This is a genomic window from Mycobacterium interjectum, assembly GCF_900078675.2.
Lineage (GTDB): Bacteria > Actinomycetota > Actinomycetes > Mycobacteriales > Mycobacteriaceae > Mycobacterium > Mycobacterium interjectum.
On the sequence record NZ_LT546237.1, the window covers coordinates 1,984,436 to 2,032,001 of the forward strand.

The window sequence follows — 47,566 nt, forward strand, 5'->3', positions numbered from 1 at the left end:
CGGGCGCCCGCCGCTGGCGGCGTAGGCCAGGGCGCGCAACCCGTCGGCGAGCAACGCGTCGCTGCGGTGCACCGAGCCGTCGGCGGCCACGATTCCCGCGGGATCTCCCACCCGGTCCACGAAGTCGGTGACGACCACGCCGGGCTCGTCCAGCTTCGGATTTTCCGAGGGCACGCCGACCTCGGGCGGGCGCTGGCGATACAGGGTGAGGACGGGCTTGCGGATGATCGCGACGTCTGCGGTCACGGCCGCCAGGTTGGTGGAACCAATCGACAAACCCAGCGCCGGTGTCGCTCTGTCGGCCATCTACCCACCCCGTATTCAGCGGCGCATATTCCACCTTTGCGCAATTGTGCCGCTGATACCTATAGCCATTCGTAGCGCCGGCTATGCGTGAGCTGTGCGACTCCAGGGGCCGGGTTTGGTCAGCGGATCGCGCCCGCCCCGGCGATCAGCGGGAGGTCCAGCGGCGTGACCCAGCCCGGCCGCAGGTCGTTCACCGCCGGAACCGCGTTGAGGGCCCGCATCCCCGTCGCCAGGCACCCCGCGGTGGCCGCGTCCCGGCCCGAGCCGTCGGTGAACCGGAACGCGGTCTCCTGAAAGATGCTCGGGGTCCCCTCGATGTCCACCCGGTAGACGTCGTTGTCGTGGCCGGACGGCCAGTCGGGCGCGGCGTCGAGCCCGATGCGGTTGACGTGTTCGAGCTGAATGCGCGTCTCCCCCTGGTAGACCCCGTTGATGGTGAACCGGACCGCGGCGACGTGGCCGGCCTTGATGACGCCCTTGGCCGTGGTGCGCTCCGTCGGGGTCACCCACTTGTCCCAGGTGGTGGTGATCTCGTCGAGCATGATGCCGGCGGCGTGGGCGATCATCGGGACGGTGGCGCCCCACGCGAAGATCAGCATGTTGGAGTCTTCGAGCAGCGGGCTGTATTCGGGTTCGCGGCCGATGCCCATCTCGACCTCGTAGTCGCCCTCGTAGTTGGTGTAGTCCAGCAGCTCCGACGCCCGCACCCGGCGCACCTCCGAGCACAGGCCCATCAGCGTCATGGGAAACAGGTCGTTGGCGAAGCCGGGGTCGATGCCGGTGGTGAAGCAGGACGATTCGCCGAGCTCGCAGGCCTCGGTGATGGGCTCGATCCAGTTCGGTGGGTTCAGGTGCATGGTCGGCCACACCCACGGCGTCATCGCCGTCGAGCACACGTCGATGCCGGCCCGCAGGAAACGGGTGATCAGCGCGATGTTGTCCTTGGCGTGCATCGCCGTCGGGCCGTAGTGCACCAGGGCGTCGGGCTTGAGCGCGATCAGGGCGTCGACGTCGTCGGTGGCGATGATGCCCACCGGTTCGGGCAACCCGCAGATGTCGCCGACGTCGCGGCCAACTTTGTTGGGGTTGCTGACGCCGACGCCGACCAACTCGAACAGCGGATGCTTGACGATCTCCGCGATCACCATCCTGCCGACGAATCCGGTACCCCAGACCACCACGCGCTTTGAGCCGCTTTCCGACATACTCACCTTCCTCATCAACCCCCGGTTCACCCTAAGCATTGGCGGGAGCGGCATCTAGACCAGGCGATGTCGGTAATGACACGATGTGGAACCATGACCAGTCATCTCCGGGGGCCCGCGATCTTGTTCGCTGTCGGCGTCGGGTTCGCCAACTTCTGCGGCGGGACCGTCGCCGGCGTGGCCGGCGCGAACGAGAACCCCCAAGTCCGCTACGAGGTCAGCGGCCCGGGCGTCGCGGAGTACATCTCCTATCAAACCGACAACGGCCAGCAGCGCGCGGTGAACGCGAAGCTGCCCTGGTCGACGCAGTTCACCGCCTTCGGCGGCGAGGTGTTCGTCCTCAGTGCCCAAGGGCCGGGACCGATCAACTGCAAGATCCTGATGGACGGCAACGTCGTCAGCGATGCGACCGCAACGGTGGGGGCGCCGGCCAGGACCGTCTGCACCCACTGAGAAAGGTTTTCCCGTGCCACTGACGATCGGTATCGCGACCCGAGTGAACGGGGCGCCACCGCCCGAGGTGCCGCTCGCCGACATTCATCTCGAGTCGCTGGAGTTCTGGGGGCGCGACGACGACTACCGCGACGGTGCCTTCGCCACCCTGCGGCGCGAGGCGCCGCTCTCGTTCTGGCCCGCCGTCGAGTACGAGGGGTTCGAGGCCGGCCCCGGGTATTGGGCGCTGACCAAGCTGGACGACGTGCACTACGCGAGCCGTCATCCGGACGTGTTCAGCTCCGCCGGCGGCATCACGATCGGTGACCAGATGCCGGAGCTGGCCGAGTACTTCGGCTCGATGATCGTGACGGACGACCCGCGACACCAGCGGCTGCGCTCGATCGTCAGCCGGGCGTTCACCCCGAAGGTGGTGGCGCGCATCGAGGCGTCGGTGCGCGAGCGGGCGCACCGGCTGGTGGCATCGCTGATCGCCGATCATCCCGGCGGCGAGGCCGATCTGGTCGGCGAGCTCGCCGGGCCGCTGCCGCTGCAGATCATCTGCGACATGATGGGCATCCCCGAGGAGGACCATCAGCGCGTATTCCATTGGACCAACGTGATTCTCGGGTTCGGCGACCCGGACCTGTCGACAGATTTCGAGGAATTCACCCGGGTTTCGATGGACATCGGCGCCTACGCCACCGCGCTGGCCGAGGATCGCCGCGTCAACCACCACGACGACCTGACGACGAGCCTGGTGGAGGCCGAGGTCGACGGCGAGCGGCTCACGTCGCAGGAGATCGCGTCGTTCTTCATCCTGCTGGTGGTCGCGGGCAACGAGACGACGCGCAACGCGATCAGCCACGGGGTGCTGGCGCTGTCGCGCTATCCGGCCGAGCGGGACAAGTGGTGGGCCGACTACGACGCGCTGGCCCCCACCGCGGTCGAGGAGATCGTGCGGTGGGCCTCCCCGGTGGTCTACATGCGGCGCACCCTGACCCGCGACATCGAGCTCTCCGGCGTCAAGATGGCGGCCGGCGACAAGGCCGCGCTGTGGTACAACTCGGCCAACCGCGACGAGTCAAAGTTCGCCAACCCGTGGATGTTTGACGTGGCCCGCGACCCCAATCCGCATCTCGGGTTCGGCGGCGGCGGCGCCCATTTCTGCCTCGGCGCCAACCTGGCCCGCCGCGAGATCAGGGTGGTGTTCGACGAGTTGCGGCGCGAGATCCCCGACATCGTCGCGGTCGAGGAACCCTCGATGCTGCTGTCGCAATTCATCCACGGCATCAAAAGGCTGCCCGTCGCGTGGACTCCGAGGAGCTGAGGGTTTGAAAAGGTTCGTTCTAAGCGTTGTTTTCGCCGTTGCCGCAGTGACGCTGGCGCCCGCCGCCCACGCCGGCATGGTGCTCGGCAACTACAAGCTGAACACCAACCGCGATCCCGGCCACGAGTGGCTGTGGGAGATCCGGCAGTGCCAGGACGAGCGGCCGGGATGCGTTCACGTTTCGGCGGTTCCGCAACCCAACGGGCAGGCGGTGCCGTACGACGGTGATGCGTACCTGTCCGACGGCCGCTACACGATGGCCGTCGACGTGCCCGACGGCGTGCGCTGCGTGGTCGCGTTCTTTCCCTCGCATGACGTCTATACCTGGGATGCGGTGACGTTGGCCGGTCAGGTGGAGTCGACGTTCGCCACCGGTTGCGGCGGCTCGCCAAGCGGGCTGAACACCTACCCCTTCTCGCTGGTGCGGTGGTAGCGGCTCCCTGGAGGAATACCGCACCTTCAAACTTGGTAGCGCATGTGCTACCAAATTCGCCGCGAGGGTTACCCTCTGTCCGAAGGCATCCCGCGGGTCTATCGTGACCACCGTGACCGACGTGACCATTCCCGCGTTCCCCGCTCCCGAGGTGCTCGCCGCCCGCGAGAAGCTTGTGCTCGACCACTTCCACGACGAGGTCCGCCAGGACTGGGACGACGTGCTGGCGACCTTCCCGCATCCGCGCTACGAGCTGATCCCGCAGATGGTCGTCCACGACGGCGACGAGGCGGTGCGCGGCTACTACGTCTACACCCGGACCGCGTTTCCCGACCAGGACCACGAGATCATCGCGCTGCGGCACAGCGCCGACGCGGTGATCGTCGAGTTCTGGCTGATGGGCACCCATCGCGGGTATCTCGGCAAGGTGCCGCCGACCGGCAGCCGGTTCCGGGTCCGCATGACCGCCTACTTTGTGTTCGACGACACCGAAACCCTTGTCTGCGAACGCATCTACTTCGACACGCTGACCATGATCAAGCAGCTGCTCGGCGGGCTGGACATGAAGAAGCCGGCGAACTGGTTGCTGGTCGCGCGCTGCGCGCGGGGGTTCCTGTCGATGTCGTCGGAAAAGCCCGACCCCGCACTGACTTCCGCGTAAACTGCAGCGATGCGGGACCAAACCTTGCAGGCGGTATGCGCCGCGGGCGCCGTGCTGGCCACCTGCTCGACGGTTGTGGGGGGCACCGCGACCGCCTCCCCCACCAGCTCGCGCACCGTGAAATGGATCGATCTTCAGGTCGGCCAATGCGTGGCCGACCTGCCGCCGGCCGACCTGAGCCGTGTGACGGTCACCGTCGTCGACTGCGCGACAGCGCATTTGGCCGAGGTCTACCTGCGCGCCCCGATGGCCGTCGACACCGCCGTCGCCAAGGTCGCCACCAACGACTGCAACGCCGGGTTCGCCCCCTACACCGGCCGATCCGTCGACGGCAGCCCGTTTTCGATCACGTTTCTCATCGACTCGAATCAGGATCGCACCGGCGCCAACCCCACCCCGAGCACCGTCATCTGCCTGCTGCAGTCCGCCAACGGTCAGCAGCTGACCGGGTCGGCGCGCCGCTAGCAGCCGAGTTGTGCTGCGAGGTCACCGAAGTCGGACGCGTTGACGTCGAACTCGTCCGAGTAGGCCACGTCGGCGTCGCCGTCGGCCCCGAATTCCAGCGGGCGCGCGACGAAGGCCGTCGCAAAACCGAGCCGGCCCGCCGCGCGGATGTCGTACTTGTGGCTGGCCACCATCATGATCTCGCCATGGTCCAGGCCGAGGTACGTCGCGGCCAGGTGATAGACCGCCGGATCGGGCTTGAACACCCCGGCCATCTCCGCGGCGAAGACCGCGTCCCAGGGCAGGCCCGCCCGCTTGGAAAGGTTGACCACCGCCGACACGTCGGCGTTGGACAGCGTGGCCAGCGTGTAGGCGCCTTTCAGCCGGGTCAGCCCGGGCACCACGTCGGGCCACGGCCTCAGCCGTTGCCAGGCCAGGGTGAGCTCGTCGCGGTCGGCGCCGGAAAAGCCCGCGATGCCGCAGTCGTCCAGGACGGCGTCGAGCGCGCGGCGATACACCGAGCGCACGGAAACCCATCCGCTGCCCTGCGCGCCCTCCAACGCCGCGAAGTAGCCTGCGCGCCAACGCCGCACCAGCGCGGACCAATCGGCCTGCGGGTGCCGGCCCGCGCTGATCCGCACCGCCTCGTCGCACACGGTCGAATGAAAATCCGTCGCCGTGCCCTGCACGTCGAACAACAGCGCCCTGACCACAAGTTTCATCATGCAGGTTAAAATCTGCGGCGTCGAAACGCTTGACCTTCCATCCCGAGCCGAGGCAATTCGTGGCCGAACCTGACGAGCGCGAGCCCGACTACCGCTTCACCCTCGCCAACGAGCGAACCTTCCTGGCCTGGCAACGCACCGCGCTGGGGCTGCTCGCCGCGGCGGTCGCGCTGGTGCAACTCGTTCCGGAGCTGACCGTCCCCGGGGCGCGCCGCGCGCTCGGCGTCGGGCTGGCCGTGCTGGCGACCCTTACCAGCGGAATGGGGCTGTTGCGCTGGCGGCAGGCGGATCGCGCCATGCGGCGCGGCGATCCGTTGCCCCGGCACCCCACCCCGGCCTACCTGGCGGTGGGGCTAAGCGTGGTCGGACTCGTCGCCATCGGGCTGGTGCTCGCCAAGGCGGTCATGGGTTGAGCGAGCCCGCGGACCGGACGAGCCTGGCCTGGACGCGCACGTCGTTCGCCTTCCTGGGCAACGGCGCGCTGCTGATGATCAGGAACCTGCGTGGCCCCGTGGGGCTCAAGGAGTTGATCCCGGCCCTGCTGGCCGGCGCGGTCGCGCTGATGACCTACCTGATCGCCCTGCAGCGCCAACGCGTGCTGCGGGAACACGCCACCCCGGAGCAAATGACGCCCCGCCGCCAGGTGTACGTCATCGGCACGGCGGTGTTGGTGCTCGTCGTGGCCACCACGGTCGGCCAGTTGATCTAGGCGATGATGTAGTCGCTGAGCGGGAAACTCGATGCCTCCCGCACCGCGTTTCCGGTCGATGTCGGCCGCAGTAGCGCCGCTTCGCCGCTCTGGTTGAAGTAGTACGACCTCGACCCGGCACAGTCGCCCGCGTAGAACACCGTCTTGTCCAGCAGTCGGGTCATCCGATCGAGGAATTGCGCGTTGGCCTCTTCGGTGACCTCGAAGGTGGTTGCGCCCCTGCGCTTCACCTCGCCGAGCAGCCGGTCCATGTGCCGCATCTGGTACTCGATGGTGTTGAAGAACGACAGCCCGGAAAACGCGTACGGGCTGGCCAGGCTGAGAAAGTTGGGGAAGTACGGGATGGACACACCCTGGTATGCCTGAAACCTCTTGTCGCGCCACCACTTTCCGAGGTTACGGCCCTGACGGCCGACCACCTCGAGGGACGGGAAGTTCGCATCCCACAGGTCGAAGCCGGTAGCCAGCACCAGGGTGTCGACGACCGTCTTGCGCCCGTCGGCGGTGACGATGCCGTCCGGCTCGATACGCTCGATCGGGTTCGTCTCCAGGTGCACGTGCGGTTGGGTGAACGCGCGATAGTAGCGGTTGGACCAGGTCGGCCGCTTGCACCCGAAGTCGTAGGCGGGCGTCAGTTTCCGGCGCAACTCCTTGTCGCGGATCGAGACGAAGCGGTTGATCTTCGCCAGGTCGGCCGCGGCGATGTTCAGCCGCCGGGACCCGCGGTAGTGCAGCACGCCGACCACCGTGATCGTTTCGAAGAGGAGGTCGGTCAGCCAGCGCACCGCGCGCTGCGCGAGGGGCAGGCGCGCGAACAGGCGCTGCACCGCCGGCGGGAAGGCGAAATCGACCTTGGGCACGACGTGGATCGGGGTGCGTTGGTAGACGGTGACCTCGGCGGCCTCGGCGGCCATCTCGGGGATGACCTGCACGGCGCTCGCGCCGGTCCCGATGATCGCGACGCGATGACCGGCGCAGCGGTAGCCGTCGTCCCACGCCGCGGTGTGGATGACCTTGCCGCCGAAACCGCCGATACCGGGGATCTCCGGAGCGCGCTTCTGCGACAGAAAGCCGGTCGCCGTGATGAGGAAGCGGGCCGTCAGGCATTCGCCGCCGGCCAGCGACACCCGCCAGAGCTGGGCGTCCTCGTCCCACTGGGCGCCTTCGACGCGGGCGTTGAATCGCATGTGGCGGCGGATGTCGTATTTGTCGGCCACGTGATCGGCGTAGCGCTTGATCTCTGCGCCCGGCGCGAACAACCGTGACCAGTTCGGGTTGGGCTCGAACCAATACGAGTAGGTGGTGGCCGGGATGTCGACGGCCACCCCCGGGTAGCGGTTGACGTGCCAGGTGCCGCCCAGGTCGGACTCGCGGTCGAGGAGGACGATGTTGTCATATCCCAGGCGTTTGAGCTGGATCGCGGCGCCGATACCGCCGAATCCGGCGCCCACGACGACGGCGTCGAAAACTTCCATTTTCAAGACGCTCCCTCAAGAATTGATGCGCTGCCGCACGGCTCGCCTGCCGGCCTACGCGGCAGGCGCCCTGGCAAAGGGGTCGGGACCAAAACGGCCCGTTCGGCCTGGACGCAAGCGTCGGTCCGCCGCACCGGCCCGTCAGCTCCTTGGACAGGCTGTTTAACAAGTTCGCTCATCGCCGGGGCCCGGTTAGGTTTGGCTGGGCGTCCTCGGCGGGCGGACGGCGCCGCCGGCGGGCATAAGGCCAAATGTCACGTCGTCGAAACCCCTTCCACCCGTGGCTGTGTCGCTATTTACCCATGCTTGGAAGCACGGCTACCCTCGGACAACCCACCTAAACGGTGTTTTTGACACATTTGCAATATTATTGTGATTCGCGGCGGCGTCCAACTCGGGAGTCAACGCCCGCGGGCTGCCAAGAATTCCCCTGAAAGCTCAAGGGAATTCTCAGGTTTGGGCCCCGCTCGGTGGGGCATTTTTGCGGCATGATCGCACGTCACCTCACCCGCTTCCTCGTTCCCGCGGCGGTCGCGGCGGCCGGCCTCAGCGCCTCGGTTCTCGCGCCTGCCCTCCCCTTAGCCTCCGCCCAGTGCCCGGACGTCCAGGTGGTGTTCGCCCGCGGCACCGGTGAGCCCCCGGGTGTCGGGCCGACCGGACAGGCGTTCGTCGATGACCTGCGCTCGCGCATCGGCGGAAAATCGTTCGACGTGTATCCGGTCAACTACCCCGCCAGCAACGACTGGGACACCGGCCTCGATGGGATCAGGGATGCCGGCGCGCACGTCGTGTCGATGACGCACGACTGCCCCAACACCAAGATGGTGCTCAGCGGCTACTCCCAGGGCGCGGCCGTGATGGGCTTCGTCACCACCGCCGCCGTGCCCGACGGCGTCGATCCCAACACGGTGCCCAAGCCGCTGGACCCCTCCGTGGCCGACCACGTCTCGTCGGTGGTGCTGTTCGGCATGCCCAACGTCCGGGCGATGAATTTCCTCAACGAGCCCCCGGTCGCGATCGGTCCGCTCTATCAGCCCAAGACCATCAAGGTGTGCGCCCCCGAGGACCCGGTCTGCTCCGACGGCATGAACTTCGCCGCGCACGACACGTACGCGTCCGACGGGCAGATCATCGACAAGGGCGCCGCGTTCGCTGCCAGTCAGCTCGGCGGCAACGGCGCCACCACCGTCGGCGCTCCTCAAGGAGGGATCGGCAGCTGAGCCGCCGGCGACGTCACTGCGCCGGCTCGCACGGCGAGGACTTTCGTCCCTGGCGTACCACCGAGTGCCCGGCGTCAACTTGATGCCGAAGGAGGTGCCCGTGGCGACCGACAAGCGAATCGGCGGAGTGCTTCTCGTGGTGTTCGCGGTCCTGGGCTGGCTGGTGTTGCTGCCCAGAATCGCCAGGCGCCACCGGGACGCGGTGTTCCACCGGAGCGGGTTCCGGAAGTTCCTGACGACCTATAACGGCATGACCCGCAAGATATCCGGGACCCGGCGATCGTCCTGGGGGCTGCTGACCCACGTCGGCCGGCGCAGCGGGCTCGTGTATCAGACGTCGCTCGGCACCGTTGATTACGGTGACGGCTTCCTGTTGCCGTTGGGCTACGGGCCGCACACCGACTGGTACCGGAACCTGATGGCCGCGGGGACGGGCACGCTCGCCTGGAAGGGGCGCACCTATCGGCTGGAGCGCCCCGAGCTGGTTTCCGGGCCCGAGGCGATGCGAGCCTGGCCACTCACGTCCCGGATGCTGTTGCGGCTGGCGGGAATGCACGAATTCGTGTGGCTGCATCAAAGCACGGCGGGAGCCACCGAGCGGCTCCTTCCACCAACGCAACACGCGACACGGTGAAGGCAACGAGGCTGCGTGTCCCCTCGGGGGTCGAGGATCGTGATGTCCGCGTTCAGGGCATCCGCACGCGGGTGTTCGAGGTTGACCCCCACAACAACGCCACCCCGTTGATACTGCTGCATGGCGGTGGCGCCGACTCGGCGCTCGTGTCGTTCGGGTCGGCGCTGGTTGCCCTCGGGCAGCGCAGGCGGGTCATGGCTCCCGACCTGCCCGGATACGGCGAAACCGAGTTCCCCGAGTCAGAATTCTCCATCCCCTGGTACGCCGACTGGGTCGAAGACCTCATAGGTAGCTACGGCTTCGATCGGGTCGACCTCGGAGGGCTGTCGCTCGGCGGATGGATCACGCTGGAAATGGCGATCGGCCACCCCGACGCGGTGCGCCGTATCGTGGCGATCAATCCCGGCGGCATCACCGAAAAGTTCAAGTTCATGCGCACCGCCGAGTGGGTCGCCAACCATCCCCGGGTGGCGCACCGCATCAATGGGCTCTCGGTGGGCCTGGGCCGCCGGCTCGTTCGCATGCAACTGCGCGCCAGTCTGGGCATCAAGAAAGCCTCGGCGCTGACCGACGAGCTGATCGACGCGGTCATCGTCAGCGGCAAGCGCCCGCATGCGGGCGAGGCGTTCGCCGCCACGCAACGATGGGCATTCAGCGCCGGACCCGGAGCCTTGTCGCTCGTATCGAGGCTGCCGCAGATCGGAGCCAAGACGCTGATAATCGCCGGCCGTGATGACCGGCTGGTGCCGGTGGCGGATTCGATTCGAGCCTCGCGGCTCGTCCCAGACGGAGACGTGCTGGTTCTGGAATCTTGTGGACACTGGCTCGTGCGCGAGTGCCCAACCGAGTTCGTTCGCGCGGTGGATCAATTCCTGGACACCGCTTGACGATTCGGCTATTGCGCTAACCGGTCGGGGACTTGGCATTCAGGAATGCGACGATCCCCTGCGTGACGGCGGCGGCGTACTTGGCCCGGCCGTCCGCGCTTTCCATCCGCGCCGCCTCGTCGGCGTTCTTCATGTTGCCCAGTTCGACGAGCACGGCCGGATACTCGGCCAGGTTCAGCCCGGCGAGGTCGTCGCGCCCGTACAGGCCGTCCGACCCGATGTAGGTGGCCGGGTGAAACCCCGCCTGCACCAAGGCATCCCGCATCATGTGCGCCAACTGCACCGACGGGCCGGACTGGGAGTCGTTCAACGGCGGCGCGGAGTAGTTGACGTGAAATCCCGAGCCGGACGGAGGCCCGCCGTCGGCGTGGACGCTCACGATCGCGTCGGGGTGCATCGCGTTGGCCAGCGCCGCGCGTTCATTCACGCAGGGGCCGGCGGAGGCGTCGTTGTCGCGGGACAGCTGAGTGCGAACGCCCATCGAGTTGAGCTGACCGCTGATCAGCCCGACCACCGCCCACGTGAACGCGTGCTCCGGGTAGCCGTCGTCGGCCGCGGTGCCCGAGGTGTTGCACAGCTTGGTGCCGCCCCGGCCGTTGGGTACCTGCCGGCTGGTCGAGGCGTCGTTCACCGCGTTGTGGCCCGGGTCGAGGAAGACGCCCATGCCCGCGATGGCGGCGCCGGCGCGTGGGGCGTCGATCAGCGCGCTAGCGCCGAGCAGGGCCGGCGCGACGGCGGCGTATCTGAAGACGTCGCGCCGCGTGACGGGTCGCGGCCAACCGGGGTCACTCACTCGCGCAAGGGTAACAATCGCCGCACCCGACCCCGCTCCGGATAGAGATCGTGCATCAGTTGGGCGCCCTCGACCCCGTAGATGCCGCGGTCGTCGCCGCGCAGCACCCAGCGGTGCTGCAGCGACAACAACCCCGTGGCGAACCTCTTGTCAGGGCTACCCTGACGTCGTAGCGTGGTTCGGATGAGTCCCGCGACCAAGACCGCGCAGGTGTGGTGTTCGTTCTGCGGCAAGTCCAACACCGAGGTCGACAAGCTGGTCGCCGGCCCGGGCGTACAGATCTGCAACGTATGCATCGACCTGTCCCAGGCCATCATCGACGACTACCGCGACAAGCCCAACGAGCTGCGGTTGCCGATCTGGGAGTCGTGGAGCGACGAGCAGATGCTCGAGCACATCCCCCGCATGGCCGTGGTGGCCCAGCAGGTCGAGACCGACCTGCGGTCCTGGGTGCGCGAGCTGCGCCGGCGCGGGATCACCTGGGCGAAGATCGGGCAGACCCTGGGCATCACCCGCCAGTCGGCGTGGGAGCGATTCTCCGACTAACTGTCAGACGCCGGTCAACGCCTGCGCCGCGGCGCGGAACATGGTCTGCTTGATCGCGCCCAGTGTGCCGGGGTCCTTGCCGGCCAGCGGGCGCACCAGGTCGGTCGCGGCGCCGGTCACCGCCCCCTCGTCCGCGGTGGCGTCGACGATGCCGAACTCGGCGGCCTCCGCCCCGCCGAATCGCCGCCCGGTCGTCATCGAGGCCACCGCCGCGCGCGGGGTGAGCTTGGCCTGGATCAGCGCGGCCATGCCGTCGCTGAACGGAATGCGGATGTCGACCTCGGGAAAGCAGAAGTATCCGCGGTCGGCCCGCATCACCCGCACGTCGTGCGCCATGGCCAGCATGGCCCCGGCGCCGAAGGCGTGCCCGGTAATCGCGGCGGCGGTCGGCGCCGGGAAGGTCAGCACGCGCGCCAACAGGGCCTGCACCCGGGCGACGTAGGCCTGTCCCTGCTCGGCGTGCGCGGCCAGCCAGTCCAGGTCCAGCCCGTTCGTGTAGAACTTGGCGCCGCCGGCGGTGACCAGGCCCTGCGCCCCGGCGGCCTCGATCTCGTCCAGGTGCGCGTTGATGGCGTCGAGAAACTCCGGGGAGAAACGGTTTTCGTCCTCGCCCAGGTTGATGACGGCGATCTTGTCGTCCCACGTCAGTGTCGGTGTCATCTATTTGTTCCCTTCTCTGGTTCTGCGTCGTGGCGGCGGCGCGCCGACGGCCAGGACGGCGCGGACGGCGGCCCGTAGGCGTTCTCGTGCGTCGGCGTCGCCGATTCGATTGCGGCGCAGCAGGATAGCGGTCGGCAGGTCGACGATGCAGGTGGTGATGACGTCGACGGCCGCGGCATCCCTGCGGTCCCACAGGGCGCGGGCCAGCCGAATCATGGCCTCCACCAGCAGCCGGTCCAGCTCACGCAGTTGGGTGGCGATCTCGGCCGGCGTGTCGGGCCCCAACAGCTCCTCGCGGCGCACCGTCAGCAGTAGCCGCGAGGAGTCGGGATAGTCGTCGGCGAACACCGCGGGCGCGTCGGCCGCCGCCACCACCGCGGCGACGGCATCGCCGTCGGGCGCGGCGTCGATCAATTCGCCCTGCGCGNCCGACCCCGCTCCGGATAGAGATCGTGCATCAGTTGGGCGCCCTCGACCCCGTAGATGCCGCGGTCGTCGCCGCGCAGCACCCAGCGGTGCTGCAGCGACAACAACCCCGTGGCGAACCTCTTGTCAGGGCTACCCTGACGTCGTAGCGTGGTTCGGATGAGTCCCGCGACCAAGACCGCGCAGGTGTGGTGTTCGTTCTGCGGCAAGTCCAACACCGAGGTCGACAAGCTGGTCGCCGGCCCGGGCGTACAGATCTGCAACGTATGCATCGACCTGTCCCAGGCCATCATCGACGACTACCGCGACAAGCCCAACGAGCTGCGGTTGCCGATCTGGGAGTCGTGGAGCGACGAGCAGATGCTCGAGCACATCCCCCGCATGGCCGTGGTGGCCCAGCAGGTCGAGACCGACCTGCGGTCCTGGGTGCGCGAGCTGCGCCGGCGCGGGATCACCTGGGCGAAGATCGGGCAGACCCTGGGCATCACCCGCCAGTCGGCGTGGGAGCGATTCTCCGACTAACTGTCAGACGCCGGTCAACGCCTGCGCCGCGGCGCGGAACATGGTCTGCTTGATCGCGCCCAGTGTGCCGGGGTCCTTGCCGGCCAGCGGGCGCACCAGGTCGGTCGCGGCGCCGGTCACCGCCCCCTCGTCCGCGGTGGCGTCGACGATGCCGAACTCGGCGGCCTCCGCCCCGCCGAATCGCCGCCCGGTCGTCATCGAGGCCACCGCCGCGCGCGGGGTGAGCTTGGCCTGGATCAGCGCGGCCATGCCGTCGCTGAACGGAATGCGGATGTCGACCTCGGGAAAGCAGAAGTATCCGCGGTCGGCCCGCATCACCCGCACGTCGTGCGCCATGGCCAGCATGGCCCCGGCGCCGAAGGCGTGCCCGGTAATCGCGGCGGCGGTCGGCGCCGGGAAGGTCAGCACGCGCGCCAACAGGGCCTGCACCCGGGCGACGTAGGCCTGTCCCTGCTCGGCGTGCGCGGCCAGCCAGTCCAGGTCCAGCCCGTTCGTGTAGAACTTGGCGCCGCCGGCGGTGACCAGGCCCTGCGCCCCGGCGGCCTCGATCTCGTCCAGGTGCGCGTTGATGGCGTCGAGAAACTCCNATGGCCGACAACCGTTCCCGGGGCGGCAGCGCCTCGAGTTCGGCCAGGGATCGGCGGTCCTTGTCCAGGAACGTGTTCCAGGATTCGACCAGCTTGGCCCGGTAGCTGTCCATGTCCTCGAAGTGCCAGTAGAAGCTGCCGCGGGTGACGCCCGCCTGCTGGCAGAGGCGATCGACCTTGAGCGCGCGCACTCCGTCCGCGGCGAGCAGGGCGTAACCGGCCTCGAGCCAACTCTCGACCGACAGACGGGGACTCCGGGCCATCGTGCCAGATTACTGTCGTCGACTCAGCCCTGCTGAATGTTGTTGTCGTAGCCCGAATCGGTGACCTTCGGCGCGCCCGAGTGGTAGGTGACGTTGTTGCCGTATCCGGAGACGGTGATGGTGTCGACGCTGTCGACGGTGACCTTGTTGTTGTAGCTGGAGATCGCCAGGCTGGCGCAGTGGCCGGTGACGCTGTATTCGATGCCGTAGCTGGACAGCTTCAGCTTGCCGTTGTTGCAGGCGTGGTCGATGACGGTGTTGCTGTAGCCGGTGGACTCGAGGGTGTCGGCGCTGTCGACGGTGACGTTGTTGTAGTAGCCGCCCGCCGTGATGCTGGCGCAGTGGCCGGTCACGACGTACTTGCTGTTGTAGCCGGCCAGGATGAGCCTGCCGTCGTTGCAGCCGACCTGCCTGGTCTCGCCGGTGCCGCTCAGCCGCAGCTCGCCGCCTGGGGGCACCGCGGTGGGGCCGGCCGACGTCGTCTTGGCGCCGCTGCCCCTCGAGATCGTCGTACTCGAGCCCGACCTGGCGAAGACCATCACCAGGCTGATGACGGTCGGCACCACCACCGCCAGCAGGATGACCACGAGAAACCACGGGTAGGGCTTGCTGCGCCGCGGCGGGGTACCGAAGCCGTACGGCGAGCCGCCCGTATAGGTCGGGCCGCCCGTGTAGGTCGCACCGCCCGGGTACGGCGGAGCGTTCTCCGTATACGGCGCACCGCCCGGGTACGGGGGTGCGCTTTGCGGGGTCCGCGTGACGTCGGCAAGCTCTTGTTCGAGCTCGCGGATCCGCTTCTCGGGGTCGTCGTCCTTCATTTGCCACATGGTTCCACATCCGCAGTTGGGCGGACAGTCCTCAATTTGCCGCCGCCGGGGCAGCGCCCGCTCCTCGTCGCGGGAAATTGGTGAATTCCTACCGAATAGACGCCGAACCGGGGGTTGGCCACGAAACATGGGTGTAACGTCCGCAGTCGCTAGCCAGCAACACCTGCTCACTCTCGGCCTGCTCGTTTGCGTGCCGACGGATTGTTGGGGGTGCCCCGTGAGCGCAGCCGAGATGTCCGACGTGTCGGCGACGATCGACACGGGCGAGGTGGTGGTCTCGTTGCATGACGAGGCGTTGCTGCTGGGCGGTGCCCCCGCCGCCGTCGACTCCTATTTGGAGCGCCTGCGTGCCAGCGCCGGGCAGGCCATGCGAGTCGCCGGGATCGACGGCGCCGCGCTTGCCAGCGGGCTCGCCTCGCTGCTGGCCGAGTCCGGAAAGTACGTCCAGCTGCATCGCGATTCCCTCGAGGCGTTGAGGCAAGGCAACCTAGTTCCCCTCGGCGACGGCATCTTTCGGTTGGCGACGGGCGCCGACGCCGGCCTCGCGCCGCTGCAGTGGCGACCGGCGGTGCTCGGCCCGGAAGCGATGCTCTCGGCGCAGCTGATCGCGGTGCAGATGGCGTTGACGTCCGCCGTTGCCCAGGTGGAAGACGCCGTGCGGCGCGTGGCGGACAAGGTCGAAACGGTGCTCGAAGTCGCCCGGGCGCAGCGCGCCGGCGACGTGCTGGGCAACAACCTGACGCTGTCGCGGATGGTCGAATCGCTGGAGAAGTACGGGTCGCTGCCCGATGCGTACTGGGATTCGGTGGCCGCCCTGGGGCCGGCGCTGAATGTCACCGTCGCGCAACTGCGCAACCATGTCAGGCGCATCCTGGCGTCGTTCGATCACACCGTGGGCGTGCAGCACCGCGCCGAGAAGCTGCGAAACGCGCTCAACGACAACCGGCTTGGCGACACCCTCAGCCTGCTGGTGATCGCGGAAGAGGCGCTGCACAAGTGGCAGCGGCTGAACCTCGCGCGAATCGAGTCCACGCAACCCGAGCAGCTGCTGCGGGCGATCGATGAGGCCCGCGAGCTCGTCGACCATCATCTCCGCGAAGACGTCGACATCTATGGGACCGCCACGGAAATACTCGACCGCTTCGCGAAGCCGGCGGTGTTCGACGGCTTCCGGTTCTGGGCGGTGCGCGAGTTGGCCAAGCAGCGCCGCGCCCTGCGCGACGAGCTCGACCGGTTCGCGGAGACCCGCCACCACCAGGTCGAGACCTGGGAAGACTTCCACATTCCGAGCGTGCTCGATGCCGCCTTCGCCACCATCGGGGCGGTCGGCACCACCACGGGCCACGCGCTGGCCGCCGTCGGCCGCGGGCTCGTGTGGGTAGGCGCACAGCTCGCAGTCCCGTTCCGGGACAAAGGCGCCGAAGGCACGCACTCCGACTGCCCGGCGGGCAATGCCGGGCTCGAGGAACCCCCACCACAGCCGTAGGCCCAGCACCGGGCCGCGTTGGTCACCTCCATCCACCAGTCACGCTGCCAAACCACTATGCGAATTGTCCGCTTAATAGCGACTTTTCAGCGACTAGCTGCTGAATGAGGCTGAGATTGCTGCTGTCAGGTCAGCGCCCGCTGAGTGCTTTCCGCTTGCTCGACGCGGCCCTGGTTGAACGATCCGCAGGGGTACCTTTGACCTTCTTCGCCGCCCGCACCGGTGGATGTTCGACCGGACGAACATCAAATGTCAGGCCGACTGGTGCGAGCATGTTGACCAGGGCGTCAAGGCTGAACTTGCTGATCTTTCCGTTCAGGAGATCCGAAACTCGGGGCTGAGTCACGCGGAGACGCGCCGCAGCTTCGGTCTGCGTCCAACCTTCTTCCCTGATTCGCTGCTCGATGGCGATCATGAGCAGGCCGCGGGCGGTCAGGTTCGCCGCCTCCTCTTCGGTCTCGGCGAGGTCGTAGAACACGCTGTCAGCCATCTCTCGCCTCTCGGTAGCGCTTCCTAGCCAGGTCGATATCGGTTTTCGGTGTCCGCCGCGACTTCTTCGTGAAGACGTGAAGGACGCAGATCGTGTCGTGGAACTTCGCGACATACATAAGCCGAGCAATGCCGTCGGCGTCCTGCACTCGTATCTCGTACGCGCCGGGGCCTACGGCGCTTATCGGTTTGTAGTTGTTGGGCATCAGCCCCATCTGCACTCGAAGTAGCTGCTGGCCGAACTCATATCGAATGACCGGGCGTTGCTCGCGGATGTCGCCGCGACTTGTCCCAAGCCATTTGATGGGTCTCAGATCAACGCCCATCCTATATCAGAACCAATATAGGCGCCAGCAGAGGCGGGGCCACCCCGGGCATGCGCCGTCGGCCTTGCCCCGTGGGAACCATCGGCACTAGAACCTTGACGGCCATGACCGCATCTAAGCCCCGTCCACCGACAAGTGATCACGGCTACATCGGGCAGGGGCCCAAGACGCGCCGCGAGCAGCACGTGGTGTCGACCGGCGCTTCACCAGGCCAGAACAACGCGGATGAGAGCACCTCTTGCCTTTCGCAACCTTGTTTCGTAACGTCGATACAAATCAAGACGGGCGAAGGAGCATAGATGAACGGACCGGTCACCTATCGTCGCGACGAGTCCGTCGCGCTGATCACGATGGACGACGGGAAGGTCAACGCGCTGGGGCCGACCATGCTGCAGGCGCTCAACGAGGCGCTCGACAGCGCCGATCGCGACGACGCCGGCGCGGTGGTGATCGCCGGCAACCACCGGGTGTTCAGCGGCGGGTTTGACCTGAAGGTCTTGACCGGCGGCGAGGTGCAACCGGCGATCGATCTGCTCAGGGCCGGATTCGAGCTGTCGTATCGGCTGCTGTCGTACCCGAAGCCGGTGGTCATGGCCTGCACTGGCCCGGCCATCGCGATGGGGTCGTTCCTGCTGTGCAGCGGCGATCACCGAATCGCCGCGCCGGGGTACAACATTCAGGCCAATGAGGTCGCTATCGGGATGGTCCTGCCGCACGCGGCGTCGGCGATCATGAAGCTGCGCCTCACCCCGTCGGCCTACCAGCAAGCGGGCGGGCTGTCCAAGGTGTTCTTCGGCGAGACCGCGCTCGCCGCGGGATTCATCGACGAGATCGACCTGCCCGAGCGGGTGCTCGGTCGCGCCCAGGAGGCCGCCCTCGAATTCACCAAGCTCGATCGCGCCGCGCACGCCACCACCAAGCTGCGCGCCCGCGCCGCCGCGCTGAAGGAGCTGCGCGCCGGAATCGACGGCATGCCAGCCGAATACGGGGGCCAGTAGCACCCGATGCCCAGGCCCAAGCAACGCACGCCCGAGCTTCGCGACCAACTGCTGAAGGTCGCGGTCTCGACGTTGAACGAGGACGGCCTGTCCGGGTTCACCACCCGGCGGGTGGCCGCGCAGGCCGGCACCTCGGTGCCCGCGGTATACGAGTTGTTCCAGGACAAGAGCGGGCTGCTGCGGGCGGTCTTCTTCGAGGGATTCCGGATGCTCTCGTGCCGGCTGCTTGCCGTCCCCGAGACCGACGACGCGGTCGCCGACGTGCAGCGGCTCATTCCGGTGTTTCGTCGGTTCTGCCTCGACTACCCGGCGCTGGCCCGGGTGATGTTCTCGCGACCCTTCCAGGATTTCGATCCCGGCCCCGAGGAACTCGCGGCGGCGCCGTCGATGCGGGAGATCTTCGTCGGCAGAATCCAGCGGTGCACCGATGCCGGGCTGCTCGCCGGCGACCCGGTCGACATCGCGCACGTATTGCTCGCGTTGGCACAAGGTTTGGCGGTTCAGGAAGGCGGCCGCTGGCTGGGCAAGTCGAAGGCGTCGGTGAACCGGCGCTGGGAGGTTGGGGTTTCTGGGATTCTGCGGGGCTTCGCTTCTTGAGCCCGAGTCGACGTTGACAGCGGTCGAGACTGTCTCGATACTCCGGAAGTGATTGATTTGGGGCTGTCCGGTAAGCGCGCGGTGGTGTCGGGCGCGGGCTACATCCCGGAGCGTGCGGGGCATGGCTGGTTCACGTCGTTGGCCCTTGCCGAGGCGGGCGCCTCGGTGGCCTGCATCGACATCGACGAGGCGCGCGCGGAGCAGATTGCCGGCGAGATCGCCGGCCGGGGAGGCAGTGCCGTCCCGATCGTCGCCGATATGACCGACCCCGTGCAGGTCGGTCGGGCGATCGACGACGCCGTCGCGGCCCTGGGCGGTGTGGATGTGTGCGTGGACATCATCGGCGGGGCCACCTGGTCCAAGGTCGAGGACTTCAGCACCCAGTTGTGGGACGCGGCGATCCACTACAACCTGACCCAGGTGTTCTATCTTTTCCAGGCCGTGTCTCAGCAGATGATCGCCCAGCGCAGCGGCGGGTCGTTGGTGGCGATCGCCTCGGTCGACGGCATTGCGGCGGCGACCTACCATGCCGCCTACGGCGCCGCCAAGGCCGGCGTGATCTCGCTCGTCAAGACCTGCGCCGACGAACTGGGGCGGTACGGCATCCGCGCCAACGCCGTCGCGCCGGGCAACGTGGGCTCCGGCAACGAGGACCTGCCGCCAAACGAGTACGCCGTCAACGGAATTAACCCGCTGGCGCCGCCCCGCGCGCATGACATCGCCAACGCCGCCTTGTTCCTGTCCTCCGAGCTGGCCGCCCGCATCACCGGTCAGACGCTCGTCGTCGACGGAGGCGCCACCAGTCGGCAGCTGTGGGGCCTGCCCGAATCGATGATCCCGCCAGACCCCGAGGCCGCGCTGTCGGACTTCATGAGACCCGGGCCGTCGGGCGGCTAGCGCTGGTGGATTAGCGGCAGGCCCGGCACCGAACTTCTGCCCTTGAGCACGTATGGGGTGGCGATCGAGCCGATGTAGATGTCGCACATGTCGGGCCCGCCCCAGGCGATGCTGGTCGGGGCGTTTAATAGCGCACCGTCGGGGTCTTCGATCACGGTTGTTGCCCGGTCGCCCGGGCTGATCGCCACGATCCTGTTGGCGAGAACGAGTGTCACCCAGAGGTTTCCCTCGGCATCGAACGCACATCCGTCGGCCATCCCCCACCGTCGGCCCACCTGCGGGTCGCCCAGGAACCGGCCGCAGTCGGGCCCGAACTCGTCGGGGCGCCGGTCCCCCAGCGGCGGGCCGAATGGCTCTGGCGGCCCGAGTGTTTGGCCTTCAATCGGAAAACGCACCACGTCGGCGGCTACGGTGCGGACCACATACAGGTAGTCCTCGTTGCAGTCGAGCGCCATGCAGTTGGGGAAGTTCACTTCATCGGCGACCACATGCGCCGATTGGCGATCCGGTGCGACCCGAAACAGGAAACCGTCGGCGGTGCCGCGCGCGATAGTGTCGAGAAGATCGTCTGCCGTCGTGCTCACCGAACACCACAGGGCCCCAACGGAATCCACCAGGACGAAGTTCAACCATCGCAGCGGGCGTCCATCCAGTTGTCCGTCTAATATCGCCGTGATCTCGCCGGTCGCCGGGTCGAGGTCCTGCAGGACTCCCAAGCCCCAGTTGGCGATCAGGAAGTGGCCGTCGCGGTCCAGAGCGATCCCGTTCGGCTCGCCGCCAGCCTGCCCCATCCGCCGAACGGTGTTCTCATCGATCAGTTCTGCGACGGCAGAGGCCTTATCGGAGGCGAACACCCGACCGTCGCCGGCCACCACAACGTGTTCCGGGCGTTCCACGCCACGCCCAAAGGCGTGCAAATGGGTCACCCCGGGAGCTTCGCCCGTTCCGCTCATCGATGCCCCTCGTGGACTCCTGAGTCGCTCAGCTGCTGCGGGTAGTGGCGTCCTGCAACTTGGCCATCACCTGGTCCATGCTGAAGCTCGCGGATTTCTGTCGCTGCGGGAACTCGACCAACGTCTCCAGCATCTCCGCGACGTAAACCTGGGCCGGTACGAACAGGAAGATGTGGTCCACCATCCAGTCGTAGTACGTGTTCGACGTAATATCCGCCCGCTCGTAGGGATCGGTGCGCAGGTTGAACAGCTTGGGCACCCGCAGCTCAACATACGGCTCCGCCCAGATTTGCATGGTGCCCACGCAGCGCTGCTCGAGGAAGACGAACTTCCAGTTGTCGAACCGCAGCGCGGTGAGGTCGCCGTCGTCGGAGACATAGAAGAAGTGCTTCCGCGGGCTCTCGTCGGTCTGGCCGGTGATGTAGGCCAACTGGTCGTAGCCGTCGAGGTGCACCCTATAGGTCGTGCCGTTGAGCTCGGTGCCCGAACGCAGCCGCTCGGCGATGTCAGGCACACCCGCCACCGACAACAGCGTGACGAACCAATCGGCGTGGCTGACAATGCCGTTCAGCACCGAGCCGGCCGGGATGTGCCCAGGCCAGCGCACCAGCGCCGGGACGCGGTAGGCGCCCTCCCAATTGGAGTTCTTCTCGTTGCGGAACGGGGTCATGCCGGCGTCGGGCCAGCTGTTCATGTGCGGGCCGTTGTCGGTGGAGTACATGACGATCGTGTTCTCGGCGATGCCCAGCTCGTCGAGCAGGTCCAGCATGCTGCCGACCGTGTCGTCATGATCCAGCATCGTGTCGTGATAGCGCGACTGCCAGCGGCCCGCGCGGCCCACGCTCCCGGGCTCGGTGTGGGTGCGGAAATGCATGTGCGTGGTGTTGAACCACACGAAGAACGGCGTCCCGGCTTGGTGCTGGCGCTTAATGAAATCGACTGCGGCGTCGCGGAATTCGTCGTCGCAGGTTTCCATCCGCTTCTTGGTGAGGGGGCCAGTGTCCTCGATGCGCTGGGTGCCGTCGCGGTTGGCCCAGCTGTACAGCACCCCGCGGGGCCCGAACTTCTTGCGGAACTCGGGATCCTTGGGATAGTCGGGCAGTTCGGGTTCCTCTTCGGCGTTGAGGTGATACAGGTTGCCGAAGAACTCGTCGAAGCCGTGCATCGTGGGCAGGTGCTCGTCGCGGTCGCCGAGGTGGTTCTTGCCAAACTGGCCCGTGGCATAACCCTGTGCCTTGAGCGCCGTGGCTATCGTCGGGTCCTGCGGCTGCAGGCCCAGCTCCGCACCCGGCAGGCCCACTTTGGTCAGGCCGGTGCGGTACGGGTTCTGGCCGGTGATGAACGCTGCCCGTCCGGCGGTGCAGCTCTGCTCGGCGTAATAGTCGGTGAAGAGAACCCCTTCGGCGGCGACGCGATCGATGTTGGGAGTCCGGTATCCCATCAGCCCATTGCTGTAGCAACTCAGGTTGCTCTGCCCGATGTCGTCGCCCCAGATGATCAGGACATTCGGTTTATCGCTCATTGCTTGGCCTTTCGCGGTCGAAGCCCCCGACGCCCTCGCACCCAGGCCAGCTGACACTGGCGCATACCAGGCCCCAGCAGGGATGCTAGACCCCAATTCTGTGGGCGGCGTGCGCGAATTTGGCCGCAATGCGTCACCCACCCGGCCGAGGGCCGTCGCCGGATCTGAATCACCGTACTGTGACGCTCGGGTGGCGAAGGAGGGTTAACCACACGGTGCTAGACAGTTCCCGAATCAGCGCCGCGGTGGCAGAGCCGCCAACCACCCGTCCGCAAGCAGCTCCAGCAACTGCCCATCCGGATCGCGGATCATCGCCATCGCCTCGGTCATTGTCCCCTCGACCACCGCTCCCCCGAACTCCTGGACCTTCTTCAAGGCGCCGGGGAGGTCGGACACCGAAAACGAGATGTGTGTCAGCCCAATCTGATCCATCACGCGGTCCGACCCGGCGTGAACTTGACGCTTCGAGTAGTCCATGAGTTCAAGCACAAAGCCGTCACGCACCAAATAGGTCGCGTGCACCCCGAGCGGCTCGGGAAGCTGCACCAGCTTGGCGGTGGGGCCGTCGGGCGGATCAAGCTCCCACCAGAACTGAAACCCGAGCACATTCTCGTAGAACCGCCGCGACCGCCCGCGATCGGAGACACACAATCCGACGTGGTTGAAGGTCGTCCGGTGACTACTCATCGCGGCCTTTCTGACAGAACCCGAGCGCGTAATAATGCAAAGATAGTGTAAATAGCCCAGCTCACGTCGCGGTGGAGGATCAGATGACAACCCGTCCCGACGTCAGCGCCGACGCCGTCGTCAACTTCGACCACCACTCCGACCAGTTCAACCTCAACGAGCTGGCCATCAACGCCGACCTCAGACAACGATGCCCCGTCGCCTGGAACACCAACTACGACGGATTCTGGTTCCTCACCAGCTACGCCGCCGTCAGCCAAGCGGCACGTGACGGCGACACCTTCGCGCACAAATACGAACCCAACGCCGAGGACGGCGTCGACTACCAGGGCGAGATGGGCGTCCCACGCCCCGAAGGCCAGCCGGCCCTGGGCATCGGCGAGATCGACGGCCCCTACCACCTGGCGCTGCGCCACGCGCTCGCCCCGTTCCTATCCCCTGGCGCCGTCCAGAAGCTCAAGCCGTTCATGGAACAAAAAGCCCACGAGTTCCTCGACCAGAAAATCCAAGACGGACACATGGACCTGGTCCTCGACTACGCCAGCCCGGTCCCGGCCATCCTGACCATGAAGCTGATGGGCCTGCCCCTCGACAACTGGCACCTCTACGCCAACCTCTTCCACTCCGTCATGGCCATGCCCCAGGACAGCCCGGACTACCTCGACGCCATCTCCCAAGTCCCCGCCATGATGCAAGAAGTCATCGAGTACGCGGCGGCCCGAAGGGCCAAGCCGGAAGACGACCTGACCAGCTTCCTTATCCAGTTCGAATTCGACGGCCAGCGCCTCACCGACGAGCAGCTGCTCAACATCCTCTGGAACCTCATCGCCGGCGGCGTCGACACCACCACCTCGCAGACCGCGCTCACCCTGCTGCACCTGGGCACCCACTCGGAACTGCGCCGACAACTCATCGACCACCCGGAGCTGTACCGCACCGCCACCGACGAATTCCTGCGCTACTTCTCGGTCAACCAAACCCTGAGCCGCACCGTGACGAAAGACGTCGAACTCGACGGCCAACACCTCCGCAAGAACGACAAAGTCGTCATCAGCTGGCTTTCGGCCAACCACGACGAAAAGGAATTCGAGAAACCCGACGAGATCATCCTGGACCGAACACCCAACCGCCACCTCGCCTTCGGGCTCGGGCCGCATCGCTGCATCGGCTCGCACCTGGCGCGACTGATGTCCGAGGTGATGGTCAAGGCGGTCCTCGACCACATCCCCGACTACGAGGTCGACGTCCAAAACGTCCGCCAATACCTGGGCAACCCCAGCATGACCGGCCTGGGCAAGCTGCCGGTCGCCTTCACCCCGGGGACGAAGCCGAGCACGTCACGCCCCTGGTGATCACGCACGGAGCAAGGCAGTATCGCTAGTCGTGGCGCGCACGTGGTTGTCGATCCGGGTGGACTTGGTCAGCGGCCGTGGCGACGACTACTGGCCGCGGCCGGGCCGGCTTTTCGCCGCGGCCCGGTCGCATCGTTTCAGCCAGCTCGCCGAGGCGATCGACACCGCATTCGCTCGCTGGGATCGCGCGCACCTCTACAAATTCGAGCTGGCCGACCGTCGGGTGATCGGCCAGCCCGACTTTGACGACTTCGACCTGGGAATCCTCGACGGCGACGCGACGAAGCTGTCGACGCTGTCGCCGGGCGAGAAATTCGTCTATGAATTCGATCTCGGCGACGGCTGGACGCACCTGTGCGAGGTGGCGCCCGAACGGATCGACCCGGAATCCGAACTCGGAATCGTGCCGCGGTCCCCGCTTGCGTACTGGGGGTGGGGCGCGATCCCCGATCAGTACGGTCGCCGCTGGATCGACGACGACGGCGAAACCACCGAGCCGCCCAATCCGGGCCTGAGCGACCTGCCACCGCTACACCCGGGTTGGGGCCTGCGAGATTAGGCCAATCCCGCTTACCACAAGCTGTCGATTCGCCTCCGCAGCATCTGCGCAAGCAGCGTGGTTTGGCGCTCATCGAAGCCGATCTCCCCGCACCTGTCCGGCCAGTCGTGGGCAGCGTCGACGATCCCGTCGATCATCCTGACGACGGCGCGGGGCCGCAGAGCGAGGCGTTCGCCGGCGTCGACGAAATCAGATCGGGTTAGCCGGTTCGCGCGACCATAAAGGTTGAGCGCCATGGGATCCCGCCAGCGAGTGTAGGGCTGGGTGCAAAGCAGGTCATACGCAGGCGTGGGCTGCCAAACACCGTCGGGGTTGTAGATCGAGAGGTTCTTACCGTGCAGGTCGCCGTTGCCGATAAGCCAGGAAAACACAACGGTTTTGAGCAATTCGAGCACTGCGGCCGGCTTCGATCCGCCGCCTCGGGCGCACGCGTCGGCGAGTGCGGCAATGGCCGTCTCGGTTTTGATGCGGTACTTGGAAGCCGGATAGATGCCCGCGACTTGGCAGGCATCCTCCTGCGCGATGCGTGTCGACCCCGCCCGGTCGAATCGAGTCACCAGCAGTGCGGCGCGCCCCTCGGTATCGTGCAGCAGCGATGTCGTTGCGACCCGCAACCCGCATGCGGCGGCCATCGTCATGAAGAAGTGCTCATTTTCGACGATCAACGGGTACTGCACGGGATTGAGCTTCAGTATCGCTGGGCCGGAACGGGTTTGGGCCGGCGCCGAAAGCATCGCGGCACTCACCTTGGGCTGCACTCCGGCCAGGCCCACGGGGTCGGCATCGACGGAGCCGGTCAACTTCGCGAAGACCGCACGAAAATCGGTGTCCCGCTCGGGCTCGAACATCGGCGGCGGCGGAGTCGGATCGACGCCCGCCGGGACTACCCGGACATTGCCGACGGTCTCAGCGCCGATCGCCAGCAGCAACGTGAGGTGATCATCGGCCGAGGTTTTCGTCGACGACGTGACCACGCCGAGCCGGACCCCTTCCGGAAGCAGCCCGGCGAAGAACGGCGGAACGGCGCCACCTGTGGTGACGACCGGGTATTCGGCGGACCGCAGCAGCGACCACGATACCGATCGGTCGCGGACGCGGGCTCCGCTCGAGTTCTGGTCGGGCACGTAGCTGAAGCTGGTCGTGTCGCCGCGTTCGCGAATCAGATGCGCGGCAAGGCCTTCGTCGATGTACACGTCGGCTTCGGCGACATTTCGCAGGTCAAGACGGCGTGGTCTTGTCATTCGCCCGCCGTGCTCATGTCGATGCGTAGACCCAAGATGTTGGCCATCTCGACGACGTAGCCGAATTTGACCGAGCCGCTCCCCCGCTCGAGCGCCTGGACGCTGGACCGCGAGACCCCCGCGAGGTCCGCGAGCGTCTGTTGGGTGAGCCGTAGCGCTATCCGCCGCTCGGCGAAGGCCCTCCCTATGCGTGCAATATCAGGCATAGAGGCGTCGAGCCGCGGTTTGCTCCTCCTTGGACCTGCCATCTGGCTCCTTATGCTTGAAATTAGATGCATAAATAGCATGCGGCGACGACGTCGCGCCTGTCAAGCTTCTATGCGTTAATTTCCATGCTTAGGTGCTTATGCCAGCCACACGGGATTCGTCACCGCGACCATCGCGCCGAGCGGGCGCCGCGGCGCCTCGCGTATCTCCAGCCGCGCGAAGCGGGCCGACGCGGTGTCGAGTTCCCAGCGCAGCATGGTCCGCGCCGGCCCGGGCACCGCGGCCCGGCCGACGCAACCTGCTGCGGTGATCAAACTGGCGGTGGTTCCGGCGGCCCCGGTGATCATGGCGGTGACGGTGACCGGCGCGTCGGGCGACACGCGCAGCGTTTCGCCGGGACCGGCGCCGCGGCCTGGGCAGGACGCGGTGAGTTCGACTGTGACAGCCCGTGATCGGGCGATGTACGAGCGGCCGCGGCGCAACCCGTCGACCAAGGCGGGCGCCGACAGCTCGCGCGCATACACGACCGTCTGCGGCGAACCGACCGGCTGCCGATGGGCATGGGAGTCACTGCCGCCGACTGCCACGACGCGCCGGCCCTCACACAGCAACCGCTGCCAAATGCGCAGCGACACTTCGTCGTCGAGGTTCCACCGGCCGTTCCACACCTCGAGCCCGTCCACGTGCTCAAAACCGAACTCCCACAACGACCCCGGCACGGGTGCGGCGGGATGCGCGGCGATCGCCAGGCCGCCGGCCGACCGGACTTCAGAAGCGAAGCGCGGGAACACCCCGTCGCGCGGCGCGTAACGCCAGTCGACCCAGCCGCCCGGCGGCAGGCCGACGGCCAGCCAGTGCCCGTGCCGGGTGGTGACCTCCTCGCCGGGGATCACCAACAAGCCGCCGGCGCGGCAGGCCGGCCACACCCGGTTGGCGGAGTTGGTGTTGTGGTCGGTGGAGACGATGAAGTCCAGCCCGCTGTCGTGCGCGGCCGCGACGAGTTCGCCCGGATGGCGTTGGCCGTCGGAGTGCACGGTGTGCAGGTGCAGGTCACCGCGGTACCAGCCCGCACGGCCGACCGGCGGGGCGAGATGTGCGAGCACGGGCCCGCTTTCCGGGCCGGGCCGCCCGCGTTCCAGGGTGACGCGCGCCTCCCAGGCCATTCCCCAGGGGCTCAGCACCACCGGACCGAGGGCGACCGCCCACAGGCCCGGCTCGATACGGCCCGCCAGGTAACCCGGAGTGGCGTGGCCGGCGGAGATCTCAAAGCCGTCGCGGGCCCCGCCCGACCATCCCCGGAATCCGGCCGCATTACCCAGGTCGTGACCCGCCGGCCCAAACATGCCCAGATCCAACACGTTTCGGATCGGCCCGCCCACCGCGAAGCGGTCATGCGACGTGGTGACCCGGATTCGCTGCACGCCCAGCGGCACCTCGAACGGGAGGTACGCCCACCGGTCGATGCCGAAGCCGAAGCGGCCCGAAAATGACAGGTGAATCGCCTGGGCCTCGCGCTGCTCGGTCGCGATGCTCACAGCCGTCCTCCCCGATCGGTACAACCCCAGCATCCCGCATACACGAGTAACCACCCGTAACGTCGACGCGAACTCCCGCCATCGGGCCACCGTCATTTGGATGATCAGTCATGATTGACGTATGAGCATCGATGACGAGCCGGTCACGACGCTGGACGACCTCAAAAGCGATTTGGCGGGCCGGCACAAATGGACACCGAGCGGCGGCGCGGCCGTCGACCCCGCCATCGTCGACGCCGACATGGCGGCCCTCGACCGCGACGGCTACGTCATCTGGGAAAACCTGCTCGGCGCCGACGAGTGCCGGCAGATCCGCGAGACAGTCGGCCCGCTGCTCGCCCATACCGGGCGCAACGCCTTCGAGGGGCGGCGCACCCAGCGCATCTACAGCGTGCTGAGCAGGACGCGCGTCTGCGACCGGCTCGTCGATCACCCGCGGGTGCTGGCGGTGCTCGATCGCCTGCTGATGCCCAACTACCTGCTTTCGGCGTTGCAGGCCATCAACATTCAGCCCGGAGAGTCCGCGCAGCTGCCCCACCACGACGACGGGTTCTACCCGATTCCGCGGCCGCGGGCTCCGCTGGCCGCCGCCACGATCTGGGCGATCGACGACTTCACCGCCGACAACGGCGCCACGGTGCTGCTGCCCGGCAGTCATCGCTGGGGCAGGCGGCCGCCCGGGCCGGATGATCCCGCGGTGCCCGTCGTCATGCCCGCCGGCTCATGCGTGCTTTTCGTGGGCACCCTCTGGCACGGCGGCGGCGCCAACACGACCGCCGACGCGCGACTGGCCATCACGGCGCAATACTGCCAACCGTGGCTGCGACCGATGGAGGCGTACACGCTCTCGATGCCGCGCGACGCCGCCCGCGCGGTCTCCGACGACATTCAGCGCATGATCGGCTACAGCATCCACCCGCCGTTCGTCGGCAACGTCGACGGCCTGCACCCGCTGCGCTTGTTGGAGCAGCCGTGAGCGACCTGACGGCGCGGTTCGCCGAGATCGTCGGCGAACACAACGTGCTGACCGGCGACGCGATCCCCGAGGACTATTGGCACGACGAGGTGCTGACGACGGCGCCGCAACGCCCGGCGTACGTCGCCAAACCGGCCACCGCGGAAGAGGTTTCGCAGCTGCTGAAAGCTGCCAGCGAAAACAAAGTCCCGGTGACAGCCCGCGGTTCGGGCAGCGGCCTGTCCGGCGCGGCGATCCCGCGCGCGGACGGGCTGGTGATCTCCTTCGAGCGGATGAACGCGATCCTGGAGGTCGACACCACCAACCAGGTCGCCGTCGTGCAACCCGGGGTGACCCTGACCGAGCTGGACGCCGCGACCGTCGACGCCGGGCTGAACTACATGGTGCAGCCGGGCGAGCTGTCGTCGAGCGTCGGCGGCAACGTCGGCACCAACGCCGGCGGGATGCGCGCGGTCAAGTACGGCATCGCCCGCCACAACGTGCTCGGCCTGCAGGCGGTGCTGCCGACCGGCGAGATCATCCGCACCGGCGGCAAGATCGCCAAGGTGTCCACCGGCTACGACCTGACCCAGCTCATCGTCGGCTCCGAGGGCACCCTGGCCCTGGCCACCGAGGTGATCGTCAAGCTGTACCCGCGCCTCGAGCACGCCGCCACGGTACTGGCCCCGTTCGCCGACTTCGACCAGGTGATGGAGGCGGTGCCCCGGGTCCTGGCCAGCGGGCTCGCGCCCTACATCCTCGAATACATCGACAACATGACGATGGCCGCCCTGGTCCACACCCAGAACCTGGAGCTCGGCGTCCCCGACCAGGTGCGCGACAGCTGCCAGGCGTATCTCGTTGTGGCCCTTGAGAACCGCACCGCCGAAAGGCTGGACGAGGACGTCGAGCGGGCCGGCGAGCTGGTGGTCGAGCTGGGCGCCGTCGACGCCTATGTGCTGGAAGGGCTTTCGGCGCGCAAGCTGATCGAGGCGCGCGAGAAGGCGTTCTGGACGGCCAAGGCGATCGGCGCCGACGACATCATCGACACCGTGGTGCCGCGCAGCGCGATGCCGAAGTTCCTCGCGGGCGCACGGGGTTTGGCGGCCGAGGCGGGCGGCGCGGCCGCGGGCTGCGGGCACGCCGGCGGCGGCAACCGGCCACTGGCAATCATCTGCAAGGGACCCGCGAANGAGAACACGGCCTCGGCCGCGCGAAGACCCCGTACTTCCTCCAGCTCGAAGACCCGGTCAAGGTCGACCTCATGCGCCGCATCAAGCAGAGCTTCGACCCGGCCGGCATCCTCAACCCCGACGTGCTGTTCGCCGCGGACGGGACATAAGGGCTACTTGTCCGCACAAAGGGTGCCTCCTCCGGGAGAGGCCAGTGTGACTTAGCCGGCCGAGGCGTATTCCAGCACCGGCTCCGACGAGTCGACGTGACCGTTGCTGATGATCCGAAGCCGTTCCGGGCGCACCTCGTAGCGAACCCCGTTGTCGGGATTGGTGACGTCGAATCCGTCCGAGGAGCGCACCGCGTTGGTCAGCTCGATGTGGGCGCCGTCCCGTATCCGCTCGCCGCGGTAATAGAAACTGCCGGGCGCGCGTTGGCACACCACCGCGAGCGACTGGGCCGTCCGCACCACCGCGGCCGGCCGGTTGCCCGGCTCGCATCGCGCGGTATGGCCGACGAAGCCCAGGCCGTCGGCGCCGTGAACGGGCCGCGACAGCGACGGCGTCGTCGTCGTCGACGGCGCCGGGGGTGTCCCCGAGGCAGCCTCGGGTGGTGAACCGCCGCGGTTGCCGAACAGGATCACCCCCGCCGCGATGACCGCCGCCACCACCAACAGGATCGCCGCCCCCGCGGCCATGGCAGCGGGAGCCCGGCCCACAACCGGGTTGACCGGCCGCGGGGGCTCCGGCGCGGGCGGCGGGTACGGGCTGTAACCGGTGTTGTCCGGGTTGGGGTAGACCGTCGTGAACGGCCGGGTGCGCGACGGCGGGGCCGACGGCGTTTGCCCGAACGCCGCCATGGCCAGCTCCCCGGCGGACGCGAAGCGCGCGGTCGGGTCCTTGGCCATGCCGCGGGCGATGACGTCGTCGAGCGCCTTGTCGATCCCCCGGCGCATGATGCTCGGCCGCGGCGGCGGCGAGAACATGTGGGCGCTGATCAGCTGCGGGATCTCGGTTCCCTCGAATGGCGGTTGGCCGGTGAGGCACTCGTAGAGCACGCACCCCAGGGAGTAGACGTCGGTCTGCGAGCCCACCCAGGTGCCGTGGAATCGCTCGGGCGCCATGTAGGCGCACGACCCGATCAGCGGTCCGCCCGCCGTCAGGCTGGGATCCCCGCCGGCGTAAGCGATGCCGAAGTCGACCAGGTACGCGAAGTCGTCGCCGGTGAGCAGCACGTTCTCCGGCTTGACGTCGCGGTGCACCAGCCCGTCGGCGTGCGCCGCGTCCAGCGCGGCGGCCACCTGAGCCGTGATCGCCGCCGCCTGCGCGGGTTCGAGCGCGCCGCGCTCGCGCAGCAGGTCCTTGAGGCTGCGGCCCTCGACCAGGCGCATGTCGATAAACAGCACCCCGTCGATTTCGCCGAAGTCATGCACGGGGATGACGTGCGGTTCCTGCAGCCGCGCCGCCAGCTGGGACTCTCGCCGAAAACGCTGCTGGAAACCTGGGTCGGCCGCCAGTTCGGGGCGCAACAGCTTGAGTGCGACGATCCGGTCCTTGCGCGTGTCGTAGGCCCGGTACACCTCGCCCATTCCGCCCGTGCCGATCAGTGTTCGCAGCTCGTAGGGCCCGAACCGGGCACCCGGACGCGCGCGGCGATACGTCGAAAACAAGTCACGAACCTTTCGCTGCGTGGGACGGCCGGCCTGCACCAGGGTTCCCACATCGAGGGCGCAGATAACAGCGCGGCGAAGCGAACCGCCCGGCGCATCACCTGTCACCGAAAGAGGGGGATTTGCCCGCCGCCTGTGGCTGGTGTGACGAAGACCCCGCCGGGGGTCACATCCCGAAATGCGTGCGACGCACCGCGGCGACGGCCTCGGCCGGCCCGCTCACCTCGACCCGCGCCGCAGCCTGGCGCCCGAAGAGGTACAACAGCAGCTCCCCCGGCGGCCCGCTGAGAAGCGCCATGGGTGAGCCCGCGTGAACCGTCGCCCGCTCGTCCGTCCTGGCCCATTCGACCTCGAGCCCGTACCCGCGCAGCCGCCGGCTCAAAAAGCGCCCGCCCCGGCGAACGTTTCGCCATAACCCGGCATCCAGGGCGGGCGTGAGGCTGCGCGGCCCGAGCCCGTTGGCCCTGCGCACGTCCTCCTGATGGACGAAGCACTCGTTGAGGTTCGCCATGTCGCGCACCCATCCGATGCGGAAGAACCCGACGGGCGGGCCGGACCGGATCTGCGCGACGAGCCCCGCAAACTCCGAGCGCCCGGCCAACCGGGCCCGGCGCCGCTCGGCGAACCGTCCGAGGGGCCCGGGCAGAACGAGGCACGGCCCACCGAGGAGATCGTGTTCGCGCTGCACCAGGTGCGCCGCGAGATCGTGAGCGGTCCAGCCGTCGAGCAGCGTAGGAACGGACGGGCCGAGCCCGTCGAAAACATCGCATAGCGCGAGACGCTCCTGCGCGTCGAGCGGGGGCCGCGCGGGTGTCACCATGGCAGAAGCCTACGCACCGTCGGCGGCACACCATCGTCGGGATCGGCGTCGACGATATCGCGTACCGGCCCGGGCGCCGCCCTCGATGCCGTTGCCGCGCAATGCTTTCCCAAACAAACATGGCTAATCTACCCAAGATTGCCGATCTGCGGTAGATCGGCTCGCCAATCACGTTGACCCACAACCAAATCCAACATAGGTGAACGGGCCCACACAACGGACTGTTGTGGCCTCACAACACGGGAGCGCCTACCGACAACGCCCTGGTCAGTGCAACATTGGCGTTATGACCCGTGGGTCCAGCGCAGCACCCACGGGCCGCCACGCTGACCCAGCGATACTGCGCGCCAGCCCGCGTGCCCATGCCCTCACCGCCCGTGCCGCCGAAAAACCGCCGGCCGGCAAGAAGGAGTGCCCCACATGACCACAGCCCGTCCCGCCAAGACCCGCAACGAAGGCCAGTGGGCGCTGGGAAATCGCGAGCCGCTCAACGACACCGAGCAGATCAAGCATGACGACGCACCGCTGAACGTCCGCGACCGGATCCTGAACGTCTACGCCAAACAGGGTTTCGACAGCATCGACAAGTCCGATCTGCGCGGGCGCTTCCGCTGGATGGGCCTGTACACCCAACGCGAGCAAGGCTACGACGGCTCCTGGACCGGCGACGAGCACATCGACACCATCGAGGCCAAGTACTTCATGATGCGAGTGCGCTCCGACGGCAGGCCGATGACGGCGCACACGCTGCGCACGATGGGCGAGGTCTCGACGGAATTTGCCCGCGACACCGCCGACATCGGCGACCGGGAAAACGTCCAATTCCATTGGATCAGAATCGAAGACGTCCCCGAGGTTTGGCGCCGCCTCGAATCCGTCGGCCTGACGACCACCGAGGCCTGCGGCGACTGCCCTCGCGGCATCCACGGTTCGCCGCTGGCCGGCGACTCGCTCGACGAGATCCTCGACGCCACCCCGGCCATCGACGAGATCATCCGGCGTTTCATGAACAACCCGGACTACGCGAACTTGCCGCGCAAGTACAAGTCCGCGATCTCGGGCTTGCAGGACGTGTCGCACGAAACCCACGACGTCGCCTTCGTCGGCGTGAACCATCCCGAGCACGGCCCCGGCATGGATCTGTGGGTGGGCGGCGGCTTGTCGACCAACCCGATGCTCGCCCAGCGGGTCGGCGTGTGGGTTCCGCTCGAGGAGGTGCCCGACGTCTGGGAGGCGGTCACGCAGATCTTCCGCGACTACGGCTATCGGCGGATGCGCGCCAAGGCGCGGCTGAAGTTCCTGGTCAAGGACTGGGGCGTAGAAAAATTCCGTGAAGTCCTCGAACAGGAGTACCTCAACCGCCGGCTGATCGACGGCCCCCCGCCCGAACCCGTCGAACACCCGGTCGACCACGTCGGCGTGCAGAGGATCAAGAACGGACTCAATGCGGTGGGCGTCGCCCCCATCGCCGGACGCGTGACGGGCAGCACCCTGTCGGCGGTCGCCGACCTGATGGAGAAGGTCGGCTCGGACCGGGCGCGGTTCACCCCGTTCCAGAAGCTGGTCATCCTCGACGTTCCCGACGACAAGGTCGACGAGTTGGTCGCCGCCCTGGACGCACTGAACCTGCCGTCGCGGCCGTCCTCGTGGCGCAAGAACACGATGGCCTGCACCGGGATTGAATTCTGCAAGCTGTCCTTCGCCGAAACCCGGGTGCGTGCCCAGACTTTGGTGCCCGAGCTCGAACGACGGCTGGCGGACGTCAACTCCGAACTCGACGCGCCGATCACCGTCCATCTCAACGGATGCCCGAACTCGTGCGCCCGAATCCAGGTCGCCGACATCGGGTTCAAGGGCCAGTGGATCGACGACGGCGAGGGCAATTCGGTCGAAGGCTTCCAGGTCCACCTTGGCGGCGGACTGGGCGAGGAAAGCGGTTTTGGCCGAAAGCTGCGCCAGCACAAGGTCACCAGCGACGAACTCGGCGACTACATCGATCGGGTGACGCGCAAGTTCCTCGAACAGCGCCGCAACGGCGAGCGTTTCGCGTCCTGGGCGCTGCGCGCCGAGGAGGACGACTTGCGCTAGGGCCCACCCGACACCACCGACGATGAGGCGCTGACGCGACGAAACTGGGGACGACGAGATGAGCGATGTGGTGAGCGGTTTCACCGAGGAGCAGCTGCGCGAGCTGGCGGAACGCGGCGCGGCCGAACTGGAGGGCGCCGGCGCCACCGACATATTGCGCTGGGCCGACGACCACTTCGCCGGCGTCGGCGGACCCCGCCCATGGGCCAACTGCCGGTATGTGATCGCCTCCAACATGCAAGACGCGGTACTGGTGTCGCTGGCCTCGCAGGTACGGCCGGGCGTGCCGGTGCTGTTCCTGGACACCGGCTACCACTTCGCCGAAACCATCGGAACCCGCGACGCCGTCGAATCCGTCTACGACATTCACCTGCTGAACGTCACGCCCCAGCACACCGTCGCGGAGCAGGACCGGCTGATGGGCAAGGACCTGTTCGCCCGCGAACCAAACGAATGCTGCCGGCGTCGCAAGGTCGTTCCCCTGCGCAAGGCGCTGGCCGGGTACGCGGCCTGGGTCACCGGGCTGCGCCGGGTGGAGGCGCCCACCCGCGCCAACGCCCCGGTGATCAGCTTCGACGAGTCGTTCCGCCTCGTGAAGATCAACCCCATCGCGACCTGGACAGACGACGACGTGCAGGCCTACATCGAGGAAAACAGCGTGCTGGTCAACCCGCTCGTTTACGAGGGCTACCCCTCGATCGGCTGCGCTCCGTGCACGACAAAGCCGGCCGAGGGCGACGACCCGCGCAGCGGACGCTGGCAAGGCCGAAACAAGACCGAATGCGGGCTGCACGCCTCATGAGCACGCTCGTCCTCACCGCCCACGGCAGCCGTGACGCACGGTCTGGCGCCAATGCCCGCGCCGTGGCCGAACGGCTGACACGCATGCGGCCGGGGCTCGACGTGCGGCTAGCATTCCTGGAACTCAACGCGCCCAGCCTGATCGACGTCCTCGCCGGATTGCCGGATAGCCGCCGGGCGGTGCTCACTCCCCTGCTACTCGCCAGCGCCTATCACGCGCGCCACGACATCCCCAAGCAGATCGCCGCCGCCGGCGCCGACGGCATTCGCCAGGCGGACGTCCTCGGTGAGGACGATCGGCTGGTGTCGGTGCTGCGCGAAAGGCTCACCGCCGTGGGCGTGTCCGCGCTCGACGACGAACTGGGCGTGGTGGTGGTCGCGATCGGCTCGTCGAACACCGCGGCCAACGCGCGCACCGCGCGTGTCGCAACGCTATTGGCCAGCGGAACCCAGTGGGCCGGCGCCGCGATGGCTTTCGCCACCCTGCCCGATCAGTCGGTGGCTGATGCCGCCAGCAGGCTGCGGCGGCGCGGCGCCAAGCGGCTGGTGATCGCGCCGTGGTTCCTGGCGCCAGGACGCATCACCGACGGCGTGTGCGATTACGCGCGCGACAACGGCATTCCGATGGCGGCGCCGCTGGGCGCGCACCGGCTCGTCGCCGCGACCGTGCTCGATCGCTACGACCAAGCGCTGGCCGAGCACGCCGCGGCTTAGACAGGGCTCACCCAACGTCGCCTTGTTGCGGGCAAATGCCCCCTAAAACGCCGCAACGAGTCGACGTTCGAGACCCTATCGGGTCGTCTGACTTGTGATGTGGCTCAGCAGGTCTCGTATCGCGCCCGCGGGCGGGATGCGTCCGCCGACCCAGATGGCGCGAAACTTTCGGCCCAAGTCCAACTCGGGGATGGCTACCGCGCGCAGCCGCCCGACCGCCAGGTCGTCCGCCACCGCCAGCCGGCTCATGGCGGCCGGTCCCGCGCCTGTCTCTTCTTCCCATCTAGCTGCGTCTACGAGGNGAGGACGGCGGCGCGCATCGCCGCGGCGGAGGTCAGTTCGAGCACCGGCGGCGCCTGCTGCATGTCGTCGCCCAGCACCTGCCGCAGCGCCGCGATGAGCGAATCGCGTATGCCCGAATGCGGTTCGCGACTGACCAAGGGTGTCTGCGCCAGCTCGGCGGCGGTCACAGGACGCGACCGGCGGGCCCATTTGTGGCCGGGTGGCACAACGATCACCAGCTCGTCGTGCCCTACCACGCAGCTGCCCAATCCCCTGGGCGGGCCCGGGTTTTCGACGAATCCGAGGTCGTCGGCGCCGTCGCGCACCGAGGCGATCGCGTGCTCGCTGTTGGTGGCGGTCAGGATCACCTGCGGGGCGGTGCCGCCGCGCCGTGTCGCCTCGTCCTGCAGGGACAGCAGCCAGTGGGGCATCAGCTGTTCGGCGATCGTCTGGCTCGCCGCGACCCTGACTCGCTCGCGGCCCTCCTTGCGCAACGAGCCCAGGCCCGCGTCGATCTCGTTGGCGAGCTCGAGCAGCCGAGCGGCCCACTCGGCGACAATGCGGCCGGCGGGCGTGAGTTGCGAGCCCCGTGTCGTGCGCACGGCCAACGCCACCCCGGCTTGGGCCTCCATGTATGCGAGCCGCCGCGACACGGCCTGCTGGGTCAACCCGAGTTGCCGGGCGGCGCGGCCGAGTCCGCCCGTCTCGGCGATCGCCAAAAAGACCTCGAACGAGGCGAGTTCGGGCATGCGAGGGCTGAGCGGCATGGTGGTCACATCACTGTCGAATAGGTCGGACACAACGATAGCTTGTGAGACCACAACATCGAAACCGCTAGTCGTGACCCTGTGGAGCGCGAACCATAGGAACCATGACCCGTCCATACCAGGTTGCGATCGTGGGTTCCGGTCCGTCGGGATTCTTTGCCGCGGCCTCGCTGCTGAAGGCAACCGACGTCGCGGTCGACATGTTGGAGATGTTGCCGACGCCGTGGGGCCTGGTGCGATCCGGCGTGGCCCCCGATCATCCCAAGATCAAATCGGTCAGCCGGCAGTTCGAAAAGACCGCGGCGCACCCGCGCTTTCGTTTCTTCGGCAACATCAAGGTCGGCGACCACGTCACGGCCGCCGATCTCGCCGCCCGCTACGACGCCGTGATCTACGCCGTCGGCGCCCAATCCGACCGCACCCTCAACATTCCCGGCGAGCACCTGCCCGGCAGCGTCGCCGCCGTCGATTTCGTCGGCTGGTACAACGCTCACCCACACTTCGCGCACATGTCGCCGAATCTCTCGGGCGCGCGCGCCGTCGTGGTGGGCAACGGCAACGTCGCCGCCGACGTCGCCCGCATGCTGGTGACCGCCCCCGACGTGCTCGCACTCACCGACATCGCCGATCACGCTCTTGAGTCGTTGCGGCCCTGCGGTGTTGACGAAGTGCTGCTCATCGGCCGGCGCGGTCCGCTGCAAAGCGCCATCACCACACTGGAATTGCGCGAGCTCGGCGAGCTCGAAGGCGTCGACGTCGTGGTCGACCCGGCCGACCTGGAAGGCATCAGCGACGAGGATGCGGCGGCGGTCGGCAAGGTCGCCGCGAACAACATCAAGGTGCTGCGCGACTACGCCGGGCGCACGCCCCGGCCCGGCAACCGGCGAATCATGTTGCGATTCTTCATATCTCCGATCGAGATCAAGGGAGACGGCGCGGTGGAAAGCATGGTGCTCGGCCGCAACGAACTGATCGCCGACACCGGCGGACGGATTGTGGCCAAAGACACCGGCGCGCGCGAAGAACTTCCCGTCCAGCTGGTGGTGCGCGCGGTCGGCTACCGCGGCGTGCCCGTACCGGGGCTGCCGTTCGACGAACAGCGCGGGACGATCCCCAACACGGCTGGCCGCGTGACCGGCAGCCGCAACGAGTACGTCGTCGGCTGGATCAAACGCGGCCCGACCGGCGTGATCGGCACCAACAAGAAGGACTCGCAAGACACCGTCGACACCCTGCTCAACGACCTGGCCGGAGCCCAGGACGCCGCCGCCAACCGCGGCGCTGACTACGCCGAGCGGCTCGCCGAATGGCTGGCCTCTTGCCAGCCCAAGCTGGTCACCGCCGCCCACTGGGGGGCCATCGACCGCTTCGAAAGGGAAGCCGGCGCGCCGCACCGGCGCCCCAGGGTAAAGCTGGCGGACCTCAACGAACTCCTGCGCGTCGGTCACGGCTGACGCCCCCTCAACAAAACCGCGAAAGGAAAACCCCTGTGACATACGTGATCGCCGAGCCCTGCGTCGATATCAAGGACAAGGCATGCATCGAGGAATGCCCCGTCGATTGCATCTACGAGGGCGCCCGGATGCTCTACATCCACCCCGACGAGTGCGTCGACTGCGGCGCCTGCGAGCCGGTCTGCCCCGTCGAATCCATCTACTACGAAGACGACCTCCCCGGCGAGTACGGCGAATACACCCAAATCAACGCCGACTTCTTCGCGGACCTCGGATCACCCGGCGGCGCGGCAAAAGTCGGCCTGACCGAAAACGACCCCGTCGCGGTCAAGAGCCTCGAAAGTAGAGCGCAGTCAACGTAACTCGGGCTACCCCTCAACCGGCACCAACTCCGATCCGGCCGCGGCGGCCAGCACGGTCGACCTGGCGGCCGACGGGCGGCGCACATACATCGTCCATGTCAGGACCGCCCCGGTGAGGTAGCACAGCAAGAAGAAGCAGAACGCCATCGTCTCCGAGCCAAAGGCCAGGTAGGACTGCCGCAACACCAGGTTGATCAGCACGCCACCGAGCGTCCCGATGGCGCTGACGAATCCGATCACGGCCCCGGACATCGCGCGCGACCAGTGACGCCGCTCGGCTTCGCCGGCATTCATGGACCGGCTGCGCGCCTCAAAGACCGCCGGGATCATCTTGTACAACGAGCCGTTGCCGATCCCGCACAACGCGAACAGGGCGATGAAGCCGGCGATGTAGCCAGCCATGACGCCGGTACCGGCGGGGCCGGAACTCCGGTCCGCATAGGTGCTGACCGCCACCAGCAGGCCGGCGGAGGCGATCATGCCAACCAGGATTCCCATCGTGACGCGGCCGCCACCGAGCCGGTCGGACAGCCTGCCGCCGTACATCCGCATCAGCGACCCGAGCAGCGGTCCCAGAAAGGCGACCTCGGCGGCGTGCAGGGAGGCCTGGCCAGCGCTCTGCCCGCCGGCCAGGTAGTTGATCTGCAACACCTGGCCGAACGCGAACGAAAACCCGATGAACGAGCCGAAGGTTCCGATGTAGAGCACCGCGAGGACCCACGTGTCGCGCTGGGTCAGAGCCGCCCGCATCGGGCTGATCTCTTCGCCGCGCAACTCGACGTTGTCCAGGAACAGCGCCGCGCCGAGCGCGGCCAGCGACAGCAGCACCAGATAGATCGCGCAGACCCAGTACGGCTGCCGGTTGCCGGCGGTCGCGAGCACCACCAACCCCACGATCTGGATCACGGGCACCCCGATGTTGCCCCCGCCGCCGGTGATACCCAACGCGACGCCCTTGAGCCGCTGCGGGTAGAAAATGTTGACATTGGTCATCGCGGCGGCGAAATTCCCGCCGCCCAGCCCGGTCAGCGCCGCGCAGACCACATACATCCACAGCGGTTGGCCGGGGTTTGCCAAAAGCAAAATGGTGCCGACGGTGGGAATTAGCAACACCAGCGAGGAAAACACCATCCAGTTGCGGCCGCCGAACTTTACTACCGCCACCGAGTAAGGAATGCGGAGGCAGCCGCCGACGAACGTCGCGGTGGCACCCAGCAGAAACTTGTCGGCCGCGCAAAGCCCGTACACGGATTGCGGCATGAACAGCACCATCACCGACCAGATCGACCAAACCGAGTAACCGACATGCATCGCCCCCACGCACCAGATCAGGTTGCGCCGCGCAATTTTCTTGTTACCCGCTTCCCAAGCCACCGCATCCTCGGGATCCCAGTTCGAAATGTGGTGTGCGCGGCCCATGTACAACCCCCGTATTGTTTGACGAAAAGAACCGACGCCGACCGTAACCTCGAAATCTCCATCGACGCGTACGGCTAGGGCGTGTCTCCCATATGGGGGTTAGTTTTGACGAGATGCTGTGGGGGTGACGACGGTTTCGCGGTTTCGGTTGTTCAATGACGCTCAGTGGGGACTGATTTCGGGGTTGCTGCCCTCGAACGAGGGACGGCGGGGGCATCCCTTCGGCGATGACCGCCGGGTCGTAGAAGGCATCATCTACCGGTATCGGACCGGTGTTCCGTGGCGGGATCTGCCGCGATCGGAGTTCGGGCCGTGGCAGACGGTGTGGAAACGCCATCGCCGTTACGCCGCGGACGGCACCTGGGACCGGGTACTGGTGAACCTGTTGGCGATGGCTGATGCCGACGGTCAACTCGACTGGACGGTGTCGGTGGACGCCACGATCAACCGGGCTCATCAGCACGCGACGAACACGACACGACCCGATCAGGACACAGGGGGCTGGGTCGAATTACACGAATCTGCCGCTGGCCGGGTGTGAACCCGCAGGTCACGGCATCGGACGGTCTCGAGGCGGGTTGACCACCAAGATCCACACTGCCGTCGACGGCAATGGCCGTCCGCTGGCCGTCGTGGTTACCGGCGGGCAACGCAACGATCAGGCGATGCTGGCCAGCGTGCTTGATGAGATCGTCGTGCCCCGCCTCGACGGGGGCCGCGCGCGCTCACGACCGGATGCGCTCATCGCTGACCGGGCCTACTCCAGCGGTGCAGCCCGACGGATGCTGCGTGGCCGCAAGATCACCGCGGTCATCCCGCAGAAACGCGACGAGATTGCCGCACGGCAGCGACGCGGACAAGCCGGTGGCCGACCACCGGGGTTCGATGAAACCCGCTACAAGCAACGCAATCTCGTCGAACGATCATTCGCGCTGCTCAAACAATGGCGCGCGCTAGCCACCCGCTATGACAAACTCGCCATCGTTTACCGCGCCGCAGTCGTCCTCAGCGCATGCATCACCTGGACCCGCCATATGGGAGACACGTCCTAGCTGTGAATTGGCAATGAAGCACCGTGCGCCAGCGGCCGTGTGCGCGAACAAGTCACGAAATCGGAGACTTCACATAACGATCGGGGCGTACGACATCCCCGCCTCTGCGCGAGAACCTCTTGAATCGCTGGTCGCCGTGTGCGGGGCGCGAATCAGCTCGTATGGTGACCGCATGCAGAAGGCCCGACTCATGCACCACATCCGGCAAATCGCGTCGCTGGTGGTCACGGCGGTAACGGCCGCGTCCACCCTCAATGCCTACCGGCCGCTGGCGCGCACCGGCTACCCGTCGCTGTTCTCGTGGATGTTCGGCCTAGTCGTCACCGAGTTGCCGCTGCAGACGATGGCCAGCCAGCTCGGCGGGCTGGCGCTGACGGCCCGCCGCCTGAACCGGCCGGTGCGGATCCTCGCGTGGATCACGGCGGGCGTCTCGGCGCTGGGCCTGCTGAACTTCAGCCGCGCCGGTCACCGGGCCAACGTGCCGCTCAGCAAGGCGCTCGACGACGCCCTGGGCCCCTCTCGGCGCACCGACTCCGAGGGCCTGTGGCGGCGGCCCACCGGTGCCGGGAGCGCGAAGGCGCCCGGACTGCTGCGCATGATGCGGATCTACCGCGACTACGCCCACGACTCCAACATCAGTTACGGCGAATTCGGCAGCGCCAACCACCTGGACATCTGGCGGCGTCCCGACCTCGACCCAAACGGCAAGGCGCCGGTGCTCTTTCAGATCCCCGGTGGCGCCTGGACGACGGGAAACAAACGCGGACAAGCGCATCCGCTGATGAGCCACCTCGCCGAACTCGGCTGGATCTGTGTGGCGATCAACTACCGGCACAGCCCGCGCAACACCTGGCCCGCCCACATCGTCGACGTCAAGCGGGCCCTGGCCTGGGTCAAACAACACATCGCCGACTACGGCGGCGACCCGAACTTCGTCGCCATCACCGGCGGTTCGGCCGGCGGCCACCTGTCGGCGCTGGCGGCACTCACGCCCAACGACCCGGAGTTCCAGCCGGGATTCGAAGACGCCGACACGAGAGTGCAAGCGGCCGTGCCCTTTTACGGCATCTATGACTTCACCCGGCTCGACGACTCGCTGCACGCGATGATGCCCGGGCTGCTGATCAAATCGATCATCAAGCAACGGCCCTCGACGCACCTGCAGACGTATGTTGCCGCGTCGCCGATCCATCACGTCAACGCCGACGCTCCCCCGTTTTTCGTGCTGCACGGCCAAAACGATTCGCTGGCCTTCGTCGAGCAGGCGCGCGCCTTCACCACCAAGCTGCGCGAAGTCAGCGACCAGCCGGTCGCATACGCCGAATTGCCGTTGACCCAGCACGCTTTCGACATCTTCGGCTCGGCCCGCGCGGCGCACGCCGCGGTCGCCGTCGAGCAGTTCCTGGCCCAGGTGTACACGGCGCAGCTGAAGGCCAACGCGGCCTAACTGAGCACCCGGTCCACCACCCCGGCGATCATCGTCTCCGGGTCCTGCTCGATCCCGACCGCGGCCAGCTCGCCGCCGATGGCAAGCGAGGCGACGCCGTGCACCAGCGCCCACAGCGGCGCGGCAACCGCCCGCGGATCCTGACCGTAGCCGAGCCCCGCGATCGCGTCGAGTAGGTCGCCGAACGCCCGGTCCGCGGCGACCGCCAGCGCCGGATGGTCGGCCTTCGAGATTTCCGACCCGAACATCACCCGATAGTGGTCCGGATGCGCGACGGCCCAGCGCACGTAGGCGCGGCCGAGCTCGACCACCCGGCCCTTGGGGTCGGACGCGCCGTCGGCGGCCGCGAGCAGCGCGGCATGCAGGTCGCCGAAGCCCTGTTCGGCGACGGTGGCCAGCAGTTCGGCCTTGTCGGCGAAGTGCCGGTACGGGGCCGCCGCGCTGACGCCAGCGCGGCGCGCCGCCTCGGTCAGCGTGAACCCCTTCGGCCCCTTCTCGGCCACCAGCGACAGCGCGGCGCTGGTCAGCGCCCGTTTCAGGTCGCCGTGGTGGTAACTCTCCCGCCGCGCCGCGGCGGCCTTGCGTGACATGTTGACGACATTAACATCATGGTCTATGTTAATGCTATTCACATCGCACGGAGGGACCGGACTGATGACCACCACGACAACCCACCGAGCCGGCGACGTCGACCGGCAGAAGACGGCCGCGCGCCTGGGCCAGGCCCTGGCGCAGGGCTACCTCGCGCTGCAGGAGTACGAGCATCGCGTGCAACAGGCGTTCCAAACGGAGACGACCGGCGAGCTCAGGGAGCTCGTCGCCGACCTGCCGCTCGAGCGCATCCGCCGGGCCGACCCGCGCCGCCGCGAAGCCCGCAAGGCCGCGGCCCGCAAGGGCGTGCGCATCCACGTTGCCGCCTTCCTCGCCGTGAATGTCGTCGTTCTCGCCATCTGGGCGGCCACCGGCGTAACGTACTTCTGGCCGATCTGGCCCATCCTCGGTACGGCGGTCGGCCTCGTCAGCCACGCCCTTGCCGTCCGCCCGCTTACGAAAACGGGGTTCTAGCAATGTCTATCGCAGTGATCACCGGAGCGAGCTCCGGGCTGGGCGCCATCTTCGCCGACCAACTCGCCCGACGCGGGCACAGCCTGGTGCTCGCCGGGCGTGACGAAACCCGACTCGAGGCGGTGGCCCACCGAATCAACCAGAACGCCGAACTCGTCGTCGGCGATCTCGGCACCGACCAAGGCACAAGCGACCTGATCGACCACCTCGCCAACCGGGACGTCGACATCCTCGTCAACAACGCCGGGTTCGGCACCTACGGCCCGTTCGCGGAGGTCGACGCGGAGCGCGAGCGCGAGCTCGTCGCCGTCAACGTCGATGCACTGGTGCGGCTTACCCACGCCGTGCTTCCGGGCATGCTGGCGCGCGGGCGCGGCGGCATCCTGAATGTGGCCTCCACCATCGCCTTTCAGCCCGGCCCGTACCAGGCAACCTATGGCGCCTCGAAGGCGTTCGTGCTGTCGCTGAGCCAGGCGCTGTGGGCCGAGACGCGCGGCACCGGGGTCACCGTGACGGCGCTGTGCCCCGGCCCCACCCGCACCGGGTTCGTCGACGCCCTGGGAGAAGATGTCTCGCACACCGCGGTCTATCGGCGCCTCGCCGCGCCCGAACCCGTCGTCGCCGCCGGGCTCAAAGCCCTGGACAAGGGACGCTCAGTCGTCGTGCCGGGGTGGCGGAATCGGTTCACGTCCACGTTCGCTCGCCTGGGGCCCGGTTCGGTGTCAGCGCGTGTCGTGGGGCGGATGCTGCGGCCCGCCGAGGCCTAACCGAGGATCGGGAAGCGGCGCTTGCGCGCCAGCTCGTCCAGCGCCTTCTGCATGAGGCCGCGCACCAGCGCATCGACGTGTTCGACGTCGGGGGCATCGCCGAATTCGGCGGTGATCTCGATCGGCCTCAACACCTCGGTGACGATCTTGGTCGGCAGTGGCACGTTGACCGGCGCCAGCACACTCAGGCCGAAGGGCCACCCGAAAGTTATTGGCAGGATGTCGGTTCGGAAGTGCTTGCGCTCGAACTTGGTGAGCCGAAACACACGCGCGAGCCAGGTGCCGCGGCTCAGGTACAGCTGGCCTTCCTGCCCGCCGATGGATACGGCGGGGGGGGTGGGGACGCCCCCCCCCNGACGGCACCGGACGCCAATGCCTTCGCGGCGTTGTCGCGCGTCGCGCGGATCACCCCGGTGCGGTTGAGGAATTCGCCGGCCGGTCCGGCGAATATGGTGTCAAACCCCAGCGCAAAGAGCGGGCGCTCATAGCCGTATTTGTCGTAATAGTCGACGGCGAATACCGACAGGTCGAACGAAGTGAAGCCGCCGGAATGGTTCGACACCACGAGCGAGGCGCCGGGTGGAAGGTTGTCCAGCCCGCGGACCTCGGAACGGAAATAGCGCTTGACGATGGGCCGGCTCAGCGCGACGACGTGCTGGGTCAGGCCGCGATCCCATTTATCGACGTCGCTCATTCCCCGATTTTCAGCCGCTCGCGTGGCGGCCAATAGGGCATTTAGTCAGCTGAGGCTTGGGACGAACGCCCGCCTCCGATCTCGGACCAATTGCGAAGAAAGCCAAACACAAAGACCGTAGCCGGACGCGCCGCCCGCGCGCAGTCGTTTACTGCACCGTCACGTTCGCGGTGTAGACGCACGCCGGTGGGGGGTTCTTGCCGACGATGCTCGTGTACGCGGTGCTGATCGTCGTCTTTCCCGGTTTCAGCGCCGTGAACGTCCACACCTCCGTGCCCGGCGCCCCCAGCGCGTCGGAGGTGGGATGCACGAACTCGTGACTGGTTTGTTTGACGATCGTCGAATCGCCGATCGTCGTATCGATCGCCCACCGGTACGGGGTGGAGTAATTGGAGCCCAGCTTCACCGTCAGGGTGTTGCCGACCGCCAGCGTGACGTTCTGCGTGATGGCGCCCTGCTTCAGCACGTCGCCCATGGGGACATCGAGGGTCTGGCTGTTCGGTGGGTTCCTGGACCCGAAATGGCATCCCGCCAAGATCGCTGAACCGAGCATCCCGACGGCCACCAAACGCCTGATCTTCCCGACAGTCATCGCCCCCATTATGGCCTGCGGCCTGGTAGGGGGTCGCGACGAGCCCGACCACCACCACGAATGTCAGGAACCGCGCCCTGGGCGGCGCGGCAAGTAGGCGCGGATGGCGTCGCGGTACGGCAGCCGGCCCGCGCCGACCTGTTCGCCGAGGTACTGCTCGAAGGTGATGGTGCCCGCGGCGTGCTCGGGGGCGAGCAGGCCGCCCGCGCGGATCCCACCAAACACCTTGCCGGGCAGACGGATCGGAACGATGGGTCGGCGCTTGCCGACGGTCGCCAGGTAGCTGCGGGCCAGGTCGTCGAGCGGACGCGCCTGCGGGCCGCCGAAGTCCGGCGCCCGGCCGACCGGGTCGCCGAGCGCCAACTGGGCCAGCCGCTCGCCCACGTCGCGCACGTCGACCGGTTGGAACCTCAGCCCCGCCGGCAGCGCCATGACCGGCGGTTTCGCGAGCATGCGCAGCAGGAAGGCGATCAGATCGTGAAACTGGGTGGCCCGCAGCACCGTCCAGGGCAGGCCCGACTCGGCGATCGTGCGCTCGTTGGCGAGCATGGTGCGGTACAGGGCGAACGGGACGCGGTCGATGCCGACGATGGAGACATACACCAAATGCGCTGAGCCCAACCGTTTCGCGGCCGCCACCAAATGCTCGGTGGGATAGACGCAGTGCACGATCGTGTCGACGCCGTCCAGCGCCGCGTCCAGCCCGGCGCCGCTCCCGACGTCGCCGACGACGTGCCCGACGTCGACGCGCTGGTGCGGCCGCCGTCCGCGGCTCAGAACGCGCACGTCCTTGCCCGCGGCGGTCAGCCGGTCGACGACGACGCGACCCACGGTGCCGGTGCCGCCCGTGACCAGTATTCGATTCGCCATGCCCTTATGAACCGGGCAGAGCCGCCGGATGTGACAACTGCTCGGCAACAAATCGCAATTTGTCCGGATTGGCGATGGCCCGCAGGGCCGCTATCCGGTCGCCCACCACCTCGAAGCACAGGACACCGGCCAGCGTCTCGCCGTCGAAGGCCAGCATCGCCGGCTCGCCGTTGACCTCGCGAACGTCGAGACGCAGTCCGAGCCGCGGGATATTCCGGCCGAACGCGCGCGCCACGTAGGAAGCCACGCGGTCGCGACCCGAGATCGGCCGGCGGGCGGCCGCGACCTTGCCGCCGCCGTCGGCAGTGGAGGTCACGTCGGCGGTCAAGACCTCGACCAGCCCACCCACATCGCCGGCGCTGGCGGCGGTGAAGAACCTGTCGACGAGGCGCCGGTGTTGCGCCCGGTCCGGTTCAACCCGCTGCCGGGGTTCACCCAGCCGCTGCCGCGCGCGCCGGTACAGCTGGCGGGCGTTGGCCTCGGACGTGTGCAGGATCTCGGCGATCTCAAAGTGGCTGTAGGCGAAGGCCTCTCGCAGGACGAAGGCGGCACGCTCGGTGGGGTTGAGTCGCTCCATGAGGCCCAACAGCGCGATCGACACCGACTCGCGTTGCTCCGCGGTCTCGAGCGGGCCGAGCGTC

Annotated in this window: 50 protein-coding genes and 7 pseudogenes; 29 read left to right on the plus strand and 28 right to left on the minus strand. The window is 67.5% G+C overall.

The window, feature by feature from the left end; translation table 11 throughout:
* Both BN4348_RS43875 and BN4348_RS43880 read right to left on the minus strand, forming a co-directional pair.
* Positions 1-306 (minus strand): annotated as a pseudogene (locus BN4348_RS43875) (Hsp70 family protein); the annotation flags it as partial.
* Positions 307-425: 119 nt separating this feature from the next.
* The gene (locus BN4348_RS43880; RefSeq protein ID WP_066913586.1) at positions 426-1,511 is read right to left on the minus strand and encodes an NAD(P)H-dependent amine dehydrogenase family protein; all 1,086 of its coding nucleotides are present in this window, start codon (positions 1,509-1,511) and stop codon (positions 426-428) included.
* A gap of 93 nt (positions 1,512-1,604) precedes the next feature.
* Here BN4348_RS43880 and BN4348_RS43885 point away from each other — a divergent pair, with 93 nt between their 5' ends.
* The 5 genes from BN4348_RS43885 to BN4348_RS43905 all read left to right on the plus strand — a co-directional run bounded on the left by BN4348_RS43885 (position 1,605) and on the right by BN4348_RS43905 (position 4,832).
* Entirely contained in the window at positions 1,605-1,964 is a 360-nt protein-coding gene (locus BN4348_RS43885) for an MmpS family transport accessory protein (RefSeq protein ID WP_066913588.1), read from the plus strand.
* Between the two features lie 13 nt (positions 1,965-1,977).
* A complete protein-coding gene (locus BN4348_RS43890; protein WP_066913590.1) occupies positions 1,978-3,273 on the plus strand; it encodes a cytochrome P450 in 1,296 nt (431 codons plus the stop codon).
* Positions 3,274-3,349: 76 nt separating this feature from the next.
* Positions 3,350-3,706 carry a hypothetical protein gene (locus BN4348_RS43895; RefSeq protein ID WP_066913668.1) on the plus strand — a complete coding sequence of 119 codons (357 nt, stop codon included), beginning with the start codon at positions 3,350-3,352 and terminating at the stop codon, positions 3,704-3,706.
* A gap of 121 nt (positions 3,707-3,827) precedes the next feature.
* On the plus strand, positions 3,828-4,367 hold the full coding sequence (locus BN4348_RS43900; RefSeq protein WP_066913670.1) for an ester cyclase: 540 nt from the start codon (positions 3,828-3,830) through the stop codon (positions 4,365-4,367).
* A gap of 9 nt (positions 4,368-4,376) precedes the next feature.
* Positions 4,377-4,832 carry a hypothetical protein gene (locus tag BN4348_RS43905; protein WP_066913592.1) on the plus strand — a complete coding sequence of 152 codons (456 nt, stop codon included), beginning with the start codon at positions 4,377-4,379 and terminating at the stop codon, positions 4,830-4,832.
* On the opposite strand, the gene BN4348_RS43910 is transcribed toward BN4348_RS43905, so the two are convergent.
* Entirely contained in the window at positions 4,829-5,536 is a 708-nt protein-coding gene (locus BN4348_RS43910) for a haloacid dehalogenase type II (protein WP_084454219.1), read from the minus strand. The genes BN4348_RS43905 and BN4348_RS43910 overlap by 4 nt on opposite strands.
* 59 nt (positions 5,537-5,595) lie before the next feature.
* Between BN4348_RS43910 and BN4348_RS43915 the strand changes: the two genes are divergently transcribed.
* Both BN4348_RS43915 and BN4348_RS43920 read left to right on the plus strand, forming a co-directional pair.
* Positions 5,596-5,949: a YidH family protein gene (locus tag BN4348_RS43915; RefSeq protein ID WP_066913674.1), complete on the plus strand. Its 354-nt coding sequence runs from the start codon at positions 5,596-5,598 to the stop codon at positions 5,947-5,949.
* Positions 5,946-6,245 carry a DUF202 domain-containing protein gene (locus tag BN4348_RS43920; protein ID WP_066913594.1) on the plus strand — a complete coding sequence of 100 codons (300 nt, stop codon included), beginning with the start codon at positions 5,946-5,948 and terminating at the stop codon, positions 6,243-6,245. Before BN4348_RS43915 ends, BN4348_RS43920 begins: the two co-directional genes overlap by 4 nt.
* On the opposite strand, the gene BN4348_RS43925 is transcribed toward BN4348_RS43920, so the two are convergent.
* Positions 6,242-7,720 (minus strand): flavin-containing monooxygenase, encoded by a 1,479-nt coding sequence (locus tag BN4348_RS43925; protein WP_066913596.1) that lies wholly within the window; start codon positions 7,718-7,720, stop codon positions 6,242-6,244. The two genes, BN4348_RS43920 and BN4348_RS43925, sit on opposite strands and share 4 nt — an antisense overlap.
* A gap of 488 nt (positions 7,721-8,208) precedes the next feature.
* On the opposite strand from BN4348_RS43925, the gene BN4348_RS43930 reads away from it, so the two are divergent.
* The 3 genes from BN4348_RS43930 (at position 8,209) to BN4348_RS43940 (ending at position 10,461) form a co-directional block, all read left to right on the plus strand.
* Positions 8,209-8,940: a cutinase family protein gene (locus tag BN4348_RS43930; RefSeq protein WP_211145722.1), complete on the plus strand. Its 732-nt coding sequence runs from the start codon at positions 8,209-8,211 to the stop codon at positions 8,938-8,940.
* A 100-nt stretch (positions 8,941-9,040) separates the two neighbouring features.
* Positions 9,041-9,574 (plus strand): nitroreductase family deazaflavin-dependent oxidoreductase, encoded by a 534-nt coding sequence (locus tag BN4348_RS43935; protein WP_160040467.1) that lies wholly within the window; start codon positions 9,041-9,043, stop codon positions 9,572-9,574.
* On the plus strand, positions 9,571-10,461 hold the full coding sequence (locus BN4348_RS43940) for an alpha/beta fold hydrolase (RefSeq protein ID WP_160040470.1): 891 nt from the start codon (positions 9,571-9,573) through the stop codon (positions 10,459-10,461). The genes BN4348_RS43935 and BN4348_RS43940 overlap by 4 nt, the downstream gene beginning before the upstream one ends.
* A 16-nt stretch (positions 10,462-10,477) precedes the next feature.
* On the opposite strand, the gene BN4348_RS43945 is transcribed toward BN4348_RS43940, so the two are convergent.
* Both BN4348_RS43945 and BN4348_RS62160 read right to left on the minus strand, forming a co-directional pair.
* Positions 10,478-11,254: an Rv3717 family N-acetylmuramoyl-L-alanine amidase gene (locus BN4348_RS43945; protein ID WP_066913603.1), complete on the minus strand. Its 777-nt coding sequence runs from the start codon at positions 11,252-11,254 to the stop codon at positions 10,478-10,480.
* Positions 11,251-11,385 (minus strand): hypothetical protein, encoded by a 135-nt coding sequence (locus BN4348_RS62160; RefSeq protein ID WP_264034210.1) that lies wholly within the window; start codon positions 11,383-11,385, stop codon positions 11,251-11,253. The genes BN4348_RS43945 and BN4348_RS62160 overlap by 4 nt, the downstream gene beginning before the upstream one ends.
* 52 nt (positions 11,386-11,437) lie before the next feature.
* On the opposite strand from BN4348_RS62160, the gene BN4348_RS62500 reads away from it, so the two are divergent.
* A complete protein-coding gene (locus BN4348_RS62500; protein ID WP_066913605.1) occupies positions 11,438-11,800 on the plus strand; it encodes a ClpX C4-type zinc finger protein in 363 nt (120 codons plus the stop codon).
* Positions 11,801-11,803: 3 nt separating this feature from the next.
* On the opposite strand, the gene BN4348_RS43955 is transcribed toward BN4348_RS62500, so the two are convergent.
* Together BN4348_RS43955 and BN4348_RS43960 are read right to left on the minus strand one after the other, a co-directional pair.
* A complete protein-coding gene (locus BN4348_RS43955) occupies positions 11,804-12,460 on the minus strand; it encodes an enoyl-CoA hydratase/isomerase family protein (RefSeq protein ID WP_066913607.1) in 657 nt (218 codons plus the stop codon).
* Positions 12,461-12,874 carry a TetR/AcrR family transcriptional regulator gene (locus BN4348_RS43960; protein ID WP_211145723.1) on the minus strand — a complete coding sequence of 138 codons (414 nt, stop codon included), beginning with the start codon at positions 12,872-12,874 and terminating at the stop codon, positions 12,461-12,463.
* Between the two features lie 171 nt (positions 12,875-13,045).
* On the opposite strand from BN4348_RS43960, the gene BN4348_RS62505 reads away from it, so the two are divergent.
* Positions 13,046-13,408 (plus strand): ClpX C4-type zinc finger protein, encoded by a 363-nt coding sequence (locus tag BN4348_RS62505; RefSeq protein WP_066913605.1) that lies wholly within the window; start codon positions 13,046-13,048, stop codon positions 13,406-13,408.
* A 3-nt stretch (positions 13,409-13,411) separates the two neighbouring features.
* Here BN4348_RS62505 and BN4348_RS43970 read toward each other — a convergent pair.
* The 3 genes and pseudogenes from BN4348_RS43970 to BN4348_RS43980 form a co-directional block, all read right to left on the minus strand.
* Positions 13,412-13,990: pseudogene (locus BN4348_RS43970) on the minus strand (enoyl-CoA hydratase-related protein); the annotation flags it as partial.
* A 7-nt stretch (positions 13,991-13,997) separates the two neighbouring features.
* Positions 13,998-14,258: pseudogene (locus tag BN4348_RS43975) on the minus strand (TetR/AcrR family transcriptional regulator); the annotation flags it as partial.
* 23 nt (positions 14,259-14,281) lie between these two features.
* Positions 14,282-15,076 carry a DUF3060 domain-containing protein gene (locus BN4348_RS43980; protein WP_160040473.1) on the minus strand — a complete coding sequence of 265 codons (795 nt, stop codon included), beginning with the start codon at positions 15,074-15,076 and terminating at the stop codon, positions 14,282-14,284.
* Between the two features lie 241 nt (positions 15,077-15,317).
* Between BN4348_RS43980 and BN4348_RS43985 the strand changes: the two genes are divergently transcribed.
* Entirely contained in the window at positions 15,318-16,571 is a 1,254-nt protein-coding gene (locus BN4348_RS43985; RefSeq protein WP_066913611.1) for a hypothetical protein, read from the plus strand.
* A gap of 130 nt (positions 16,572-16,701) precedes the next feature.
* Here the strand turns inward: BN4348_RS43985 and BN4348_RS61520 are convergent, their stop codons facing one another.
* Together BN4348_RS61520 and BN4348_RS43995 are read right to left on the minus strand one after the other, a co-directional pair.
* On the minus strand, positions 16,702-17,061 hold the full coding sequence (locus tag BN4348_RS61520) for a helix-turn-helix domain-containing protein (protein ID WP_084454223.1): 360 nt from the start codon (positions 17,059-17,061) through the stop codon (positions 16,702-16,704).
* Positions 17,054-17,386 carry a type II toxin-antitoxin system RelE/ParE family toxin gene (locus tag BN4348_RS43995; RefSeq protein WP_066913613.1) on the minus strand — a complete coding sequence of 111 codons (333 nt, stop codon included), beginning with the start codon at positions 17,384-17,386 and terminating at the stop codon, positions 17,054-17,056. The genes BN4348_RS61520 and BN4348_RS43995 overlap by 8 nt, the downstream gene beginning before the upstream one ends.
* Before the next feature lie 299 nt (positions 17,387-17,685).
* On the opposite strand from BN4348_RS43995, the gene BN4348_RS44000 reads away from it, so the two are divergent.
* Genes BN4348_RS44000 through BN4348_RS44010 form a run of 3 tightly spaced genes read left to right on the plus strand, consistent with a single transcriptional unit; the run spans position 17,686 to position 19,878 of the window.
* The gene (locus BN4348_RS44000; RefSeq protein WP_066913615.1) at positions 17,686-18,384 is read left to right on the plus strand and encodes a crotonase/enoyl-CoA hydratase family protein; all 699 of its coding nucleotides are present in this window, start codon (positions 17,686-17,688) and stop codon (positions 18,382-18,384) included.
* A 6-nt stretch (positions 18,385-18,390) separates the two neighbouring features.
* Entirely contained in the window at positions 18,391-18,981 is a 591-nt protein-coding gene (locus tag BN4348_RS44005; protein WP_066913617.1) for a TetR/AcrR family transcriptional regulator, read from the plus strand.
* A gap of 48 nt (positions 18,982-19,029) precedes the next feature.
* Positions 19,030-19,878 carry an SDR family NAD(P)-dependent oxidoreductase gene (locus BN4348_RS44010; RefSeq protein ID WP_066913619.1) on the plus strand — a complete coding sequence of 283 codons (849 nt, stop codon included), beginning with the start codon at positions 19,030-19,032 and terminating at the stop codon, positions 19,876-19,878.
* On the opposite strand, the gene BN4348_RS44015 is transcribed toward BN4348_RS44010, so the two are convergent.
* The 3 genes from BN4348_RS44015 to BN4348_RS44025 all read right to left on the minus strand — a co-directional run bounded on the left by BN4348_RS44015 (position 19,875) and on the right by BN4348_RS44025 (position 23,040).
* Complete coding sequence (locus BN4348_RS44015) at positions 19,875-20,831, minus strand: SMP-30/gluconolactonase/LRE family protein (protein ID WP_084454224.1); 957 nt, start codon at positions 20,829-20,831, stop codon at positions 19,875-19,877. The two genes, BN4348_RS44010 and BN4348_RS44015, sit on opposite strands and share 4 nt — an antisense overlap.
* A gap of 28 nt (positions 20,832-20,859) precedes the next feature.
* Positions 20,860-22,353 (minus strand): arylsulfatase, encoded by a 1,494-nt coding sequence (locus BN4348_RS44020; RefSeq protein WP_066913623.1) that lies wholly within the window; start codon positions 22,351-22,353, stop codon positions 20,860-20,862.
* Between the two features lie 234 nt (positions 22,354-22,587).
* Entirely contained in the window at positions 22,588-23,040 is a 453-nt protein-coding gene (locus BN4348_RS44025) for a VOC family protein (RefSeq protein ID WP_066913625.1), read from the minus strand.
* A gap of 83 nt (positions 23,041-23,123) precedes the next feature.
* Here BN4348_RS44025 and BN4348_RS44030 point away from each other — a divergent pair, with 83 nt between their 5' ends.
* Complete coding sequence (locus tag BN4348_RS44030) at positions 23,124-24,392, plus strand: cytochrome P450 (RefSeq protein ID WP_066913676.1); 1,269 nt, start codon at positions 23,124-23,126, stop codon at positions 24,390-24,392.
* A gap of 31 nt (positions 24,393-24,423) precedes the next feature.
* A complete protein-coding gene (locus tag BN4348_RS44035) occupies positions 24,424-24,951 on the plus strand; it encodes an IS1096 element passenger TnpR family protein (RefSeq protein ID WP_066913627.1) in 528 nt (175 codons plus the stop codon).
* Between the two features lie 11 nt (positions 24,952-24,962).
* Here BN4348_RS44035 and BN4348_RS44040 read toward each other — a convergent pair whose 3' ends face one another.
* The 3 genes from BN4348_RS44040 to BN4348_RS44050 form a co-directional block, all read right to left on the minus strand.
* The gene (locus BN4348_RS44040) at positions 24,963-26,192 is read right to left on the minus strand and encodes a type II toxin-antitoxin system HipA family toxin (protein ID WP_066913629.1); all 1,230 of its coding nucleotides are present in this window, start codon (positions 26,190-26,192) and stop codon (positions 24,963-24,965) included.
* The gene (locus BN4348_RS44045; RefSeq protein ID WP_066913631.1) at positions 26,189-26,398 is read right to left on the minus strand and encodes a helix-turn-helix transcriptional regulator; all 210 of its coding nucleotides are present in this window, start codon (positions 26,396-26,398) and stop codon (positions 26,189-26,191) included. Before BN4348_RS44045 ends, BN4348_RS44040 begins: the two co-directional genes overlap by 4 nt.
* 138 nt (positions 26,399-26,536) lie before the next feature.
* Positions 26,537-27,934, minus strand: coding sequence for a CehA/McbA family metallohydrolase (locus BN4348_RS44050; protein ID WP_066913633.1), 1,398 nt, complete (start codon positions 27,932-27,934; stop codon positions 26,537-26,539).
* Between the two features lie 121 nt (positions 27,935-28,055).
* Here BN4348_RS44050 and BN4348_RS44055 point away from each other — a divergent pair, with 121 nt between their 5' ends.
* Positions 28,056-28,910, plus strand: a complete 855-nt coding sequence (locus BN4348_RS44055; RefSeq protein ID WP_066913635.1) for a phytanoyl-CoA dioxygenase family protein — start codon at positions 28,056-28,058, stop codon at positions 28,908-28,910.
* Positions 28,907-30,231, plus strand: a pseudogene (locus BN4348_RS44060) (FAD-binding oxidoreductase). The gene BN4348_RS44055 and the pseudogene BN4348_RS44060 overlap by 4 nt, the downstream one beginning before the upstream one ends.
* 51 nt (positions 30,232-30,282) lie before the next feature.
* Here the strand turns inward: BN4348_RS44060 and BN4348_RS44065 are convergent.
* Both BN4348_RS44065 and BN4348_RS44070 read right to left on the minus strand, forming a co-directional pair.
* Positions 30,283-31,731, minus strand: a complete 1,449-nt coding sequence (locus BN4348_RS44065; protein ID WP_066913678.1) for a serine/threonine-protein kinase — start codon at positions 31,729-31,731, stop codon at positions 30,283-30,285.
* 166 nt (positions 31,732-31,897) lie between these two features.
* Positions 31,898-32,551 (minus strand): TIGR03085 family metal-binding protein, encoded by a 654-nt coding sequence (locus BN4348_RS44070; RefSeq protein WP_066913637.1) that lies wholly within the window; start codon positions 32,549-32,551, stop codon positions 31,898-31,900.
* Between the two features lie 420 nt (positions 32,552-32,971).
* Between BN4348_RS44070 and BN4348_RS44075 the strand changes: the two genes are divergently transcribed.
* From BN4348_RS44075 to BN4348_RS44085, 3 genes are read left to right on the plus strand one after another with little or no spacing between them, the layout of a single operon-like run.
* Positions 32,972-34,639 (plus strand): nitrite/sulfite reductase, encoded by a 1,668-nt coding sequence (locus BN4348_RS44075; protein ID WP_066913644.1) that lies wholly within the window; start codon positions 32,972-32,974, stop codon positions 34,637-34,639.
* Between the two features lie 58 nt (positions 34,640-34,697).
* A complete protein-coding gene (locus BN4348_RS44080) occupies positions 34,698-35,441 on the plus strand; it encodes a phosphoadenylyl-sulfate reductase (RefSeq protein ID WP_066913646.1) in 744 nt (247 codons plus the stop codon).
* Positions 35,438-36,154 (plus strand): sirohydrochlorin chelatase, encoded by a 717-nt coding sequence (locus BN4348_RS44085; protein WP_066913648.1) that lies wholly within the window; start codon positions 35,438-35,440, stop codon positions 36,152-36,154. The genes BN4348_RS44080 and BN4348_RS44085 overlap by 4 nt, the downstream gene beginning before the upstream one ends.
* Before the next feature lie 75 nt (positions 36,155-36,229).
* On the opposite strand, the pseudogene BN4348_RS44090 reads toward BN4348_RS44085, so the two are convergent.
* Positions 36,230-37,203, minus strand: a pseudogene (locus BN4348_RS44090) (LysR family transcriptional regulator).
* A gap of 104 nt (positions 37,204-37,307) precedes the next feature.
* Between BN4348_RS44090 and BN4348_RS44095 the strand changes: the two are divergent.
* Positions 37,308-38,657 (plus strand): FAD-dependent oxidoreductase, encoded by a 1,350-nt coding sequence (locus BN4348_RS44095; RefSeq protein ID WP_066913650.1) that lies wholly within the window; start codon positions 37,308-37,310, stop codon positions 38,655-38,657.
* A 35-nt stretch (positions 38,658-38,692) separates the two neighbouring features.
* Complete coding sequence (gene fdxA / locus BN4348_RS44100) at positions 38,693-39,019, plus strand: ferredoxin (protein WP_066913652.1); 327 nt, start codon at positions 38,693-38,695, stop codon at positions 39,017-39,019.
* A gap of 6 nt (positions 39,020-39,025) precedes the next feature.
* On the opposite strand, the gene BN4348_RS44105 is transcribed toward fdxA, so the two are convergent.
* The gene (locus BN4348_RS44105) at positions 39,026-40,438 is read right to left on the minus strand and encodes an MFS transporter (protein WP_066913654.1); all 1,413 of its coding nucleotides are present in this window, start codon (positions 40,436-40,438) and stop codon (positions 39,026-39,028) included.
* 148 nt (positions 40,439-40,586) lie between these two features.
* On the opposite strand from BN4348_RS44105, the pseudogene BN4348_RS62840 reads away from it, so the two are divergent.
* Positions 40,587-41,490, plus strand: a pseudogene (locus tag BN4348_RS62840) (IS5 family transposase).
* A gap of 172 nt (positions 41,491-41,662) precedes the next feature.
* On the plus strand, positions 41,663-42,937 hold the full coding sequence (locus BN4348_RS44115; RefSeq protein WP_066913658.1) for an alpha/beta hydrolase: 1,275 nt from the start codon (positions 41,663-41,665) through the stop codon (positions 42,935-42,937).
* On the opposite strand, the gene BN4348_RS44120 is transcribed toward BN4348_RS44115, so the two are convergent.
* Positions 42,934-43,527: a TetR/AcrR family transcriptional regulator gene (locus BN4348_RS44120; RefSeq protein WP_066913660.1), complete on the minus strand. Its 594-nt coding sequence runs from the start codon at positions 43,525-43,527 to the stop codon at positions 42,934-42,936. The genes BN4348_RS44115 and BN4348_RS44120 overlap by 4 nt on opposite strands.
* Positions 43,528-43,591: 64 nt before the next feature.
* On the opposite strand from BN4348_RS44120, the gene BN4348_RS44125 reads away from it, so the two are divergent.
* Complete coding sequence (locus BN4348_RS44125; protein WP_066913680.1) at positions 43,592-44,002, plus strand: DUF1707 domain-containing protein; 411 nt, start codon at positions 43,592-43,594, stop codon at positions 44,000-44,002.
* A 2-nt stretch (positions 44,003-44,004) separates the two neighbouring features.
* Positions 44,005-44,769, plus strand: a complete 765-nt coding sequence (locus BN4348_RS44130; protein ID WP_066913662.1) for an SDR family NAD(P)-dependent oxidoreductase — start codon at positions 44,005-44,007, stop codon at positions 44,767-44,769.
* Here the strand turns inward: BN4348_RS44130 and BN4348_RS44135 are convergent.
* The 4 genes and pseudogenes from BN4348_RS44135 to BN4348_RS44150 all read right to left on the minus strand — a co-directional run.
* A pseudogene (locus tag BN4348_RS44135) lies at positions 44,766-45,463 on the minus strand (1-acyl-sn-glycerol-3-phosphate acyltransferase). The gene BN4348_RS44130 and the pseudogene BN4348_RS44135 sit on opposite strands and share 4 nt — an antisense overlap.
* 148 nt (positions 45,464-45,611) lie before the next feature.
* Positions 45,612-46,064: a protease inhibitor I42 family protein gene (locus BN4348_RS44140; RefSeq protein ID WP_084454225.1), complete on the minus strand. Its 453-nt coding sequence runs from the start codon at positions 46,062-46,064 to the stop codon at positions 45,612-45,614.
* 54 nt (positions 46,065-46,118) lie between these two features.
* Positions 46,119-46,925 (minus strand): SDR family oxidoreductase, encoded by an 807-nt coding sequence (locus BN4348_RS44145; protein WP_066913664.1) that lies wholly within the window; start codon positions 46,923-46,925, stop codon positions 46,119-46,121.
* A gap of 4 nt (positions 46,926-46,929) precedes the next feature.
* Positions 46,930-47,566, minus strand: a 637-nt coding sequence (locus tag BN4348_RS44150) for a sigma factor-like helix-turn-helix DNA-binding protein (RefSeq protein ID WP_066913666.1), incomplete at its 5' end; no start/stop codon positions are given.

Bases quoted from the DNA above. Each gene is read 5' to 3' on its own strand.
- BN4348_RS43880 (WP_066913586.1), bottom strand. From the start codon at position 1,511: ATGTCGGAAAGCGGCTCAAAGCGCGTGGTGGTCTGGGGTACCGGATTC.
- BN4348_RS43885 (WP_066913588.1), top strand. From the start codon at position 1,605: ATGACCAGTCATCTCCGGGGGCCCGCGATCTTGTTCGCTGTCGGCGTC.
- BN4348_RS43895 (WP_066913668.1), top strand. From the start codon at position 3,350: ATGGTGCTCGGCAACTACAAGCTGAACACCAACCGCGATCCCGGCCAC.
- BN4348_RS43905 (WP_066913592.1), top strand. From the start codon at position 4,377: ATGCGGGACCAAACCTTGCAGGCGGTATGCGCCGCGGGCGCCGTGCTG.
- BN4348_RS43910 (WP_084454219.1), bottom strand. From the start codon at position 5,536: ATGATGAAACTTGTGGTCAGGGCGCTGTTGTTCGACGTGCAGGGCACG.
- BN4348_RS43925 (WP_066913596.1), bottom strand. From the start codon at position 7,720: ATGGAAGTTTTCGACGCCGTCGTCGTGGGCGCCGGATTCGGCGGTATC.
- BN4348_RS43930 (WP_211145722.1), top strand. From the start codon at position 8,209: ATGATCGCACGTCACCTCACCCGCTTCCTCGTTCCCGCGGCGGTCGCG.
- BN4348_RS62500 (WP_066913605.1), top strand. From the start codon at position 11,438: ATGAGTCCCGCGACCAAGACCGCGCAGGTGTGGTGTTCGTTCTGCGGC.
- BN4348_RS43955 (WP_066913607.1), bottom strand. From the start codon at position 12,460: ATGACACCGACACTGACGTGGGACGACAAGATCGCCGTCATCAACCTG.
- BN4348_RS62505 (WP_066913605.1), top strand. From the start codon at position 13,046: ATGAGTCCCGCGACCAAGACCGCGCAGGTGTGGTGTTCGTTCTGCGGC.
- BN4348_RS43980 (WP_160040473.1), bottom strand. From the start codon at position 15,076: ATGAAGGACGACGACCCCGAGAAGCGGATCCGCGAGCTCGAACAAGAG.
- BN4348_RS43985 (WP_066913611.1), top strand. From the start codon at position 15,318: ATGTCCGACGTGTCGGCGACGATCGACACGGGCGAGGTGGTGGTCTCG.
- BN4348_RS61520 (WP_084454223.1), bottom strand. From the start codon at position 17,061: ATGGCTGACAGCGTGTTCTACGACCTCGCCGAGACCGAAGAGGAGGCG.
- BN4348_RS43995 (WP_066913613.1), bottom strand. From the start codon at position 17,386: ATGGGCGTTGATCTGAGACCCATCAAATGGCTTGGGACAAGTCGCGGC.
- BN4348_RS44000 (WP_066913615.1), top strand. From the start codon at position 17,686: ATGAACGGACCGGTCACCTATCGTCGCGACGAGTCCGTCGCGCTGATC.
- BN4348_RS44005 (WP_066913617.1), top strand. From the start codon at position 18,391: ATGCCCAGGCCCAAGCAACGCACGCCCGAGCTTCGCGACCAACTGCTG.
- BN4348_RS44015 (WP_084454224.1), bottom strand. From the start codon at position 20,831: ATGAGCGGAACGGGCGAAGCTCCCGGGGTGACCCATTTGCACGCCTTT.
- BN4348_RS44020 (WP_066913623.1), bottom strand. From the start codon at position 22,353: ATGAGCGATAAACCGAATGTCCTGATCATCTGGGGCGACGACATCGGG.
- BN4348_RS44025 (WP_066913625.1), bottom strand. From the start codon at position 23,040: ATGAGTAGTCACCGGACGACCTTCAACCACGTCGGATTGTGTGTCTCC.
- BN4348_RS44030 (WP_066913676.1), top strand. From the start codon at position 23,124: ATGACAACCCGTCCCGACGTCAGCGCCGACGCCGTCGTCAACTTCGAC.
- BN4348_RS44040 (WP_066913629.1), bottom strand. From the start codon at position 26,192: ATGACAAGACCACGCCGTCTTGACCTGCGAAATGTCGCCGAAGCCGAC.
- BN4348_RS44045 (WP_066913631.1), bottom strand. From the start codon at position 26,398: ATGCCTGATATTGCACGCATAGGGAGGGCCTTCGCCGAGCGGCGGATA.
- BN4348_RS44055 (WP_066913635.1), top strand. From the start codon at position 28,056: ATGAGCATCGATGACGAGCCGGTCACGACGCTGGACGACCTCAAAAGC.
- BN4348_RS44070 (WP_066913637.1), bottom strand. From the start codon at position 32,551: ATGGTGACACCCGCGCGGCCCCCGCTCGACGCGCAGGAGCGTCTCGCG.
- BN4348_RS44075 (WP_066913644.1), top strand. From the start codon at position 32,972: ATGACCACAGCCCGTCCCGCCAAGACCCGCAACGAAGGCCAGTGGGCG.
- BN4348_RS44080 (WP_066913646.1), top strand. From the start codon at position 34,698: ATGAGCGATGTGGTGAGCGGTTTCACCGAGGAGCAGCTGCGCGAGCTG.
- BN4348_RS44085 (WP_066913648.1), top strand. From the start codon at position 35,438: ATGAGCACGCTCGTCCTCACCGCCCACGGCAGCCGTGACGCACGGTCT.
- BN4348_RS44095 (WP_066913650.1), top strand. From the start codon at position 37,308: ATGACCCGTCCATACCAGGTTGCGATCGTGGGTTCCGGTCCGTCGGGA.
- BN4348_RS44105 (WP_066913654.1), bottom strand. From the start codon at position 40,438: ATGGGCCGCGCACACCACATTTCGAACTGGGATCCCGAGGATGCGGTG.
- BN4348_RS44115 (WP_066913658.1), top strand. From the start codon at position 41,663: ATGCAGAAGGCCCGACTCATGCACCACATCCGGCAAATCGCGTCGCTG.
- BN4348_RS44120 (WP_066913660.1), bottom strand. From the start codon at position 43,527: ATGTCACGCAAGGCCGCCGCGGCGCGGCGGGAGAGTTACCACCACGGC.
- BN4348_RS44125 (WP_066913680.1), top strand. From the start codon at position 43,592: ATGACCACCACGACAACCCACCGAGCCGGCGACGTCGACCGGCAGAAG.
- BN4348_RS44130 (WP_066913662.1), top strand. From the start codon at position 44,005: ATGTCTATCGCAGTGATCACCGGAGCGAGCTCCGGGCTGGGCGCCATC.
- BN4348_RS44140 (WP_084454225.1), bottom strand. From the start codon at position 46,064: ATGGGGGCGATGACTGTCGGGAAGATCAGGCGTTTGGTGGCCGTCGGG.
- BN4348_RS44145 (WP_066913664.1), bottom strand. From the start codon at position 46,925: ATGGCGAATCGAATACTGGTCACGGGCGGCACCGGCACCGTGGGTCGC.